This window comes from Yinghuangia sp. YIM S09857, assembly GCF_051388915.1.
Classification (GTDB): domain Bacteria; phylum Actinomycetota; class Actinomycetes; order Streptomycetales; family Streptomycetaceae; genus Yinghuangia.
The window spans coordinates 5,721-52,485 of the sequence record NZ_JBPKBH010000006.1; the positions used below are offsets into that span (position 1 = coordinate 5,721).

Below are 46,765 nucleotides of genomic sequence, written 5' to 3' on the forward strand. Positions count from 1 at the left end.
CGGCTCCCCGAGGCGGCCCCAGCGGACCGCGCAGAACGCCACCCACCACGCCCGCCGCCCGACGCGCCTCCGCCTCCCCGGCCTGCGCTCCATCCGGGCCCGGATCGTCGTCCTCGTGCTGGTGCCGAGCATCGCGCTGATGGCGGTGTGGGGCACGTACACCTACGGCCGGTACGACCAGGCCGCCGACCTCCGCCGCACCCTCGACGACGTGCAGAGCGTCGCGGTCAAGGGCGAGCTGGCCATGGTGGCCATGCAGGAGGAACGCCGCCTCACCATGGAGTTCCTGGCCGGGACCGGTGCGGACCGATCGCGGCTGGACACCCAGCGCCAGGTCACCGACCAGGCCCTCGGCGTCATGAGCCAGGCCGCCGAGCCCGTGGTCAAGCGCCATCCACCGGAGCTGAAGCGGACGTTCGAGCGGATCACCGCCGGACTCGGCGGACTGCCCGGCTTCCGGCAGCAGGTGAACGCCCGGCAGATCGGCGCGGACGCCGCGTTCCAGTTCTACTCCGGTGCCCTCGAAGGCGCGATGGGATACTTCGAGGCGCAGGTCAGGTCCACCAACGACACCAAGACCGCGACCGAGGCCGGCACCGCGGCCGCGCTGTTCCGCGCCCTCGAATACCTGGCCCGGCAGAACGCCGTACTCTCCGCGGGCGTCGCCGCCCCGAACGGCCTGACCGCCCCGCAACGCGCCCAGTTCGACCAACTGGTGGGTGCGCAGCGGGCCCAATACGCCTTCGTGAGCCCGCAGTTGCGCGGCGCCCAGGCGGCACGGTACGAGCAGATCCTCGCCAGCCCCGACTGGGCCGTGCTCACCGAGGCCGAGAACACCGTCTCGGGCCGTACCGGCAAGGTCGCCGTCGACGCGGCGGCGCTGCAACGGGCCATGCTGTCCAGCGCCCAGCAGCTCCAACAACTCACTCTGGACCAGGTCGAGTTCGCCCGCGGGTACGGCGAGGACCGGATCGACGACCTGACCACCTCGGTCATCGTGGTCGGCGCCCTGACCCTCGCGTCCATCATCCTGGCGGTTCTGATCTCCGTGCTGGTCTCGCGCGCCCTGCTGCGGCGGCTGCGCGGGCTGCGCGACTCCACCCGCAGGCTCGCCACCGAGCAACTACCGGATGTAGTCACCCGGTTGCAGCGTGGTGAGAAGGTCGACCCGGGCGAGGTCGGTTCCGACTTCGACCAGGGGCACGACGAAATCGGCGAGGTGGCAAGCGCCTTCGACGAGGCCCAGCGGACCGCCGTACGCGCGGCCATCGAGCAGGCCGAGACCCGGCAGGGCGTGAGCCGCGTCTTCCTCAACATCGCGCACCGCAGCCAGGGCCTCGTGCACCGGCAACTCGCCCTGCTGGACGAGATGGAGCGCGAGCACGAGGACCCGGACCTGCTCGCCGAGCTGTTCCGGGTGGACCACCTGGCCACTCGCATGCGCCGCAACGCGGAGAACCTCTCCGTGCTCGGCGGCACGATGCCGGCGCGCCGCTGGCGGCGTCCGGTGCTGCTCGCCGAGATCCTGCGCGGCGCGGCCTCGCAGACCGAGGACTACTCGCGCGTCAAGCTGACCATGGTCCCGGAAGCCGGGCTGGCCGGCCCGGTCGCGGGCGACGTGATGCACCTGCTGTCCGAACTCGTGGAGAACGCCGCGTCGTTCTCGCCCCCGCACACCACGGTGCGGATCAGTGCCGAGATCGTGCCCAACGGCCTGGGCATCGAGATCGAGGACCGCGGGCTCGGCATGGCCCCGGAAGCGCGGGACGAGGCCAACAAACTCCTGCGCATGGCGCCCGAGTTCAACGTCATGGGCTTCACCACCGACACGCGCCTGGGGCTGTTCGTGGTGGCCCGGCTCGCGCACCGGCACGGGATTGCGGTCAGCCTGCGGGCGTCGCCGTACGGCGGCACCTCGGCGGTCGTGCTGCTGCCGCTGGGCCTGCTCGGCGACGCGAACAGTGCGAAGGACGCGGGCGGTGCGGAGGACGGCGACGCGGACGCCGCGTACGCCCTCAGCGCCGCGCCCGCCGGAGGCAAGGCACACGGTGCAAACACCATGAACAGCGGGCCGGTTCCCGTCGAAGCCGTGCCGACCGCCATCGGCCACGGCAGGGATCGCGACCGGGACCGTGAGAGGGAGAGGAACCGGGACTGGGAGCGAGACCGGGTTTCCGTCGTACCCGCGCAGCCGCGTACCCTCCAGCCGGCGACTCCGCACCCGGAACCGGACCGACCCGAGCCCATCCATCTGGGCCCCGCCCGTCCCGAGCCGGTCCGCCCCCAACTGGCCGCCCCCGAACGAGCGCGCCCGGAACCAGTACGGTCCCACCCCGCCCCGCTCGCCCCGCCCCACGCCGTCCCGCTCCCCGGCGCGACCTCGACAGCAGGCGCCCCGAGCACCCAAGGCGCGCCGAGCATCCCGGGCACCCCCGGCTCCCCTGGCGCCCCCGGCTCCCAAGGCGCCCCCGGAGCACCCCAGGAACGCCGCCTCCCCCGCCGCATCCGCCGCGCAAGCCTGCAACCCCAGCTGCTCCGCCGCACCGAGACCGAGGCCCCGAATCCCCACGCCGACGTCGAACACCGTCCCGCCGAGGAGGCCCGCCAGGTGATGGCGGCCTTCCAGCGCGGCTCGTTCAAGGGCCGCACCGAGGCCGGCCGGCTCCAGGAGGACTGGCGGCACCCGGACGACGACGAGGCGGCTCCGCCGACCTACCCGCACAGCGCGCCCGAGTATCCGAACGGACAAGGACAGTGGTGACCGCGATGAGCTCCGTGACGCACGACAACACCGAGCTGAACTGGCTGCTGGACGACCTGGTCAAGCGGGTCCCGCGGACCCGGCACGCCATCGTCCTGTCCGCCGACGGGCTGCTCATCGGCAAGTCCCGCGGCCTGGACCGGGACGACGCCGAGCACATGTCCGCCGTCGCCTCCGCGTTCCAGAGCCTGGCCCGCGGCGCGGGACGGCACTTCGACGGCGGCCGGGTGCGGCAGACCATCGTGGAGCTGGAGAAGGTCTTCCTCTTCGTCACCGGCGCCGGTCGCGGCGCCTGCCTGGCCGTGCTGGGCGAGGCGGACATCGACGTCGGTCTGGTGGCGTACGAGATGAACCTGATCGTCAAGCGCGTCGGAGACTTCCTCGCCGCGGCGCCGCGCCACGCGGTGGCCGAAGCCCGGCCGGCGTTCTGACACGGCGGGGACACCGACGCATGTCGCCCGCAGCCGACGACACGTGGTGGGACGAGGACGCCGGCCCCGTCGTGCGCTCGTTCGCCCGGACGGGCGGCCGCACCCGCCCCAGCCGCGACGAGTTCAACCTCATCACGCTCATCGTCAACGCCGGCAACGAGGCGGCGCTGCCCGCCCTGGAGCCGGAGCACCTCGGCATCCTGCGGCTGTGCACCGACGCCCCGCTGTCCGTCGCCGAGATCTCCGCCGCGCTGAACCTCCCGGCGACCGTGGTGAAGGTCCTGCTCGGCGACCTCCTCGACATGGGGGCGATCCACACGCGTGCGCCGATCGCGCTCGCGGAAGCCCCCGACATCCACGTACTCCAGGCGGTTCTCGATGGCATTCGCAGGATCTGAACCGATGCCGGCCCCCGGACCCGGCTTCGCCCCGGACCAACTGCCCGCGGCGGTCAAGATCCTCATCTCCGGCGGCTTCGGCGTCGGCAAGACCACCATGGTCGGCGCGGTCAGCGAGGTGCCGCCGCTGCGCACCGAAGAGGTCATCACGCAGGAGAGCCAGGGCATCGACGACCTGACCGGCGTCGAGTCGAAGACCACGACCACGGTCGCCCTCGACTTCGGCCGCATCACGCTGGGCCGCGGGCTCGTGCTGTACCTCTTCGGCACGCCGGGCCAGGACCGCTTCTGGTTCATGTGGGACGAACTGGCGGTCGGCGCGATCGGCGCGATCATCCTGGCCGACCCGCGGCGCCTGGCCGACTCGTTCCCCGCGATCGACTACTTCGAGGTACGCGGACTGCCGTTCGTCGTCGCCGTCAACTGCTTCGACGGCATCAGCGAGTTCGGCATCGACGAGGTGACCGACGCGCTCGACCTGGACCCGCACGTCCCGGTGGTCATGTGCGACGCGCGGTCCCGCGAGTCCGGCAAGCACGCGATGGTGACGCTCATGGAGCACGTCGTCGCCATCCGCACGCCGGTTCACGGGTAGTCCGCGCGTCGCATCCGCGCGTCGCATCGCCGCGCGCTCCGTCAGCTCAGCGCGAGGTCCAGCGTCTGCTGCCAGTACGTCACGCGCAGCGCGGTGTCGACATACACGCCCGCGGCGGGCAGCGGCACGTCGGCGATCGATCCGTCGTCGAACGGCAGCGTCAGCGACGAAGTCGTGTACCCGTTCTCGCCGCTGCCGTCGGTGGCCGACAGGCGTACGCCCGCATAGCCGGACTCGCCGGGCGCGAGGGTGACGACCGCCTGGGGCTTCGTGGAGTCGTCCACCGGCGGTACGGCCTGAGCCTCACCGAAGCGCGCGGCCGGGTAGCCGACCAGGTAGCAGTTCTTCGCACCGGTGTTGGTGACGGTGAGGAGAAGGTGGTTGAGCGGCCGCGCGACGACGGTCGCGGTGGTCTTGGTGTTGGAGGCGCCGCAGTCCGGGAAGTTGGGCGGGACGTCCGAATCGTCGGACGAGCTGCCGCCGTTCGAGCCGCCGGACGACGTGTTGCCGCCACTCTTGCCGGAGCTGCCGGAGCCGTTTGTACCGCCGGACGCCGTGGACCCTTGCGACGTGCCGCCGTTGCCGCTCGCCGCCCCCGAACCCGCTGTGCCCGCACCCGTGGTCGCCGCCCCGCTCGGCGACGGCGCCGGGCTCACGCCGCTCGTAGCGCCAGCCGGCGCAGAAGGGGCGGGCACGGGGGAAGACGCCCCGGCGCCGGCGGCGTTGTCGTCCCCGTTGTTGCACGCCGTCAGCGCGAAGGTGGCGAGCGCGACGGTCGTGGCGGCGAACAGGCGGGTGCGGGCAAGACGAGCGGACATGGCTGATCCCCTGTATCTGGGTGGGTGTTGACGGTCTGCCGGGGCACGTCCGCGGACTTCGGTCGACGCGGCGTGCTCCGCTGCCCAGATCTTGGGCGCGGATCCGTCCCGCCCGCCACCACCGCCGGACAGTTTGGGATGCTGGAACGCCCGAACGGGCCTGACCTGCGGGAACGCCGGTCCCCTGGAACGCTGTCCGGTACACGGGAGAAGGAGGAACGGTGGCCGACGAGGAGTTCGCGGCACTGCTGCGGGAACTCAAGGACCGGTCGGGCCTGAGTTACGGGGTGCTGGGGAAGCGGCTGCACCTGAGCGGTTCGACCCTGCACCGGTACGTCAACGGGGACGCCGTTCCGCAGGACTACGCGCCTGTCGAACGGTTCGCACGCATCTGCGGCGCCACCTCGGAGGAGCTCGTCGAACTGCACCGGCGCTGGGTCCGGGCAGACGTTCTGCGGGGGCGCAGAGGTACGGCGAACCCCGGCCCGGAGAACCGGAACTCGGCCGCTCCGTCGCTCGAATCCGCGCCCGATGTGGCACCCCAACCTGCGGCACCGGAGCAACCCGACCCGCCCGCCGATACGCCGTCCGCCGATACGCCGTCCGCCGATACGCCGTCCGCCGAGTCGCAGTCCGCCGAGTCGCCGTCCGCCGACTCGCCACCTGCCGACTCGCCACCTGCCGACTCACCGCCCGGCGACACGCGGTCGGCCGACACGCCGTCCGCCCCCGCCCCCGACCCTGAAGACTCACCCGTTCCGCCACCTCCGCTCGACGCCGCCGCCCCGAAGCGCCGACGCCGCCGCACCGTCGCCATCGCCGGTGCCGGTGCGGCCGCCGCCGCGGCCGTGTCGGTCGCGCTCATCGTCAACCTCCTGCCGGGCGGCGACGACAGCGGCGCACGCCAGAGTGCCGGAGCCACGTCATCCCTCGGCACAGCCTCCGCAGCCACGTCCCAGTCGGCCTCGGGTTCGGACGCGGCGCCGCCCGCGCTGACACCCCCGTCGTCGGCCCCCACATCGGCCCCCTCGTCACCCCCCTCGGCCTCCCCGCGCGGCACCGGCAGCGCACCGCCGCAGCCGGGAACGGCGGAGACGCTCCGGGACGGTGCCGCCCCGACCGTCGCGACGAATCCGTACAGGTGGGAAGGCCCGTGCAGCCAGCACTACTTGGTCGACCGCAAGCCCGCCGAGATGCCCCCGCCGCCCACCCAGCAGGACGCCCGCCGCTGGGTGGCCGCGGTCGGCGCAGTCTCGGGCGGGGACCAGATGCTCGCGCTGACCGTGCAGGGGGCCGGGGCGGAGACGGTCGTCCTGGAGGCGCTGCACGTGCGGGTCATCGGCAAGGACGCGCCGCTCGCCTGGAACGACTACGTCATGGGCGTCGGCTGCGGCGGCGAGGTGAGCACCAAGTCGTTCGACATCGACCTGGACGCGGGACGTCCCGGCACCGCACCCAAGTCCGGGCAGCGGGACTTCCCCTACAAGGTCAGCGAGACCGACCCCGAGGTCTTCTACGTGACCGCGCACAGCGAGGGCCACGACGTGAGCTGGTACCTGGAGTTGGAGTGGTCCAGCGGCGACCGCCGCGGCTCGGTGCGGATCGACGACAACGGCAAGCCCTTCCGCACCAGCGCCAATGCGGGACGCCCGGCGTACCAATACCCCAACGGCGCAAGCGAGTGGGACAAGCCCCTGGACGAAGAGGGCTGAGCCCGCAGGGAAGTTACCCTCCGCTACCCCGACCGCATGTCCCGACGGCGAAGCGCCGCGAGTCCGACAGCGACCAGCAGGGCGGCAAGCACGGTGAGCACTCCGACCGCGGGCCAGTCCATGGCGTTGCCCGGCATCTTGGGCACATGGGCGAACGGTGAGACCTTCAGCGCCCATTGCGGGAGGTTGAACGCGGCGCCGAGCCAGCCGAGCCCGAGGCAGAGTCCGGCGTACGCCCACCCCAGCACCGCCGCGCGCGGATAGGCGCCGTAGGTGAGCACCGCAACCGCCCCGACCGCCCATACCGCCGGCACCTGGACGAGGGCGCCGCCGAGGACCGCCCCGGCGTCCTGGCCGTAGCCCGCCGCGAGGCCGAGGCCCGCCACGATCATGAGCAATGCCGCGCCGCCGAACGCCACGGCCAGGTGCCCCGCGGCCCAGCGCACGCGTCCCACCGCGTTCGCGAGGAGCGGTTCGGCGCGCTGCGCGGTCTCCTCACCGTCCAACCGGAGCACCGACTGCACGATATAGAGGGCTGCGACCATGCCGAACATCGCGACCATGCCAGCGAGGAACGCGTCGGTCACGCCGGATTGGCCGCCGAGCCGGGCGATCATCTCCTGGGCCTGCTCGTTGTCGCCGATCAGGTCGGCGGCCCCGTCCGTCATCGCGCCGAACATCACGCCCGCCACCAGGAATCCGCCGCCCCACCCGGACAGGCTGCCGCGTTGCAGACGCCACGCGAGCCCGCCCGTCGTGCCGAGCGCGCCGGTCGCCGGGCCTGGGCGCGCGGGCAGGAAGCTCATCCCGATGTCGCGGCGTCCGGCCAACGTGTAGGCGATGAGCGCCTGTACGGTGATCGCCGCCGCGAACACCAGGAGCACCCACCAGCGTTCGTCCGCGAAGGAGCGCAGGTTCTCCGCCCACCCGATGGGGGAGAGCCACGTCAGGATGTTGGACCCGTCGTCCGCGGCGGCGTCCCCGGCCGCCTTGAGCGCCCACGCCAGGCCGAGTACGGCCGCCGTGAGGCCCTTCGCGAGCCGTGCCGTCTCGGTGAGTTGCGCCATGACCGCGGCCGTGGTGGCGAAGAGCATGCCGACGGCGCCGATGCCGAGGCCCAGCGCGAGCGCACCGGCCCGGCCCTCGCCGGACAGGCCCGCGGCGACGATCACGGCGATGGCGGCGTTGGCCGTCAGGGCGGTCAGCAGCGCCGCGGTCAGGGGTGCGCGGCGGCCCACCATCGCGGCGGACAACATCTCCTGACGGCCCGTCTCCTCCTCCTCGCGGGTGTGGCGGACCACGATGAGCAGGCTCATCACCGCGGCGAACGCGGCCATGAAGGCGACGTACCGCCAGGCCACGATCGCGCCGAGCGAGTCGTCGAACACCGGTCCGTAAAGCGACCGGAGCGAGCTGTTCGCGGCCATCGAGTCGACGATGTCGGCGCGTTCGGCCGGGGTGCCGTAGACGCTGCCGAGGCTGCCCGCGGCGCTCGCGGTGGTGCCGCCGATCAGCAGCACCCACAGCGGCAGCATGACCCGGTCGCGGCGTAGCGCGAGGCGCAACAGGCCGCCGGTCCCGGTGAGTTGGCGCGCTCCTCCGCTGCGCCGGGTGAACGCCGCGGGCCCGGCGGCCGTCGTCGCGGTCATCGCCGCACCGCCCCGCGCGACGCGGTCCCCTGCGCGTTTCCGGCAGCCGCCGCGCCGTCCGGCTCGAACGTGCCGTCCCGCGCATCTGCGTCGTCCTGGTAGTGCCGCAGGAACAACTCCTCCAGGGTCGGCGGCGTGCTGGTGAGCGACCGTACCCCCGAGTCCGCCAGCGACCGCAGCACCGCGTCGAGCTTGTCCGAGTCGACCTGGAACCGAACGCGCTGTCCCTGCACTTCGAGGTCGTGAACGCCCGGTAGCCGGGCCAATCCGTTGGGCGGACCCGCAAGTTCGGCGCTGACGCTGGTCCGCGTCAGGTGGCGCAGCTCGGCGAGCGTCCCCGACTCGACGGTGCTCCCGCGCCGGATGATGCTCACCCGGTCGCACAGCGCCTCGACTTCGCTGAGGATGTGGCTGGACAGCAGGACGGTGCGCCCGCGTTCGCGCTCCTCGGCCACGCACTGCTGGAACACCTCCTCCATCAGCGGGTCCAGCCCCGAGGTCGGCTCGTCCAGGATCAGCAGGTCGACCTCGGACGCGAACGCCGCGACCAGGGCCACCTTCTGCCGGTTGCCCTTGGAGTACGTGCGGCCCTTCTTGGTGGGGTCCAGCTCGAACCGCCGCAGCAGTTCCGCGCGGCGGTCCGGGTCGAGCCCGCCGCGCAGGCGGCCGTAGAGGTCGATGACCTCGCCGCCGCTGAGGTTCCGCCACAGGGTGACGTCGCCGGGCACGTACGCCAGCCTCCGGTGCAGGGCGACCGCGTCGTGCCACGGATCGCCGCCGAGCAGGCGGACGGTGCCGGCGTCCGCGCGCAGCAGGCCGAGCAGGACGCGGATGGTGGTGGACTTCCCGGACCCGTTGGGGCCGAGGAAGCCGTGCACCTCCCCGGTCCTGACCTCCAGGTCGAGACCGTCCAGTGCGTGTGTCCGGCCGAACGACTTGTGCAGTCCGGCGACGGTGATGGCCATGGTCATGGTTTTGAACATACGCTGTCTTCAGGAAGTTGTGAAATAAAGGAAGCGTATAAACTTGGGAGAGGCGCCGAGCAGGGGAGACGAGACGGCGATGACATCAGGCAGCGGGAGCGCGCCCGAGACGGCAGCGGACACGGCACGGGACGACGAGGCCGTGTCCCGTTTCGTCGAGGCCTTCGCGGGCGTGTTCGTGGAGGCGGGCGTGCAGCGCATGCCGGCCCGGGTGTTTGCGGCCCTGCTGTCCGCCGACTCGGGGACGATGACCTCCGCCGAGCTCGGCGAGCGCCTCCAGGTCAGCCCGGCGGCCGTCTCCGGTGCGGTGCGCTACCTCAGCCAGCAGCACATGCTCTCCGTGGAGCGCGAGCCGGGCACCCGCCGGGACCGTTACCGGGTGCGTAACGACCAGTGGTACGAGGCGCTGGCCAGCCGCGACGTGGTCATCAAGCGCTGGCAGGAATCGCTGCGCGAGGGCGTGCGCAGCCTCGGCGCGGACACCCCGGCGGGGCGCCGCATGGCCGAGACGCTGGCGTTCTTCGAGTTCGTCGGTGAGGAACTGCCGCTGATGCTGGACCGCTGGCGCTCCCGCCGCGACGAACTCTTCGGCACTTCCTGACAGTTCCGCCGCGCGAGGCGGCAAGCGCTCAATCCGGCAGCCGCAAGGCCAGGCCGTCGAGGACGATGTCGAGGCCGTACGCGGACTTCGCGTCGCGGATCCGGACCGGATCCCGCTCGGCGCCGCCCCCGTACGGGTCGCCGGGCAGGGCGTGCCCGGCGGTGTGTCGGACGCGCGGCCCGAACTGGTGGGTGAGGCCCCGGCCCGCGCGGGCGGGCGGTTGCGGCCGCTTGCCCCCCGTACATCCGCGGGCGGCGGTCCGCCGTTCGGCATACACCGCGGGGAGCACAGCCGGGGCCCGGACGACAACCGGCGGCGTAGCGCAGGAGCCCGCCGTGGGCGGACGCCTCGGACCCGGTCCGCGAACGAGGCTGGGCGTGTGCCGAGGAACGGCGGCCGGAAGCGACCACCCCCACCGAAAAAGGTGGGGCTGGCCCCACCCCGGTTCGGATGACGGCCCCATGGGTCGGAGCGCCCGCGGTTCCTAGGTTGGAGAGACACGGACGACGAGGCTCCGCCGAGCGGATGAGGGGAACAACAGTGAGCAGCCAGCAGCCGGGCCCCATCGCCTCGTTCGTGCGTTTCGTGGTCTGCGGCGGGGGCACCGGACTCGCCTCCAGCGCCGCGCTGGTGTACCTCTCCGGGAGCATGTCGGTCGCCGTCGCCAACGCGATCATCACGGTGGTCTCCACGCTGCTCGCCAACGAACTGCACAGCCGGATCACCTTCCGCAACGGGCGGGCGAGCTGGCGCGTGCACATGGAGTCCACCGGAACCGCGGTGGTCTGCTACCTGTTCACGACCGCCGCGATGCTGATCCTCGACGCGGTCGCGACGAGCCCCGGGGCGCTCACCGAACAGGCCGTCTACCTCACGGCGTCCGGCCTCGCCGGGATCGGACGGTTCCTGGTGCTGCGGCTGTTCGTCTTCGCCCGCCCGAAGTCCGCCGCCACCCGCACCGCGCCCGTCGCCGCGCTGCCGACCGCCGCCCCGGCCGCCGCCCTCGACCGCGCCGCGGTCGCCGTCGCGGCCTGACACCGCGCCGCGGTCGCCGTCGCGGCCTGACCCGGGTCCCGAACAACCCAGCCGGACAAGGGAGATCGTCTTGGTGCCGGGGCCGGGGAAGGTTGGGAAACCGGGCAAATTCCCGCGGTCGCCGCAATAGCATCGGTGGGGTTCGCGCCCTGCTCCTCCGTTCCGGGAGTCTGCGATGCGTGTACGGCTGATTCTCGCGCTGGCCGCCCTGGCCGCCCTGGCCGCGGTCTCCGGGTGCGGCTCCGCGGCCGAGTCCGGCGGCCCCGACGGCGGCACGTCCCCCGCTGCGGCGGCCGCGCCCGTTCCGGCCCCGGCCGCGGCGTCCCCGACCGGCACGCCCGACCTGCTGGTCTTCACCGCCACCACGATCGACCGCAAGCCCTTCGCCGGGGTCACGCTGCTCGGCAGGCCCGCGGTGCTGTGGTTCTGGTCCGCGGCCGGCCCCGAGTGCCGGGCGCAGGGCGCGGAGACCGACAAGGCGGCGGTGCTGTTCGCGGACCGGGCCACGGTGGTCGGGGTCGCGGCGGCGGGCGACCCGGCCGCGCTCCGGGAGTTCGTCGCGTCGACCGGGGTCGGCGCACTGCCACACCTCACCGACGCGAGCGGCGACCTGCGGCGGCGTTTCGGGGTGACCGAGCCCGGCACGTACGTCTTCCTCGACGCGGGTGGCGCGGTGGTCCACCGGGCTGTGCTGCCGCGTGGCGAGGGCCTGGTGGTGCGTACCGGCGAATTGGTGCGCTGACCGGCCGTTCCGCCGGTTCCCGCTGTTGACCCGCCCACATGCGTCCTTCAAGCTCAGGGGGTCGTGGTGAGGAGGGTCGCGGTGGGGAACTGCGGAAGTTGCGGCGGCGGGGGCCTGGTGCCGATGGACGGCATCTGCGGGGGATGCGGGGGATCGGGCCGCTGGTCCATGAACCCGGAGGACCAGATGTCCTGCGGCGGGTGCGGGGGCAGCGGGCGGCAGATGCAGATGCAGCCGTGTCCGAACTGCGGGGGATCAGGCGGATATTCGGCCGGCGGCGGCGGGCCGGTGTACGCGTCGCCGCGCGGCCCGATGTCGCGCGGTGCACGGCTCAAGGTCCTGGCCATGAACCTCATCGTCTTCGGCGGCCTGGCCGGGTACGTCTACTACACGACGCGCTGAACGGGGGCGCGCGGACGCCCTCCTGGACGCGGGGCCGGGGGCGGCGGCCCTTGGCATGCCCGCAGGAGTGGGTGGGGCCCGGTCGGGCCCGGCGCCCGCCCCGACCCGTGCCGCCGTGCCCCGGTGCTGACACAATCACCGCCCATGATGAGGCTGACTCCAGGAATCGCCGCGTTGTCCGGGGCCGGGATCGGTTCGGTTGCCACGATCTTGGGGGTGTGGATCTCCCAGGCGCTGAGCGCACGACGGGAACGGGGGCATCGCACCTGGGAACGCCGGGCTGCGGCCTACGAGGACATTCTGATAGCGATGGCCAGGCTGCGCGGCGAGCGCAAAGAGGCCACGAGTACGGGGGAGTTGCGCCTGGCGAGACTCGCCAACCCGGACTCGGAGGACGGGGCGCGACTCGCGGCGCAGGCCAATCTGTACGGCGGTCCGGAGCTGCGCCGCGCGCAGGAGGCGGCGTTCGCGTCCCTCCAGAAGTGGCTGATGGCGCTGATGGCCTGGCGCTCGTACCACGACACCTACAACTCGCTCCCCGACTCGCCGCCGCAGAAGGGGGCGGACGCACTGTGGGACTCGGTCCTGGAGGCGGGCGCCGCGGCGGACAAGGCGGATCTGGCGTTGACCGCGCAGGTGCGCAAGGAGGCGCTGGGCGAGCGCCCCAAACGGTTCCTGCGCGGCGGCAATTGACGATGTTGACGGGCCGTCAGAGCGGGGGCTGACCGGCCGTCAGTTCGATTCCGTGCCGCGCGGTTCCGTGCCGCGCAGCACGATCTCGACCAGCGCCTCGAAGTCCATGGGCGGGTCGGCCGGGAAGCCGGACTGCTCGACGGCGATCCAGCCCATGACGGCCGAGGCGAAGGCGTACCAGCACTGCCGCGCGTACGCCCGTGGATGGCCGCCGAGCATGTACGCCTCGACCACCGCCCGCTCCACAGGCCCGTGCCCGGCCTCGCGGTGCACGCCGGTGGACAGCATGCGCGCCGCGAAGCCGGGGACGGTGCGGAACTCGCGCCGGATGCCGTGCGCCAGGTCGGCGAGCCACCGCTGCCACGTCTCGGTCGTCGGCGGTTCGTCCGGCACGATGCGCCGACCCATCTCCGCGCTTGCCAGGTCGAGCAGTTCGTCGCGATTGCGCACCCAGCGGTAGAGCGCCGACGGCGCCACTCCCAGGCTGCGCGCGACCCCCTGCATGGTCAGCGTGTCGAGGTCCTGCGCGAGAACCGCCGCCACGATCCGGTCGCGGTCCAGCGTCGGCGGGCGACCCACGCGCGGGGTGCGGGCGCGGGGGCGCGACGGATCGGCCTGGGGCATGGCGGCAGCTTAGTCGCGGCCCGAGAGGTCTCCGAACGCTGTCCCGGAGCGTGTTGACGCTGCGTTTGTGAATTGGCTTCACAAATTAATTAGGCCAACCTAATATCAGTCGGGTACCCGGAGTTCCCCCTGCCGGAAGGTGCCGTCATGCCCGCACGCCCGAAAACCGCCGCTCCGCCCGCGGACGGCCAGTCACCACCGAACCCGGGCGTCCTGCTGGCGCTCGCCTGCCTCGTCGTCTTCGTCGTGATCCTGGACGCCACGATCGTGTCGGTGGCCCTCCCCGGCATCGCCGACGGACTGGACATGGGCGCGACGTCGCTGCCGTGGGTCGTCAACGCGTACACGCTCGCGTTCGCCGGCTTCCTCCTCATCGGCGGACGCTGCTGCGACCTCTACGGCCGCAGGCGCACCTTCTTCGCCGGACTCGCGCTGTTCACCGCCGCCAGCGCCGCGTGCGGCGCCGCCACCGGCCCGACCACCCTGCTGGTCGCCCGCGCGGCCCAGGGCCTCGGCGGGGCGCTGCTCACCCCCACGACCCTCGCGGTGATCACCCACACCTACCCGGAGGGCCCGCGGCGCGCCCGCGCGCTCGCCCTGTGGAGCGCGGTGGGGGCGATGGGCGCCTCCGCGGGCACCGTGCTCGGCGGCGTCCTGACCGAATGGCTCAGCTGGCGCTGGGTGTTCCTCATCAACCTGCCGGTCGGCGTGCTGGCCTTCGTGGTCGCCGCGCGCCATCTCCACGACCACCCCGCCGCACGATCCGGGGCCGATCGGCCGCGTCTGGACGTGCCGGGCGCGGTGTTCGCCACTGCCGGGATCGCCGGGCTGCTCTACGGGCTCATGGAGTCGTCGGCGTACGGCTGGTCCGCACCGCGTGTGTGGGCGCCGCTGGCCGCGGGCGCCGCTCTCCTGGCCGTCTTCGCCGTGCACCAGACGCGCATCGCCGCGCAGCCGCTGGTGCCGTTGTCGGTCGTACGCGCCCGGTCGGTGGCCGGCGCCAACCTCGTCATGTTCCTCATGGGCCTCGGCTTCTTCGCCAGCCCGGTACTGCTCTCCCTCTACCTCCAGGGCGCCCGCGACTGGTCGCCGCTGCGGGCGGGGCTCGCGTTCCTGCCGATCAGCGCGGCCCTGATGACGGGCGGTCTCGCCGCAGGGCGCCTGATCCCACGCTTCGGCCCGCGTGCGGTGGCGGGCTGCGGGACGCTCATCGGCGCCGCCGGATTCGGGTGGCTCGCCCTGACCCTCGACGCGGACGCGGGCTACCTGGTGTCCATCGGCCTGCCGGGCGTGCTGTTCGGGCTGGGCATCGGTGCGTCGTTCACCCCCATCACGGTCGCCGCGACCAGCGGAGTCGCCCCGCAACTCGCGGGCATGGCATCGGGCTTGCTCAACACCACCCGGCAACTCAGCGGTGCGGTGGGCCTGGCGGTGCTCACCACGGTCACGACCGCGGCGGCGTCCGGCTACGCCGAGGACCACCCGGCCACGCCGGGAGGCGAATCGGGCGCGGCCGCCCTGGCCCACGGCAACGCGGTGGCCTTCGGAACGGCGGCGCTGGCCGCGGCACTCGCGGCGGTCGGTGCGTGGGTGCTCATGCGTTCGGGCAGGGGGAACGGGGACAGCGGCGTACGGTCCGCCTCCCCGGACGGCCTCGCGGCGGACGCCACGAGGGAGGGCGAGGCGGACCGCGGCGCGGACGGCACGGCGACGGGCGCCGTGCCGGCCAAGGAGAGAGGGAGCGTGTGATGAAGTACAGGCGAGCGCTCGGATTCGCGGCCGCCGCGCTGGTGGTCGGGGCGGCTGTCGGCGGGTGCAGTGACGACGGGGACGGCGGCGGGGACGAGACGCCGACGCCGCCCGCGCCGACCACGGCGTCCGGCCCGACCCAGGGGACGCCGTCACCCGACGCGACGGCCACGACTTCGGGGACGTCACCCGGCACGACCGCCGCGAGCCCGCGGCCCACCGCCACGGGAACCGCGCAGGACAAGTACTCCGGCCTCGCCGACCCGCACATCGCCGAATACCTGCGCGGAGTGGACGCGATCGGCGACAAGTACGGCGTCGAGGAGACCGGCAACACCGTCGAGCAGCGGGCGGCCAACGTCGTGAACATGCGCAACACCCTGTGCGCGAAGGACGGCCGGGGCGGCTACCGCCCCTCCGCCGCGGGCCGGGCGGCGACGTCCCAGATCATCGCCTCGGGCGCGGACAGCCTCGGCGTCCCGCCCGAGCGGTTCCCGGAGTTCCGCGAGGAGTTGCTGAACCTGGGCGAATCGACGCTCTGCGTCCCGAAGTAGTCCGGTCGCCCGAGGGCGAGGCGCGGCACGGCGGTTCGCGGCGGGGCTCGGCCCTGCCGCGTCCGGCGCGTCCGATCCGCCGTACATCTGCCTGTGTGTGCACCGCTCCTGACGGTCCGTCAGCGGTGTGTGCGGCGAGTCGGGACCGGCGCCGGAGCGGGCCCGGGCGGCGGACCGCGCCGCCCGGGGACGGCCCCGCCGCCGACTGCGGTGTGAGAAGGCTTCGGCGGCGCGGCCGGACCGCATCCCCCGGGGGCAGCGTGAGGCATATCCCGCTCGTATACATTGCCGGAGTCCGGCAGTCTTGACGCGTCCTTGATGCCGGACGCCGCCGGGAGGGCCCGGTCGCGCGGTGTGGACGGTTGGGAGCGGGCGGGGTGCGGGACTCACAGGACGGCGACGACTACCTCGCCGGGTACGAGGTGCTGCTCGACGAGGTCTCGCGGACCGGGCGCCGACTGACCCGCGAGGAGATCGACGTACGGCGGCTGGAGGGCGAGCGCGCGGCCGTGGCCGGGCGCCGCCTGCGCGACATGGTGGTGGGCCACCTCGCCGCGACCCGGGCCGCGTGGCCCGGACTGTCCGGGATCAAGGGCGCCGTCGGGCAGCGCGACCTGAGCGCCGCCGCGCTGGCGGTGCTCGGCGCGACCGAGCAGGCGGTCGACGCGTTCTCCCAGGGGTACGACCACGCGCAGCGGCTCGCCGTACGCCGCGAGGAGGCCGCACGCCGGGAGTTCGTCGACGACCTGCTCTACGGCCGCAGCGACCTCGGCAGCCTGTCCGAGCGGGCCCAGCGCTTCGGCCTGCGGCTCGCCCGCTCGCACACGGTCGCCGTCGCGGTCGGCGACGAGCCGTACGACGAGACCCACCCCGTCACCCGCCGCGTGGAGAGCGCGCTGACCGGGCGCTTCGGCAACCGCAGGATCCTGCTGACCACCAAGGACGGCCGCCTCGTCTGCGTCGCGCCGAGCGACGGCGAGGACGGCGGAGGGGCGGGCCCCGCCCGCTACTTCGCGAAGCAGGCGCATGCGGCGACCGGCGGCGGCCGGGTGGTGCTCGGCCGCTCGCACCCGGGCCCGGGCGGCGTCGTGCTGTCGTACGAGGAGGCGCTCAGCGGCCACCACCTGGCCACCCGGATGGGATTCGACGCCCCCGTCATCGAGGCCGCGGACCTTCTGGTCTACCCGGTGCTCGCCCGCGACCGCGAAGCACTGGCGGATCTCGTGCGCACCGTGCTCGGGCCGCTGACCTCCGCGCGCGGCGGCGCCGAGCCGCTGCTGCGCACGCTGGAGGTCTACTTCGACGCGGGATGCGTGTCGGCGGAGGCGGCACGGCGGTTGGAACTGAGTGTGCGTGCGCTGACGTACCGACTGGAGCGGATCGCGCGGTTCACCGGTGCCGACCCCGGCGAACCGCTGGAGCGCTACACGCTCCAGACCGCCGTCATCGGCGCCCGGCTGCTGGACTGGCCCGCCCAGGAGTTGTGAACTCGCCTCCTGGGCAGGGCCGTCAGCCGGGTCGCGGTTACGCGATCGACAGGAAGAACTTCCGGATGTCGGCGGCGAGCAGGTCCGGCGCCTCCAGTCCGGGGAAGTGGCCGCCGCGGTCGAACTCCGACCACTGCGCGATGTCGAACGTCTTCTCCGCGAACTGCCGGATGGGCCGCGTGATGTCCTCCGGGAACGACGCGATGGCCACCGGCTGCGTGGTCTTCCAGCGTGCCGGCCCGCTGTCGTGGTGCAGCCGCGGTGCGGAACCGGCCGTGCCGGTCAGCCAGTAGAGCATCACGTTGGTCAGCACGCGGTCGTCGCTGATCGCGAAATCGTCGCCCGCCCACTCGGTCATCATGTCGAGGATCCAGGCCAGTTGGCCGATCGGCGAGTCGTTCAGCCCGTAGGCGATGGTCTGCGGCTTGGTCGCGTTGAGCACCCGGGCGCCGGGCTGGTTCGCCAGGTAGTCCCTGATCCGGTCGAGGCGTTCCTGGTCGGACGCGGACAACTCGTAGTCCTCGCCCGGCGGCGCGGGCGTCGGGTGGTAGTTGAGGTGGATCGCGGCGACGTGTTCGGCGTCGTGCTCGGACAGCGCCCGGGAGATCGCGGCGCCGAAGTCGCCGCCCTGCGCGCCGTAACGGGTGTAGCCGAGCCGGCGCATCAGCTCCGCCCAGGCCCGGGCCACCCGGTCGATGTCCCAGCCGCGTTCGTTGGTCGGGCCGGAGAAGCCCCAGCCGGGGATGGACGGTATGACGAGGTGGAAGTCCTCGGACAGCGGCGCGATGACGTCCAGGAACTCGACGACCGAGCCGGGCCAGCCGTGCGTGAGGATCAGCGGGAACGCGTCGGGGTTCGCGGCGCGCACGTGGAGGAAGTGCACGCGCTGACCGTCGATTTCGGTGGTGAACTGCGGGTGGCTGTTGAACTCGGCCTCATGCGTGCGCCAGTCGTAGCCGTGCCGCCAGTAGTGCGCGAGCTGCTGGACGCGTGCCAGAGGTAGCCCGTAATCCCAGCCGGCGTCGGGGAGTTCGTGTGGCCACCTCGCGTTGTCGAGGCGCGCGTGCAGGTAGTCGAGCTCGGCCTGCGGGATGTCGATGCGGAACGGCTTGACGGCGGTGGCGTCGGCGGTCACGGGGTCCTCCGGGGGTTCGGGCGGAGGCGGTACGGACCTCCGCGCGGAGCGGTATCGCGGGCGGACGCGGTGGCTCTCGGGCCTCGGGCGCCTCCGGCTCGGATGTCAATAACGTACATGGATATTAAGTACATGGCTAGTATCTGGCCTCGGTGGTGGGGGCCCCGTCCGCCGACCGCGCGCTGACCGTCTCCGCGACCGGCGGTCGGTGTTTGGTGCGCGGACGGTCAGCGGGTCCGGTGAACCTCGTCCTTGTCGGAACACCGCCGGAAACGCCCCGGGAACACCCGGAGGACGTCGACCCGGGCCGAACCGAGGAGACCGCCATGTGGAACCGCCGCAACCGTTCCCGCACCGCCGCGCACGCCGCCACCGACACCGCCGCACCCGCGGCCTCGGCCGCGGCCGGTCCGGGGGAGGCCCTGCGCCTCGATCGCGTCGGCAGAATCCACGGCGCCGAGGGCAACCGCGTCGTGGCCCTGGACGACGTGTCGCTGACGCTGCGCCCGGGCACCTTCACCGCGATCATGGGCCCGTCCGGCTCCGGCAAGAGCACGCTGCTCCAGTGCGCGGCGGGCCTCGACCGGCCCACCAGCGGACGGGTGTTCGTGGACGGCGTCCCGCTCGACGGCCGCGACGAGACGGCGCTGACCACGTTCCGGCGCGACCGGATCGGCTTCGTGTTCCAGCAGTTCAACCTGATGCCGACGCTGACGGTCCTTCAGAACACCACGCTGCCGCAGCGTTTGGCCGGACGCCGCCCCGACGAGGCGCGCGCCGCCGCCGTGTTGGCGCGCGTGGGCCTCGGCGACCGCCTGGGCCACCTGCCGTCCGAGCTGTCCGGCGGCCAGCAGCAGCGGGTCGCCATCGCCCGGGCGCTGGTCACCGAGCCCAAGGTCGTGTTCGGGGACGAGCCCACCGGCGCACTCGACAGCCGCAGCGCCCGCGAGGTCCTGGGCCTGCTCGCCGAGGCCGTACGCCTGCACGGCCAGACCGTCGTGATGGTCACGCACGACCCGGTCGCGGCTTCGTACGCGGACTCGGTGGTCTTCCTCGCCGACGGCCGCATCGCCGGCGAACTGAACGCCCCCACTCCGGACGCGGTGGCCGAGCGCATGACGCACCTGGGGGACCCGACGGACGACGGGCGCCCGGTGACGGCCGCCCGCTGATTCACGAACGGCAGTTTACGAACGACGGTTCACAAACGGCCGTTCGCGAACCACCGTTTATGAACCACCGTTTATGAACCACCGTTTATGAACCATGGTTCATGAACCGCCGTTTACGAACGGCCCTTCACGAACGGCCGTTTACGAACGGCCCTTCACGAAAGGCCCTTCACGAACGGCCGTTTACGAACGGCCCTTCGCGAACGGCCGTTTACGAACCGCCATTCGCAAGCGCCCCCGTTCCGCCGCCCACTCCCGCCCGCCGCACCGCCCCACGCCCCCCCACACCCCCCACACCCTCCCCGCCCCTCTCCGCCGCCCCCACCGGCCCACTCCCAAGGAGTAAGACCGTGTTCGCTCTGGCCCTCAGCTCCCTGCGACACCGCATCGCCGGATTCGCGGCGAGTTTTCTCGCGATGTTCCTCGGCGCGACGATCCTCATGTCCTTCGCCGCGATGCTCGACACCGCCGGACGCCCGGGCGTCGACACCACCAGCAAGGAGACCCTGACCACGATGGGCACCGTGGTCGGCGGATGGGGCCTGCTCCTTGTCGTGTTCGCGGTCTCGTCGACGCTGACCCTCTCGGTGCGGCAGCGCTCCGCCGAGATGGCGCTGCTCCGCAACATCGGTGCCACACCCGGCCAGGTGACCCGCATGATCGTGGGCGAGAGTGCGGTGCTCGCCGCCGCGGCCGCCCTCCTCGCGATCGCCCCCGCGATGCTCGGCGGACGCCTGCTGCTGGCCCTGCTGGACTCGACCGGGCAGGTCGGTGCGGGCGTCCCGTACGCCTTCGGCCCGATCGCGCTCGGCATGGGCCTCACCATCACCCTCGCGGCCGCCACCCTCGCCGCGCTGATCACCGCCCGCCGCGCGGCGCGCGCCGGTGCGGTCGAAGCGCTCGGCGCCGTGGCCGCGGACGACCGCAAGCTGTCGCGGAAGCGCATCGCACTCGGCACCGGGTTCCTGCTGCTCGCGCTCAACCTGGCGGTCGTCACCGCGACCGCGATGAAGGGCAAGGGCTCGGACGCCATGCAGACCGCCGGCCAGACCTCCATCTGGGCCGCCATCGGGCTCGCCGTCCTCGCCCCGGCGATCCTCCGCAAGGTCGCCGCGTCGGCCGCCGCCCCGCTGGAGCGCCGCGGACTGACCGGTTACCTGGTCGCCCAGAACCTGCGCCGCCACACCGGCCGCCTCGCGTCCGTCGTCATGCCGGTGGTGCTCTTCACCGCGATCGGCACCGGCACGCTGGTGATGCAGGCCGTCGAGAACGACGCGATGGCCGCGTCGGGCCTGCTCAAGAGCAACGAGCAGAAGAACGTCGAGACCCTCAACTTCGTGGTCATCGGCATGATCGTGGCCTTCGCCGCCATCATGCTGATCAACACGCTGGTCGCCGCGACCGCAGCCCGGCGCCGGGAGTTCGGGCAGATCCGGCTCGCCGGCGCGACGCCCCGCCAGGTCCTGAAGGCCGTTGCCCTCGAAGGCGCGGTCCTCACCGCGGTCGGCGTGGTGCTCGGCACCGCCGCCTCGCTGCTCACGATCCTCCCGTACGCCTACGCCCGCACCGGCGACGCCGTGCCGGGCACCGGGGCCGGGACGTACCTGGCCATCGTCGCGGTCGCCGCCGTGCTGACCGTCGCGACCGGGTACGCCGCGGCGCGCCGCGCCCTCCGCACTCCCGCGATCGCCGCGGTGGCCTGACACCGACACGCACCGATCCCGCACCCCCACCCGTCCGCCGGGTGGGGGTGCCCGTCGCGCGGGCCCGGTGCCACCGCGGGGACCCCGCCACTGCCAGGACCCCGTCTCTGCCGGGACCCCGTCTCTGCCGGGACCCCGTCTCTGCCAGGACCCCGTCACTGCCAGGACCCCGTCCCTCCGCATGGACCCGTCTCTCCGCGTGGACCCCGTCCCTCCGCTTCACACCGAAGCCGTTGCGTTGTCACGACCGGATCGTTGGAGGCGGCATGCAGCATATTGACGTCGACCTGGTGGGTCCGGCCGCAGCGATGGCGCACATCGTCGCGCGGCTCCGCGCGATGGAGGTCCTGGTCGAGGCCCGCGACGTGGTCCGCAACAGCGACAACCCCGACTACGGCTGGTGCAGCATCACCGTCGCGGTTCCCGACGAGGAGTGAGCCCGGACCCGCGCGAGAGCTGAGACCATCGGTGAATTCTCGATACAAATCCATACTCAAGCGTCTACAATTCGCGGCATGGATGCACTCGCCGGACTCCTCGACGGCCCCCGTGCGCAAGGCGCGTTCCTGCTCCGCTCGCTCCTGAACCCGCCGTGGTCGATGCGCATCCAGGACGAGGCGCCGCTGACCCTGGTGTCGATGGTGCGCGGCTCGGCGTACATCGTCCCGGACGGCGGCGAGCCGCTGGAACTGGCGCCGGGGGACGTCGCCATCGTGCGCGGACCCGACGGCTACCTGGTCGCGGACCGCCCCGACACCGCGCCGCAGATCATCATCAACCCCGACCAGCGCTGCACGACCCCGGACGGCGTCGACGTCGCCGAGCTCATGCACCTGGGCGTGCGGACCTTCGGCAACGACCCCGAGGGCGACACGATCCTGCTGACCGGGACGTACAACATGGAAGGCGAGATCAGCACCCGGCTGCTCGCCGCGCTGCCGGTCCTGGTCGTGGTGCGCGCCACGGAGTGGAACAGCCCGATCATCCCGCTGCTCGCCGACGAGATCGTCAAGGACGAGCCGGGCCAGGAAGCGGTCCTCGACCGACTCCTCGACCTGCTGCTGATCGCCGTACTGCGGGCGTGGTTCGCGCGTCCCGAGGCGGAGGCGCCGGCCTGGTACCGGGCCAACAGCGACCCGGTGGTGGGCCGTGCGCTGCGCATGCTGCACGGCGACCCCGCACACCAGTGGACCGTCGCCAACCTGGCCCGCGCGGTCGGCGTCTCGCGCGCCGCGCTGGCCCGCCGGTTCGCGGAGCTGCTGGGGGAGCCGCCGATGACGTACCTCACCACCTGGCGCCTCTCGCTCGCCGCCGACCTGCTGCGCGAGCCCGAGGCCACGATCGGCTCGGTCGCACAACAGGTGGGGTACGGCAGCCCGTTCGCCCTCAGCACCGCCTTCAAACGGGTGCGCGGGGTGAGCCCCAAGGAGTTTCGGGCCCAACTCGTCCGCGCCTGACGCCGCCACATCACTCCCGAAATCGTCGGCTCCCGTCACCCGCGTCGCATAAAGTCCGGAACATGACGACCATGGACGTGCGCGGCTATCTGACTCGGCTCGGACTGGAGGACATATCCGGCCCGCCGTCGACCGAGCTGCTGTTCGCGCTGCACCGCGCACACGTCGAGCGTGTGGCCTACGAGGGGCTGCACGCGCAACTGGGTCAACCCACCGGACTGGACGCCGCCGAGTCGGCGGCCCGCATCGCGGGCGGCCGCGGCGGCTACTGCTACCACCTCAACGGCGCCTTCGCGGCCCTGCTCGAACGCCTCGGCTTCAACGTCGCCCGGCACGTCGCGGGCGTCCAGGCGCGCTTCGAGGACCCGCCCGGCGTGCTCGGCAACCACTGCGCCCTCACCGTCCGTTCGGAGAACCGCGACTGGCTCGTCGACGTCGGCCTCGGCGACGGCTTCCACGAGCCGCTGCCGCTGCGCGCCGGCGTCTACGACCAGGGCCCCTTCTCGTACGCCCTCACCCCCTCCGACGTCGTCCCCGGCGGCTGGCGCTTCACCCACGACCCGCGCGGCTCCTTCCCCCGCATGGACTTCGCCCGCGAACCCGTCGCCCTCGACGTCTTCGCCGAGAAGCACGAGTGGCTCTCGACCTCCCCCGAGTCGTCATTCGTCCGTACCAGCTCCCTACTCCGCCGCGACGCCAAGGGCGTCGACAGCCTCATCGGCTGCGTCCTCAAGCGCATCGACGCCTCCGGCGAGGTCGTCTCCGAACTGGAGACCGAACAAGACTGGTACGCCGCCATGGCCGACGTCTTCCACCTCACCCTCTCCGACATCCCCACCCCCCAACGCCACGCCCTCTGGACCAAAGTCCACACCCGACACACCACCCGCAAATCCGCCTCCGCTCCCTGACCCGTACAAGTACCCGGGGTCGCCATCTGGCCCGCCGTGGCGACCGGGGCCCGGTCGGGCTGCCAATTGAGGAGTGAGGACCGGCGCAGGGCCTGGACGAGCCCGTAGCGGTGCGCGATGGCGGTCGTGGCGTCGGGCGGTGCGGCGAACGCCTGCTCGGTAGGGTCGATACGGCCTTATCTGGTGTCTGGGAGGCGGGTTCATGCGGTCGTTTTATTCGGAGATCGAGCCCTACGAGCGCGGAATGCTCGATGTCGGGGACGGCCAGCGGGTTTATTGGGAGTTGTGCGGAAATCCTGAGGGCAAGCCGGCGGTTTTTCTGCACGGCGGGCCCGGGGGCGGAAGTACGCCGAATCACCGGCGGCTCTTTGACCCTGCCAAGTACCGGGTGTTGCTGTTCGACCAGCGGGGTTGTGGGCGCAGTACGCCGCATGTCAGCGGGCAGGGGACGGATCTCTCGGGGAACACCACCTGGGACCTGGTCGCGGATATCGAGCGGTTGCGCGAACTGGTGGGGGTGGAGCGGTGGTTGGTCTTCGGCGGGTCGTGGGGTAGTACTTTGGCGCTGGCGTATTCGGAAACGCATCCGGAGCGCGTGACGGAGCTTGTGCTGCGGGGGATTTTCACGCTGCGGGCGAGTGAACTGCACTGGTTCTACCAGGAGGGCGCGTCGCAGTTGTTCCCGGATTTGTGGGAGGCCTTCTTGGCGCCGATTCCGGAGGGCGAGCGGGGGGATCTGATGGCGGCGTACCACCGGCGGCTCAATCACGCCGATCCCGATGTGCGTGCCGAGGCGGCCGTGGCGTGGAGCGTGTGGGAGGGCTCGACCATCTCTCTGCGGCCGCGCCCCGACGTGATCGCGGTGCACGGGGAGCGTGACTACGCGCTCGCCTTCGCGCGCATCGAGAACCACTACTTCGTCAACAAGGGGTTCATGGACGAAGGCCGCCTGATCGCGGACGCGGGCAAGCTGCGCGGCATCCCGGGGGTGATCGTGCAGGGCCGGTACGACGTCTGCACGCCCGCACGCACCGCGTGGGACCTGCACCGGGCGTGGCCCGAGGCGGAGTTCGTGATGGTCGACGACGCGGGGCACGCGTACGACGAGCCCGGCATCCTCGATGCGCTCGTCACCGCCACCGACCGCTTCGCCGCCGAGTCGGGGGCGTGACCGTGGGTCCCACCGTGGAACTCGGGGTCCGCGACCTCAACCGGGCCACCCTCGACCGGCAGTTGCTGCTTCGGCGCGCCACGCGTACCGCCGCCGACGCGGTCGAACACCTGGTCGGCATGCAGGCGCAGGCGCCCAGGTCGGCGTACGTCGGCCTGTGGTCGCGCCTGGACGCCTTCCGGCCGGCCGAACTGGCCGGTCTCGTCCGGGACCGGGCCGCCGTGCGCACGGTGCTGATGCGCAGCACCGTCCACCTGCTCACCGACCGCGACGCGCTGGCCCTCATACCGCTGTTCGCCGCGATGATGGACCGCACCTTCTCCTACTCGCCGTTCGCCAAGGCGCTGGACGGCGACGACCTCGCCGAGATGGCGGCGTACGCGAGCGGTCTGCTGGCCGCCGAGCCGATGACCCGCGGCCGCATCGCCGAGCGCTTGGCGGAGCGGTGGCCGGGGCGGGACACGCAGGCGCTGGGCTACGTCGCGACGGACCTCGTGCGCTGCGTGCAGACGCCGCCGCGAGGGCTGTGGGACGAGGTCGGCCCACCTTGCTTCACGCCGGTCGAGACCTGGCTCGCACGGGAGTTCGACAAAGGCGCCGCCTCGGTCGACGACCTCGTGCTGCGCTACCTCGGCGCGTTCGGCCCCGCGTCGGTCAAGGACGCGCAGACGTGGTCGGGACTGACCCGGCTGCGCGAGGTGTTCGAACGGTTGCGCCCGGGCCTCGCGGTCTTCCGCGACCCGGAGGGCAAGGAACTGTTCGACCTGCCGGACGCCCCGCGCCCCGCCGCCGACACCCCCGCGCCGGTCCGCTTCCTGCCCGAGTACGACAACCTGCTGCTCTCGCACGCCGACCGCTCCCGCGTGATCGTCGGACGCCGGACCGTGCCGCTGCCGCCCGGGCACGGCGGTGCCGCCGGGACGGTCCTCGTCGACGGGTTCTTCCAAGGCGTGTGGAAGATCGCCCGCGAGGGCGACACGGCGGTGCTGCGCGTCGACCCGTTCGTCCCGCTCGCGGCCCCGGAGCGCGGCGAGGTGGAGCGGGAGGGCCGCGACCTGCTGGCATTCGCGGCGGCGGACGCCGGGGACTACGACGTACGGGTGACAGCTCCCGCGTGACCGACCAGGGCCCGGCCCGGCGTTCCCGGGGCCCTGCCCCTGGCGCGCGGGTGGCGTCCCGAAAAACCAGTGGCAGGCGGCGAATTCCATTTGGCAGTCTGCGGAGCATGGGCTTGCTGGATTCCATGGCCACACGCGTCGCGGGTGGGGCAACCGTCGAGTTCCGTCCGAGCGGCACGTCGATGGTGCCCCTCATCAGGAGTCGCCAACTCGTCTCCGTCGCACCGGTGGACCCGGCGAAGCTGGAGATCGGCGACATCGTGCTGGCACGGGTCGCGGGCACGACGTACCTGCACCTGGTGTCGGCTCTCGACCGGACGCGCGGGCGCGTGCAGATCAGCAACAACCGCGGCCGGGTGAACGGCTGGACGGCCGCGGCGCGCGTCTACGGCATCTGCGTCGCGGTCGACGGTGAACAGCGCGCCTCGGCCGCGCACAAGGTCCGGGCCGAACGCCCGACAGCCGTCGGACACCGCCTCCCGGCGCCGGATCGTACGACCGCCGACTGACCTCCGCGCGCCCGGCGGCGAACCGGCCGCGGCGTCGTACGGTCCGCTCAGCGGCCGCCCACCGTCGGCTTCCGGAACGACGGCGTTTGCAGCGCGGGCATCTGGACGCCGGGGAACGCGAACTCCGGCATCGTGAAGCCCGGAAGCTCCGGCATCGGCGGGATCGCGATTTCGGGGACCGCGATCTCGGGCACCTGGATCTCCGGGACCTGGACGTCCGGCACCTCGGGCGTGTCCGGCAGCGTCCCCGCGTCCGCCGTGATCCCCGAGAGCGAATCGGTGATCCCGGAGACCGTGGTCGTCGTCGACGCCATGACGCCGTCCAGCAGTTGGGTCAGTGCTTCGAGGACCTTGCCGACGTCGAGGCTCTTGGCGGCCTCAAGGAGGGCGTCCAGGTCGATGTCGGGCGGCGGCGGCACCTCGACGCGCGCCTCGGGCGCGGAATCGCCGGTGCTCCACGGGAACGCGGGCCACACCGCGCGCGTCCAAGAGTGTGTGTACTTCTGCGCGGACGAGTGGGCCTGCACCGAGGCCACCGCGTTCTCCGCGGTGACCAGGGCCCGCTTGAGCCGTGCGTCCAACTGCGGATCGGCGCCGGGCACGCCGTCGGCGATCAGGGACCGCAGTTCACCCAGCGCCCGGCCCCGTTCGTCGCCGCCGCCATTGTCCTCGGCCACGGAATCGGCCCGGTCCTCCCGCTGCCCGGGATGTCTCGCGGGTACCGCGGACTCCACATCGGCCGCGGATTGCGCTTCGGCCGCGGAACCGGCAGGTGGCGCGGCCCGCTTCGCCGCGTCGGCGGCCTCCGCGGCGGCGACGCCTCCGAGACTTGCGGCTCCCAGCAACGCGGTCCCCATCACGACCGACACAAACTTTTTGCTACGCACGAGCTTTTCCTCCAACAAGGTGACGAATATGTGCAAAACGTCACCCGCGGCAGGGTCGCCCGCAATTTCTTGTCTGATTAATGAGGCAAATGGGTTGCCCGATAGGCCGAAAGGGGCATGCGCGCCAACGGTCTTCGGCGGCTCCCGGACCTGCCGAACACCGGCGCAGGCGGCACCCCGGACGCCCGCGGCGTCCCTCAGGACTCGTCGCGCACGAACACCAGCTCGGTGCCCGGCGGGTCGTCCGTCGGCTGCTTCGCGGCAAGCGAGTAGCCCTTGCTGACGGCCAGTCTGACCAGCATGTCGACGCGCACATCGCCGCCGTGCTCGGGCACCACGACGCGCGGCGACCCGTCGAACAGGTCCTCGTCGCGCCGTAGTTTGCCGCGCAGCCGCCAGGCGGCGAGCCCGAGCAGCCCGGCCACGAGCCCCGTACCGATCAACGCGCCCAGGACCCGCATCGCGATCCTCACCCCCGGAACCCTCGGGCGGTGTCGTCCGGTGTCGGCACCGCGTATCAAGCGTGGCGCGGCGGGTGAGCCGCGTCTACGCCCCACACCGTGGGACGCGGCTCGTTCCCCGGGGGTTCGCCGGTCGTTGTCGCCGGATACCGCTAACGTTCCCGCCATCCTGATCGCGGTCGCCACCGCTCCGGTGCCACCATCCCCTTGCCCCCGGCGGCCCCGGCCGCGAACGGCCGCGGTCAGGATCCCGGCAGCCGCACATCCGGCGCACACACGCGCCACATACACGCGCCACGCACACGTGGCACAGACGCGCGGCACATACACACACTCACATCGCGAACAAGACACTCGGCGGGTGGTTCATTCATGAGTTGGGTCCAGGCCGGCGACTACGAGGTCGCCCTTGAGGACGGCACCGTAGTGTGCCGCAACGCATCGGGCAGGCGGCTGAAATCCGTCCCCTCGAAGCTCTCCGACGACCCGGTGGTGGCGGGCCTGCGCCAACTCGTGGAATGGCTGGACCGCCACGAGCGCGAGTGCGTCGCCGACGTCGAGCGCTGGATGGTCCGCTCCCTCGCCGTCCCGGCGCCCCTCGTCGCCCGCGTGTGGCCGGACCCCGCGTGGCAGCGAGTGCTCCGCGACCTCGTCGTGGTCGCGGACGGCGGCGAGACCGGGTTCCTGCGCGACGCCGACCCCGAGCGCGGCATCGGCATGGTCGACCTCGACGGCGACACCGTGCGCGTCGCCGCCCACGAGGTCCGCTTCCCGCACCCCGTGCTCCTCGACGACCTGGACGACCTGCGCGAGTTCGCCGCCGAACTGGGCGTCGAGCAGCAGATAGGGCAGCTCTACCGCGAGGTGTGGCACAAGCCCGAGAACCTGGACGCCAAGTCCACCTCGGTCGACGACTACGCGGGCGGCCGCTTCGACCAGCTCCGCTTCCTGTACGGGCGCACCACCTCGCTCGGTTACCAGGTCCGCGGCGGCCAGGCGGTGTGCCCCGTCCTTGAGGACGCCCGCCCCGTCGAGGCCCGCGTCTGGCTGGGCGACTTCGATCCGTACGAGAGCACCGAGACCGGCTCGCTGAGCTGGACCGACGCCGCCGGGAGCACGCTGCGCGCCACCCAGGTCGGACCCGTCGCCTGGTCCGAGGGCATGCGCATGGCCGCCGCACTGTACGCAGGACGCTCGACCGAGAAGCAGGAGGAGGCCGCGTGACCACCGCCCCCGAGACGGCCGGAACCCCGGAAAGCCCCGCCGCGACCGCCGCCGACGCCGCCCGCACCGCGGCCCTGCTGGACGCCGGCGCCGTCCTGTCCACCGGCACCGCGTCCGGCGACGACGTCGACACGCTCACCGCCCGCGCGTACCTCCACCCGGCCCTCCCTGACCGCCGCATCGTGCGGCTGGTGCCCGGCACCCTCGGCCCCGCCGAGGACCTGGCCCTCGACTTCCTCGGCCTGGTCCGCGACGGCGAGGCGCCCGAGGTCGGCCACGTGCGCCGCGAGACTCTGGGCTTCCCCGCGTGGGCCCTGGTCAACGACCCGGCCAACGGCCACCACGCACTCGCGCTCGTCCGCGACATCGAACGCCTCGACCGGCAGGCCCGCAGCAAGCCCGGCGCCGCCAAGGAGGGCTTCGACCAGCTCGGCACCACCCTCGGCCGGGCCGTGCCGCACTTCCTGCCCACGTTCTACGAGCAGGCCGCGCGCATCTTTCTCGGCCACGAGAACACCACCTACGCCGCGACCTTCTTCGGCAAGGCACGCGAGGCGGAGCGCGTCCACAACCTCCCCGTCGAAGAGGCCCGCCTGCGCGCCGCCTTCCTGGAGTTCGCCTTCGCCGGGGCGCTGACCGCCAAGGCCCTCAAGGAGTACGCCAAGGACCTCTCCCGCCGCCTCGAACCGGCGGCCGCCTGGGCCGAGTTCCGCCAGCTCTGCGTCGAACGCTGCGCCGCCGGGATGCCGCCGTACGCCGGTCTCGCCGAGGACGCCCGCGCCATGATCAAGGCGGTCGGCGGCGGGGCCGAGGCCCAGGGCGCCGCCGAGCGCGAACTGCTCGCCGACCTGCTGCCGAGCCCCGCGATCGTGCGTGCGCCGCTGTCGTTCTGGAAGACGTTCGCGAAGTCCGTCGCGGCGCTGGCCGCCGAGCGCGAGGGCGTCCGCGAACGGCTGCTGGACATCTTCCCGACCCCGGGAACGGGGGAGGCCGCCGACATCGACGCGTACTGGCTCTCCCTCCTCCTGGCCGCGGGCTGCGACACGCTCCTGACCACCCCCGGCGGCCTCGAACACGGCAAGGCCGCCAACTGGGTCACCCGCTGGGCCAAGCACACCTCCCGCGGCTGGCGTGTACGGGCGCGCGACGCCACCACGCTCGCGCTGGTCGAGCGCATGGCCCCGGTGCTGGCCGCGGAAGGCGTCGCGGTCGCCCTGTTCACCGGCTCGTATCGCGGCGAGGCGTCGCCCGACCTGGTCGACATGTGCCTCGCCAACGGCGTTCCGCTGACCGACCCCGCACAGGGCAACTCCATGGCCCTCGGTCCGTGGTTCGACGACAACGCGCCCGGCCGCCGCGACCTGGTCGCCGCCGGGAACGACGAGCGCTATGCGACCGTCCTGCGCAACGCGGTCGGCAACCTCGGCACCGAGGACAACGGCCGCCACCAGACGCGGGCCGCCGAACATCCGGTGCTGCGCGTCCTGCTGCACCAGTGGCTGGACGCCCGCGCCGACGAGCTGGAGAAGGAGTCCGGCCTGCCCGGCGCCGTCGAAGCGCTCGGCAGGATCGCTGTGTTCCACCGCGTGGCGCTCGACGTCAACCCCGGCGTCGTCCAGCGGGTCCGGGACTTCCGCGTCGCACCCGTGCTGGCGCGTACGCTCCGCAGCGGCATCTTCGACGAACTCGCCTGGCCCGCACTGGAAGAGGCCCTCGCCCTCATCGGCGCGGCGCCGCCGAGCCCGACCCCCGGGCTGTCCGCGCAGACCGACAACAACCGGGGCAACCGCAGGGGTGGTGGGAGCGGCGGCGCCGACGCCCCGGTGAGCTTCGAGGTCTACGAGTCCTGGCCCGCCCTCATCCTCGCGACCGCGACCAAGGCGGTAGTGGTCGGCCCGGAAGGCATCCTGCTCGACCACGACCTGCGCATCCCCGACAAGTCCGACGGCTGGAACAAGCCGAAGTTCCGCTACGTCGACGGCGAACTGCTGGTCATGTGGTGGCACGAGAACGAGGCCAAGGCGTACTGGTCCTCCCGCCCCGGCGAGATCTTCGAGCCCACCGGCCAGGTGCCGGGACGCTGGGGCGGCGAGTCCGTCGTCGTCTCGCTCCCACACCCGGACGGCGGACGCGTCACCGGCGGCCGCGTCCTGCACGCGGGCGACACCCAACTGCCCGAGCGGCGCCCGGTCCTGACCGACGGCGTCGGCCACTGGGTGCTCAATTGGGACCAGCACCCCGCACGCTGGTACGAGTACGACCCGGCGAGCGGCACCCGCGGCCGCGCCTCGCTGCCCGCGCTGTTGGCCGCCGCCGTCGAGGGCGACTACACCGCCGAGGCCGCCTCGCTCGCGGCGCACCAGTGCGAACTGCTGCCGCTGCTGCCCGGCCTGGAGAACACCCCCTTCGGTACCGACGGCAAGCTCCTCGGCCGCTGGGTCCGCTACGACCGGCACGGCGTCACCGCCGGGTCTCCGGACGGGCACACGGTCACCCTGACCGATGCCGAGCGCAGTTGGAACGGCCAGCCCCGGAGCATCCCGATGGGCGGCCTGCGCCTGCCGGGCGGCGCACGGCCCATCGTCGCGAGCGTCAACGACGGCATCAACCTGTTCCAGGACGGCATCCGGCTGGGCAAGGTACCCGTCTGGGAGCGCGGCGGCATGCACGCCGCCGGCACGGTCTACGCCCCCGGACTTGCTTTCTGGCACGCCCTGCGGCCCCGGGACGAGGCCGCCTCGACCGCCCTGCGCGCGGTCACGGACGCCGACGCGGAGGCGCTGATCGCCGCGGCCACGACCGAACACGAGGCGTTCCGGGCGAAGCTCGCCGAACTCGGCCCCGACCAGGCACTGGCCGCCCGCGAACCGGTGCCGCTCGACAGCGTCGGCTCGGTTCTGCCGGGCGTCGCCCACCCGCACGTCGCGGCGGGTGTCGCGGGCATCGCGTGGACCGCGGGCGACCTCGCCCGGCGCCTCGCGGACTTCGGCCGGCCCCCGGCGGTCGCCGTGGCGGACCCGGAGGAGTACCGTCCCGCCCACGGTGACGACGCGACCCTGGGCGAGGTCACCGCGGGGATCGCGGACCGCCGCGGCTACAACTACGGCGTGGCGTCGGGCTCGTGGACGGTGGTCAATCAGATCCGCGGCGTCGCGGCGCTGTTGGGCGCGGGCGCCGAAGGTGCCGACGACGAAGCCGCGGACGAAGCGGCCGACACGACCGCGGACACCGGCACCGCCGCCGACGGTGCCGCCGACCGCTGGACGACCGACCAGGTCAAACTGGCCGCGGGCGCCTTCGACTGGACGGGCGCCATCGGCCTCGTCGCGCCGCTGCTGGTACGCGCGGCCTCGCCGCTCACGTCCGACGAACGCCGCGCCGGGATCCTGATCATCGCCGAGGAATTGTCCGCCGAGGTGTTCCGCCGCCCCGGCTGCCTGCGCCGCGTCACCATCTGCGCGGAGGAGCGCGGACCGTCCCGCGTCGGCCAGGTCATGCGGCACGGCGACCGCGTCGTGGTGATCACCAGCACGTCCGGCTGGGGCTCGGACCGGCGGCAGCACTGGACCGCCCTGGACTACGACCCGTCCGGCCGGTTCGGCGCGATCGCCGACCTCGTCACGCACGACGACGAGGTCGTCGAGCACCTGGGCGACCAGGACCGCATCACCGAATTCCTGGACCGGTTCCGCGAGTCGGGCGTACCGGAGTGGCGCACCGAGGCGGCCGACGCCATTGCCGAGGCCACCGGCGCGCGCCGCGCCGAAGCCGTGCTGATGCTCGCCGGGTTCCCGCCGCTCATGACCTACGGCCGGGTCGCCCTGGCGGCCGACCAGCGCCAACTCCTCGGCCTGAAGACCGCCGAGACCGCCGTCGCCCGCGACCGGATCGGGTCCCTGGGCACCGGGACCCGCCAGCGGCTGCTCGCCGCTCTGTTGCCCGCCGACCCGGCGGCGCTGTGGAGCACCGGCTTCGACGCGGAGGCGGGCGCGGCGGAGTGGCGGCGGCAGATCGGCGACGTCGTACGCCTGCCGGACGACATCGCCGCCGAGGCCTCCGCCGCGAAGATCGACGACAGGTCGCTGGAAGTCGTCCTCAACCCGGAGTCCTGCACGGCGCTGACCCGCACGACGACGCAGCGCCTCGACAAGGACCGCAACCTCGTCGCGGACGACGTGTCGGCTCTGCCCGGCACGGAGATGCTGAGGGGCAGCGTACGGGCCATGACGTGGCTCGCGTACCGCCTGCCGTACGGCCACCCGCTGCGCGCCGCGCTGCCCCGTGCGCTCGCCGCGCTGCGCAACCGCCTCGCCGACCCCGGGCTCCTGCTCGACCTCGGCCTCGCGTGGACCGAGCGCGGTGAGCCCACGTCGAAGGCGCTGCGTCTGGCGGAGGGCCTGCCCGAGGAGGGCGGCGCGGACGCGGACGGGCTGGTCCGGATCGGCGAGAAGGTCGTGCTGACCCCGTGGTACTCGTCCAGCGAGCACGTCTGGGTCCGCGTCGGGGCCCTGGAGGGGCACGAAGACCCGGAACTGATGCGGTTGTTGGCGCTGCGCGGTGGGGCCGACACGTACGGGGCCGGGGCGGTTGCGACCATCCTCAGCCCCGAGTTCGAGCGGCTGGTGAACGTGGGCGTCGGCGCCGAGGACGGGGGTGACGCCGATGCGGATGCGACCGCCGCGGCCTCGGCCGTCGGGAACGCGCAGGACCCGTCGTGGTCGCTGCCGGACCTCGTCGAGGAGGTCGCCAAGACGCACGGCGTCGACCCCGACGTGGCGACGCTCTACCTCCAACTCCTCGCGCTGCCCGACCCGACCGACCGCAACGTCGCGCGGTGGACCGGTTGGAAGCCCGCGCGCCTGAAGGCGGCCCGTGCGGCGCTCGCCGGGACCGACCTCGTGGTCACCGCCAAGCGCGCCCGCGCCTCGCGCAGCATGTTCCTGCCGGGCGGCTGGCACGAGTTCCGCCGCTCGCTGCCCCTGGAGACCTGGAAGGACAGCCTCTACCGGGTGCACGACGGAGGGGCGTTGGTTCCCGGGACGCCCGTGACCGACCTGTTCGAGGCCGCATGGCAGCGTGTGCGCGAGGGCGACGCGCCCGGCTTCGAGCAACTGGAGACCCGCAAGGCCCGGAGGGGACGCCGCCGATGAGCACGAACACCCGTAAGAAGCAAGGTTCCGACGACCCGACCGCCGCTTCCGGCGTCGGCGCCGACGAGCGCGAGGCCGCGTCCGCGGGACGGCAAGTGCAGCCGCCCGAGGACGCGTTCGCCGAGGAACTGGAGTTCCTGGCCGCGTACGACACCGGTCCGCGGCCCCCCGCGTGGCGCCTCACGCCGCGCGCGGTCGTCACGTTCGTCATGGGCAGCAACGGCGAACCGCTCAAACTCGCGGACGGCTCACGCTCACTGACGATCAGTCAGAAGTTCGTTGGGGAACGCGCGCTCGTGGAGCGCTGCGTCGTCACCCTCGCGGGCGAGCGCGGACTGCTCCTCGTCGGCGAACCGGGCACCGCGAAGTCGATGCTCTCGGAACTGCTCGCGGCGGCTGTCTGCGGCACCAGCGGACTCACCGTGCAGGGCACCGCGGGCACCACCGAGGACCAGCTCAAGTACGGCTGGAACTACGCGATGCTGCTGGCCTCGGGGCCGAGCCGCGACGCGCTCGTACCGTCGCCCGTCCTGACCGCGATGAACCGCGGGGCCGTGGCCCGGGTCGAGGAGGTGACGCGCTGCCTGCCGGAGGTGCAGGACGCGCTGGTCTCCCTGCTCTCCGAACGCCGCATCGCGGTACCGGAGTTGGCCGGCGGCCCGGACGGACAGGTGCACGCCGCCCCGGGGTTCACCCTGATCGCGACCGCCAACCTTCGCGACCGGGGCGTCTCGGAGATGTCCGCGGCCCTCAAGCGCCGCTTCAACTTCGAGACGGTCGGCCCGATCGCGGACCTCGACGCCGAGACCGCCCTCGTCCGCCGCCAGGCCCGCGGCTCGGTGGAACGCGCCGGGGCCGCCTTCGCGGTGGACGACGCGGTGCTCGAAGCGCTGGTCACCGCGTTCCGCGACCTGCGCACCGGGCGCAGCGCGGAGGGCTGGGAGGTCGAGCGGCCGTCGACGGTCATGAGCACGGCGGAGGCGGTGTCGGTGGCCAGCGCGCTCGGCCTGGCCTCGGCGTACTTCCCCGGCGACCGCGACGTGCTCGGGCTGCTGCCCGGCCACCTCCTCGGCGTGGTCCGCAAGGACGACCCGACGGACGCGGCCCGGCTCCTGGGCTACTGGGACGCGGCGGTCCGCCGCCGTGCCGAACAGGGCGCCGCGACCTGGCGCACGCTGTGGGACCTGCGGCATGTCCTCGAAGGCTGAGGTGCGCGGAAAGGCTGAGGTGCGCGGAAAGGCTGAGGTGCGCGGGAAGGCCGGGGTGCGCGGGAAGGCCGGGGTGCGCGGGCCGGCGGCCGCCCGGCCGGTGATCGGGCTGTGGAGGCCCGATCCGCGGAAGGCCCGGTCGCAGGCTGAGGCGCCCCGCCCGGCGGCCGGTCGGTCGGCGCCCGGGTCGGCGGCCGAGCCGTGGAGGCCCGACCGGCGGGAAGCCCGATCACAGGCAGCGGACCCGCACAAGCCCCGGCCGAGGGCGACCGGGGCGCGGAAGGTCGGCTCGCGGATGAGCGAGCCGGAGAAGGCGAGGCACGGAGTATGAGTGAGCGCACGGCGCCCGGCGACGCGGTGGACCGGCTCGCGGGCGCGGACCGGCCGTACCTGATCGGCGTACGGCACCACGCGCCGTCCCTGGCGGCGGCCATGCCGGCCCTGCTCGACGCCGCACAGCCGGACGTCGTGCTGGTCGAACTCCCGGCCGACCTCCAGGACTGGGTGCCGTGGCTGGCACACCCGGAGACGCGCGCCCCCGTCGCCCTGGCGGGGGCGGGGCCGCACGGGCTCGGGTTCTACCCGTTCGCGGAGTTCTCCCCGGAGCTGGCCGCCGTGCGCTGGGCGGCGCGCCACGAAGTCCCGGTCGTTGCCTGCGACTTGCCGCTGGCACACCGGGGATGGGCGGAGGCCGCCGCGCCCGCGGAGGTCGACGGGCCCGAGGCATCCTCGGACCCGGCACCCGGCGGCGACCCCGGGCCCGGGGTGCACCAGGCCCTCACCCGCAACCTCACCGGCCGTCCCGGCGAGGACCTGTGGGACCGGCTGGTCGAGGCCGCCGCCCCCGGGTCGTCGGCGGAAGCCGTACGCCGGGCGGCGCTCGCCGTCGGGTGGGCGCTGCGCGAGGACGCCGTGCGCATGCGCGGCGTCGACCTCCTCGACCTGCGCCGCGAGGCGTGGATGCGGCGGGCGCTGCGCGAGGCGACCGCCGACGGGCAGCGGGCGGTCGCGGTCGTGGGCGCCTTCCACACGCCCGGACTGCTCACCGAGGACAAGGACGAGGCAGTCGAGTTCCCGGGGGAGGGCGACGGCGCGGAGGTCGTGACGTCGTTCGTGCCCTACACGTACGCGCTGCTCGACGAGCGCTCCGGCTACCCCGCCGGGATCCGTGACCCCGAGTGGCAGCACGAGGTGTACGAGGCCGCGGGGGACCCGAACGAGCTGTACGGAGTGCTCACCCGCGCCGCGACCCGGCTCAGCGTCGAACTCCGGGCGCAGGGCCACGCGTCGGGTCCCGCGGACGCCCGCGAGGTCGTCCGGGTCGCCGGGGACCTCGCCCGCCTGCGCGGCCTGCCCGCCGCCGGACGCGGCGAACTCGTGGAAGCCGCACAGACGGTGCTCACCCACGGCGAATCGCTCGGCCGGGGGCGGGCGGTGGCCCGCGCACTCGAACGCGTGCTCGTCGGCACGCGCGCCGGACGCCGGGCCCCCGGCGCGCCGAGGAGCGGACTCGGCCCGGCGGTCGAGGCGGCGCTCGCCGAACTCGGCCTGCCGGGACCGCACGCCGCGAACCCGGCGGAGGAGCGCGACATGCGGCTCGATCCGCTGCGCACCCCACTGGACCGCCGCCGCGAACTGCTGCTCAGGCGCCTCGCCGTGTGCCGCATCCCGTATGCCGAGGCCGACGAGGTGGTCGGGGCCGGTGGGGCGGACGCCCTGACGACACGCTGGAGGATCCGCTGGTCACCGTCCACGGCGGCCATGCTGGACGTCGCGGGCGTGCGCGGCGTGACCCCCGAGCAGGCCGCCGAGGGCGTACTGCGCGACCGGCACCGCCGCGAGTTGGAGGAGGAGGGGCCGACCGCCGCTCAGGTGTTGGCCGGTCTCGAACAAGCCGCGGAATGCGGGCTGGAGGTGCTTGCCGCCGAACGGGTGCGCGAGGTGGGCGAGATCCTGCCCGCGTACGCATCGCTGCCCGAACTCCTCACGGGATTGGCGCTGTTGGACCGTGTGGGCGCTGGGCACATACCGGGGCTGGACCAGGCGCCGAAGGAACTACCTTCCATCGCCGCAGACTTGACGGCAGCGGCGGTCCGGCAGATCGACGGGCTGGCGGGCTCCGAGGACGTGGTCGACGCCCGTGCGCTGGTCGAACTCGCCGGGCGGGCCGACGCGTTCGGAGGCGTACGCCTGACGGACGCACTGGCTCGGCTGGCCGCCGACGGGGCGCCGCTGATGGCCGCCGCGGCGGGGGCCGTGCGGGTCATCCTGGGCCAGGAGGAGGCCGGGGCATTCGGGGAGCGCGTGGCGTCCTGGCTGGACGACGCGACGACGGGGGAGCGGCGGGCCGATCTGGTGCGGAGGCTCACCGGCGTGCTGACGGCGGCCGGACCGCTGCTGGAGGCGGGCGGCGCGGCGCTGGATCCGCTGCTCGCCCGGGTGGTGGAGCTGCCCGACCGGGACTTCCTGACCCGTCTCCCGGCGCTGCGCGGCGGGTTCGACGCACTCTCCCCGGCGGCCCGGGGACGGGTGCTGGCGGTTGTCGAGGAGCGCCTCGACGACCGGATCGAGACCGAGACGTCGGTGTCGCCGGAATCGCTGGCCGCTTGGACGTCGGCGGACCTGGCGGCGCGGACGGTGCTGACGGGACGGGGTCTGTGGCCGCCGCGGCCGGGGGAGGCGGTCGGACGATCGGACGCTCCCTGTGGACTACCCGAGGCAGCGGAAGGTACGGCTCTGCCAAACCCCCAAGGTGGGGGCCTGGAACAGAAATCGCATGATCACACCGCCCTTGCCCCGCAAGCGCGGTGGCGGCTCGTGCTCGGTCGCCGCACCGACCCCCGCGACTCCCGTGCCGGGCGGATCGGAGCGGCCCTCGACGAGCTCTACGGCACCGGCCGCGGCGAAGGCTCGCGCGGCGATCTGGCCGTGCCCGCCAACGGCGGCGGCCGCGAGGCCGCGTACCCGTCGGCGCGCGACTGGTCCGAGGACCTGGCCGCGCTCTTCGGGCCGTCCGTGCGCGAGGAGGTCCTCGCCGCCGCGGTCGCCGCCGGACGCCGCGACGCCATCACCGAGCTCGACCCCGCGGCCGCCCAACCCTCCGTCGACCTGCTCCGCGCTGTACTCGAACACGCGGGTGGCCTCCCGGAGTCCCGCATCGCGGCCCTGCGCCCGCTGGTGGACCGCATCGTCGCGGAGCTCACACGCGAACTCGCCACGCGGCTGCGCCCCGCTCTCGCGGGCGTCACCATCCCGCGCCCGAGCCACCGCCCCGGCGGCGGCCTCGACCTGCCGCGCACGATCCGCGCCAACCTCGCCACCGCCCGCCGCGAGCCCGGCCCCGGCGGCCGGGTCACGGTGATCCCGGAGAAACCGGTCTTCCGCACCAAGGCCAGGCGCACGGCCGACTGGCGACTGATCCTGGTGGTCGACGTGTCCGGCTCGATGGAGGCGTCGACCATCTGGTCCGCGCTCACCGCGTCCATCCTCGCCGGAGTCCCCGCGCTCACCACGCACTTCGTGGCGTTCTCGACCGAGGTGGTCGACTTCACCGACCAGGTGCACGATCCTCTCGGGCTGCTCCTCGACGTGCGCGTCGGCGGCGGTACGCACATCGCCGCCGGGCTGCGCTACGCCCGCGAGCTCGTCACCGTCCCGTCCCGCACGCTCGTCGCCGTCGTCAGCGACTTCGAGGAGGGCTGGCCGCTCGGCGGACTGCTGGGCGAGGTGCGCACCCTCGTCGGATCCGGCTGCCACGTCCTGGGCTGCGCGAGCCTGGACGACCGGGGCAAGCCGCGCTATTCGACCGCCGTCGCATCGCAGTTGGTCGCGGCCGGGATGCCGGTCGCGGCCCTCAGCCCGACCGAACTGGCCCGCTGGGTAGGGGAGAAGGTCCGTTGAGCACACCAGACGTGGTCCTTGCGTCGGTCGCGGTACGTCCCGGCGTCGTGGCCGACATCGTCGAAGCACTCCCACCGCGCCTGCGCAAGCGGCTGGACGGGGCTGTGGACAAGCTCCTCGCCCGGCCGATCACCCGCGACGGCGACACCGTGCGCATCGCGGTGGACGACGACGCGGACCTCACGCTGAATGCCCCCGGCGGCGTCGTGCGTACGGCCGAAGACGTGGTGTGCGCGTGCCTGTTGGCACCGAGCTGCCTGCACCGCGCCGCCGCCGTGTCGGCGCTGACGGTGTCGCTGGACGACGATCCCGACGATGCGCCCGACGACGCCGCCGGAGCCGCCGACGCGGGCCCCGATCCCACAGTGGTTGACGGCCCGTCCACCGCCGAGACTCCGAAAGTCGGACAATCACCCGGCGCCGGTGGACGGCCGAACGCCCGCGCCGCGACGACTCCACTAAACCCCCAGGTCGGGGGGCCGGATGAAAAGTCGGACGATCGCACCGCCACCACGCCCGCCCAACACGCCGCCGCCCACACCCTGTGGAAGGCCGCCGCGCTCGTCCTCGACGCCGGAATCCCCGGCGCGGGTGCCGTCCAGCAGGCCGAACTCCTGCGCGCCGCCCACTCCGCGAAGCTCGCCGGACTCCACCGCGGCGCCGCCGCGGCCGTCTCCGTCACCACCGCCCTCCGCGCGGCCCGCGCCGAAGACCCCGCCCACCGCCTCCTGGACCTCGCCGAATCCCTCCGCGAACTCCTCGACACCGCCGACCAGTTGACCTCGTCGGCCGCATCCGCCGAACTTCTGGGGACGGCACGGCAGGCGTACGCCCACTCGGGATCACTGCGCCTGTACGGCCTGTTCACCGAGCCCCTGCGCACCGCCTCGGGGCATGCGGGCGTCGTGACGTACACCCTCGGCCCGGACGGCGCGCTCCGCACCGTCTCCGACGTCATGCCCGGCACCCCGGACCGCATCGCCGGGGCGGCCGCGCGCGCCGTACGCATGGGCGACACCGCCCTCGACCACCACGCGCTGACCCGCGCGGGCCTGCTGGTCTCCGGGGCCACCGAGTCCGCGACGGGCCGCCTCGGCGCCGGCGCCTCGGTGCGCGCCGTCAGCGCGTCCGGCGCCGCGTGGCACGCCGAACCGCTCGCCGCGCTGTGGGCCGAACCGCCGTCCGTCCAGGTCGCCCGCGTCCTGCGGGCCCGTGAACTGCCCGCGGACGCCCGCCGCGCCGGTGCGGAACTCCTCTTCCTGGACGTCGAGATCCTCGGGCCCATCGCCGCGTCGGCCGCGTCGGGCCAGGGCGATCGGGTGGCGGCCCGCTGCCTCGGCACGGGGACGCCCGTCCAACTCCTGGTCGCCGACGACCACCCGGCCCTGGCGTACCGCGACAACATGCGCCTGATCGCCGGTCACCGCGGGCTGGCCCTGAGGCTGATCGGCCGGCTCGAACCGGGAGCAGACACGGCCGTACGCGTCCTCGCAGTCGCCCCCGCCCCCACACCGGACGTCCCCGCGACCGACATCCCTACATCGGACACCCCTACATCCGACGCTGCTGCACCCACCCCTACACCCGACACCTCTACACCCGACACGGCCATCGACACGTCCGCTCCCGTCACCCCCGCCGCCGACAGCCCCGCCGAAAGCCCCGGCCACAGCCCCACCGCGGCAGGCACCCCCGTCCTCACCCTCGCCCCCGCCCTCAAAGGCCGCGTCAACCTCGGCCTCGACCGCCTCCAGCGCGCCGACTTCACCGGCCCGGCGGAGCACGCCGCGACCGCTGGTCACACCGGCGTACGCCCCTCCCCGCCACCAACCGCCACCCTCGCCCCGCCGCACACCGACGAGGCACCCGTGTACCTCGTGCACCGCCAGGTGGAACGCGCCGTCGCCGGCGGCCGCCCCGCCGTCGCCCTCGCCGGTACGCTCGCGCGCGACACCGCCCGCCTACGCCGCGACGGCCTCAGCACCGGCGCCGACCTGCTGGAACACCTCGCCGCCTCGGCCGCGGACCGGGGCCGCGACGTCTTCGGACGGCTCCTCCCGGCCGACACCGACCGCCTCGCGCGCGCGTGGCTGGCGACCGCGGGCTACGCGCGCGCGGTGGACGCGGCCCTCACCGCACGCGCCTGGGGTCCGCCAGGGGAGCTCTGACCTGCGGCCGAACATCCGCACCGGGGCGGGCGGGTAACCGATTTCCGATGCAGGGCATAGGCCGTGTATGGTTTCACCTGCTCGCCCCAATAGCTCAGTCGGCAGAGCGTCTCCATGGTAAGGAGAAGGTCTACGGTTCGATTCCGTATTGGGGCTCTGACGAGGAAGACCCCGTCCAGGCAATGGGCGGGGGCCTTCGTCGAGGCGGCGTAGCTCAGTCGGTAGAGCAAGCGGCTCATAATCGCTGTGTCACCGGTTCAAGTCCGGTCGCCGCTACCCAAGGAGCCGATGTGGGGGATACCCCAGGTCGGCTGCTTCTGCTGAAATCACATCCGCGACTGTCAGGAAGGCGCTCCCGTGGCTGCCACAGATGTCCGCCCGAAGATCACGCTTGCCTGCGTGGAGTGCAAGGAGCGGAACTACATCACCAAGAAGAACCGGCGTAACGACCCGGACCGTCTTGAGATGAAGAAGCACTGCCCGCGCTGCAACTCCCACACGGCGCACCGCGAGACCCGCTGACGCCGGTCCGCGCAGGCGGCACCGAGCACCCAGGCATTCGACGAGGCCACCCCGCATCCGGGGTGGCCTCGTTCGTCGTACGGCCGCACCATTCGACACGCGCTCGGCACCGCGGCACCGCGTCACCCCACTCGGCATTCACCCGGCATTCACATCGGCTTCGTTGGAGGCGACCCTCGGATGGCGCTGGATCCCAAGTTCATCGGGCGCACGTACCCGCCCACCGCCCCGTACGAGGTGGGCCGCGAGAAGATCCGCGAGTTCGCCGACGCGATCGGCGACGCGAACCCCGTCCACCGCGACCCGGCGGCCGCCGCGAAGTTCGGCCACCCGGACGTCATCGCGCCGGTGACCTTCCCCATCGTGATCTCGCTCGGGGCCGCCGAGCAGATCGTGATGGACCCCGAACTGGGGCTCGACTACTCGCGCGTCGTGCACGCCGACCAGCGCTTCACGTACGCCCGCCCGGTGCGCGCGGGCGACCGCCTCGTGGCCGTCGTCACCGTCGAGAACATCAAGACGATGGCGGGGAACGACATCATCACCACCCGCGCGGACATCGCGACGGTGGACGGCGAGCACGTCGTGACCGCCCGCTCCACCCTCGCGGCGCGCGGCACCGCGGACGCCGGGACCGCGGCCGACAGCACCGCCGACACCACCGCCGAGACCGCCAAGACCGGGGAGAACTGACGTGGCCGCAGGCATCAGCTACGACGACGTCGAGATCGGCACCGAGCTGCCGCCGCAGTCCTTCCCCGTGGAGCGCGCTGACCTGGTCCGGTACGCCGGCGCCTCGGGCGACTTCAACCCCATCCACTGGAACCCGCGCTTCGCGGTCGAGGTCGGCCTGCCGGACGTCATCGCGCACGGCATGTTCACGATGGCCGAGGCGGTCCGCGTCGTGACCGACTGGGTGGGCGACCCGGGCGCGGTGGTCGAGTACTCGGTGAAGTTCACCCGTCCGGTGGTCGTTCCCGACCCCGACGGAGCGGTGGTCCAGGTGACCGGCAAGGTCGCGCAGAAGCTGGACGACCGGCGGGTCCGCGTCGACCTCCACGTCACGTGCGGGGACGCGGGCAAGGTTCTCGGCGTCCCACGCGCCGTGGTGCAGCTCGCCTGACCGTACGCTGTCCGGGTGCAGCATCTCGCCGATTCACCCCTCGCCCCGTTGACCACGCTCCGCCTCGGCGGCCCGGCCCGCCGTCTGTACGAGGCGACCACGACCGCCGAACTGGTCGCCGTCGTCAAGGACGCCGACGACCACGGCACGCCGCTGCTGCTGATCGGCGGCGGCAGCAACCTGGTCGTCGGTGACCAGGGGTTCGACGGCATCGTCGTGCGGATCGCCACCAAGGGGCACTCGCTCGGCGCCAACGGCCTGCTCAGCGCGGACGCCGGGGTCCGCTGGGACCACCTGGTCGAGACCGCGGTCGACGCGGGCTGGGCCGGCATCGAGTTCCTGTCCGGCATCCCCGGCAGCGCGGGGGCGACGCCGATCCAGAACGTGGGGGCCTACGGCCAGGAGGTCGCGGAGACCGTCGCGATGGTCGAGGTGTACGACCGGCGCTCGGGGCGCATGGAGCTGCTCGACCCGTCCGAGTGCGGGTTCGCGTACCGCGACAGCGTCTTCAAGGCGCCGGAGAACGCAGACCGCTACGTGGTGCTGCGCGTGCACTTCCAGCTCCGCGCCGAGGGCGGCGCCTCCGCTCCGGTGAAGTACGCGGAGGTCGCCCGTGCGCTGGGCGTCGAGCAGGGCGCCGGCGTGCCGCTCGCGACCGCCCGCGACACGGTGCTCGGACTGCGCCGGGCCAAGGGCATGGTGCTGGACGAGGCGGACCACGACACGTGGAGCGCCGGGTCGTTCTTCACCAACCCGATCCTGACCGAGGCGCAGTTCGCCGACCTGACGCGCCGCGCGGCGGAGCGCCTGGGCGACGGCGCGGAGCCACCCCGCTATCCGGCGGGGGAGGGGCTCGCGAAGACCTCCGCCGCGTGGCTGATCGAACGCGCCGGCTTCACCAAGGGCTACGGCACCGGCCCTGCCCGCATCTCCACCAAGCACACCCTCGCCCTCACCAACCGCGGCTCCGCGAAGACCGAGGACTTGCTGGCCCTGGCCCGCGAAGTCCGTGACGGCGTACGAGAGTTCTTCGCCGTGGACCTGATCAACGAGCCGGTCTTCATCAACGCGACCCTGTAGGCCGCCAGCCCTACTTCGGCGGCACACGCCACCACCCCGATCGCCACGCCGCGCCCTGGCCGCCGCCTGCCCACAATCCCGCCCCGCGCCCCTCTATGCCGAAGCACCCCAATCGCGCCCTTCCCCGCCGACGCGGCATCACCGCGCCCCTTCCCCCCGAAGCGCCCCAACCGCGCCCTTCCCCGCCGACGCGGCCCTACCGCGCCCCATCCCCCCGAAGCGCTTCGAATTCGTCCCCGATACCGCTTGACGACGCTAGTTATTGAGTAATAACTTACTTCACATGGCAGCCCCCACCAGCACCAAAGGAGCCGGCACCGTCCGGATGAGCGCCGATGAGCGGCGGATCGCGGTCATCCGCGCCGCGCTCTCCGAGTTCGCCAAGGGTGGCTTCCACGGCACGTCCACGGCCGCGATCGCCAATCGCGTCGGTGTCTCGCAGCCGTACTTGTTCCGCCTGTTCGACGACAAGAAGGCGCTCTTCCTCGCCACGGTGGAGCACGGCTTCCAGCGCGTCGAGCAGACGTTCGCCGGCGCCACGAAGGGCCTCCGGGGGCACGAGGCCATCCACGCGATGGCCCATGCGTACCAGGACCTGCTGGACGCGGACTCGGACCTGCTGCGCATCCAGCTCCAGGCGTACGTCGCCGCGCACGACCCGGAGCTGAAGCCGCAGATCCGGAAGTTCTGGGACAGCCTCGACGCGCTCGTCCGCGACATCACCGGGGCGGACGCCGAGGTGATGACCACCTTCTTCGCGCGCGGCATGCTCTGCAACGTGATCGCCGCCATCGACCTGCCCCGTGAGCGCTACTTCGGCGACTTCCTCGGCGAGGACGGTCGCGAGGTGGAGTGCGAGCGGTGCTGGGCGACCAACGCGCCGGACTGAGCCGCGCCGCCCTCGTCTTCCCCGCCCACGCCGCACCCCCACCCACCCCTCTGCCGTCCCTCTTCGCGCCCCCGGGCCCGTCCCCCGTGCCCCGGGAGAGGTGTGCCCGGCAAAGTTAGTCATCAATAACTCAGCTTCGCGTCAAAAGTTAGTAATCAATAACTATCCGATCGGCCCCGCCCGGCCGACGAACCGTCAGGGGATGAACATGAGCCCGACCCAGGCGCCACCCGCCGGAGGTTCCCGCACCGTGCTGTGGACCTTCCTGGCGTCCAGCTTCGCCCTTTTCATGGCCAGCCTGGACAACCTCGTGGTCACCACGGCAATACCGTCCATCCGCGACGACCTCGACGCCGGGATCTCCGAACTCGAATGGACGGTCAACGGCTACACCCTCAGCTTTGCCGTTCTCCTGATGCTCGGCGCCGCACTCGGCGACCGCTTCGGCCGCCGCCGCGTGTACGCAGCGGGGATCGGCGTCTTCACCTTCGCCTCCGCGCTGGCCGCCCTCGCGCCGAACACCGAGACCCTGATCGCCGCCCGCGCCATCCAGGGTGCCGGGGCCGCCGCGATCCTTCCGCTGAGCCTCACGATCCTGACCCGGGCGGTGGCGCCCGAGAAGCGCCCGATGGCGCTCGGCCTGTGGGGCGGCATCAACGGCCTCGCCGTCGCCCTGGGCCCGCTGGTCGGCGGCGCCATCGTCGAAGGCGGGTCCTGGCAGTGGATCTTCTGGATCAACGTCCCGATCGGCCTCGTCCTGATCCCGCTGGTCCTCCGCAAGGTCGAGGAGAGCCACGGCCCGTCCGGACGCCTCGACATCACCGGCACCGTCCTGGTCAGCCTCGGCATGCTCGGCGTCGTCTTCGGCCTGGTCCGCGGCGAGGGCCACGGCTGGACCAGCGCGACCGTGCTCGGCCCGATCGCGGCCGGCGTCCTGTTCCTCGCCGCGTTCGTCGCCCACGAGCGCCGCACCCCGCAGCCGATGCTGCCGATGGCGATGTTCCGCAACCGCGCCTTCACCGCGCTCACCCTCTCCGGGCTGCTGATGTTCGCGGGCGTGTTCGGCTCGATCTTCCTGCTGACCCAGTACTTCCAGGGCGTCCAGGGCTACTCCGCGCTCGGCGCCGGGCTGCGCATCCTGCCGTGGACCGCGATGCCCGTCCTGATCGCCCCGCTGGCCGGCCCGCTCGCCGCCCGTATCGGCGGACGCCCGCTCGTCGTCCTCGGTCTCGCGCTCAGCGCCGCCGGTCTGGCCTGGTTCGCGGTCACCGCGTCGCCCGACGTGACGTACGCCGAGCAGATCCCGGCCCTGATCCTCTCCGGCGTCGGCATGTCGCTCTACTTCATCCCGACCGCCAGCCTGCTGATGGCCTCGGTCCGCGCCGAGCAGCAGGGCGTCGCCTCCGGCGCCAACAACGCGATGCGCGAACTCGGCGGCGTCCTCGGCGTCGCGATCCTCGCCTCGGTGTTCTCCGCGCAGGGCGGGTTCGTGTCGCCGCAGGACTTCGTGGACGGACTCGTTCCGGCGCTGTGGGTGGGAGTCGCCCTCGCCGCCGTCGGATCGCTGACCGCCGCCCTGATCCCGCGCGGCGGTGCGGACCGCGTCCAAACCGGGCCCAAGGGCCAGGACACCGCCGCCGACGCGGGCACCGCGAAGGTCCCCGTCACGGCCTGACCCGACCGCACGCCGCGGACGACCGCACAACGCGAACGCCCGGTGGGGGGGACCTCGGACCGAGGCCG

40 protein-coding genes and 2 tRNA genes are annotated in these 46,765 nt (G+C 73.0%); 34 read left to right on the forward strand and 8 right to left on the reverse strand.

Annotation, left to right across the window (positions count from 1 at the left end):
• The 4 genes from ACRX5S_RS13920 to ACRX5S_RS13935 form a co-directional block, all read left to right on the forward strand.
• A partial coding sequence (locus ACRX5S_RS13920; protein ID WP_436773223.1) for a nitrate- and nitrite sensing domain-containing protein occupies positions 1-2,761 on the forward strand: 2,761 nt, incomplete at its 5' end.
• A gap of 5 nt (positions 2,762-2,766) precedes the next feature.
• On the forward strand, positions 2,767-3,192 hold the full coding sequence (locus tag ACRX5S_RS13925; protein WP_436773224.1) for a roadblock/LC7 domain-containing protein: 426 nt from the start codon (positions 2,767-2,769) through the stop codon (positions 3,190-3,192).
• 20 nt (positions 3,193-3,212) lie between these two features.
• Positions 3,213-3,590, forward strand: a complete 378-nt coding sequence (locus ACRX5S_RS13930; protein ID WP_436773225.1) for a DUF742 domain-containing protein — start codon at positions 3,213-3,215, stop codon at positions 3,588-3,590.
• A gap of 4 nt (positions 3,591-3,594) precedes the next feature.
• Positions 3,595-4,185: a GTP-binding protein gene (locus tag ACRX5S_RS13935; RefSeq protein ID WP_436773226.1), complete on the forward strand. Its 591-nt coding sequence runs from the start codon at positions 3,595-3,597 to the stop codon at positions 4,183-4,185.
• Positions 4,186-4,226: 41 nt separating this feature from the next.
• Here ACRX5S_RS13935 and ACRX5S_RS13940 read toward each other — a convergent pair whose 3' ends face one another.
• Positions 4,227-5,003, reverse strand: coding sequence for a DUF4232 domain-containing protein (locus tag ACRX5S_RS13940; RefSeq protein ID WP_436773227.1), 777 nt, complete (start codon positions 5,001-5,003; stop codon positions 4,227-4,229).
• Positions 5,004-5,224: 221 nt separating this feature from the next.
• On the opposite strand from ACRX5S_RS13940, the gene ACRX5S_RS13945 reads away from it, so the two are divergent.
• Complete coding sequence (locus ACRX5S_RS13945) at positions 5,225-6,715, forward strand: helix-turn-helix domain-containing protein (protein WP_436773228.1); 1,491 nt, start codon at positions 5,225-5,227, stop codon at positions 6,713-6,715.
• Positions 6,716-6,738: 23 nt separating this feature from the next.
• Here the strand turns inward: ACRX5S_RS13945 and ACRX5S_RS13950 are convergent, their stop codons facing one another.
• Together ACRX5S_RS13950 and ACRX5S_RS13955 are read right to left on the reverse strand one after the other, a co-directional pair.
• Entirely contained in the window at positions 6,739-8,364 is a 1,626-nt protein-coding gene (locus tag ACRX5S_RS13950; RefSeq protein WP_436773229.1) for an ABC transporter permease, read from the reverse strand.
• The gene (locus ACRX5S_RS13955) at positions 8,361-9,335 is read right to left on the reverse strand and encodes an ABC transporter ATP-binding protein (RefSeq protein WP_436773230.1); all 975 of its coding nucleotides are present in this window, start codon (positions 9,333-9,335) and stop codon (positions 8,361-8,363) included. The genes ACRX5S_RS13950 and ACRX5S_RS13955 overlap by 4 nt, the downstream gene beginning before the upstream one ends.
• A gap of 91 nt (positions 9,336-9,426) precedes the next feature.
• Here ACRX5S_RS13955 and ACRX5S_RS13960 point away from each other — a divergent pair, with 91 nt between their 5' ends.
• The gene (locus ACRX5S_RS13960; protein ID WP_436773231.1) at positions 9,427-9,948 is read left to right on the forward strand and encodes a GbsR/MarR family transcriptional regulator; all 522 of its coding nucleotides are present in this window, start codon (positions 9,427-9,429) and stop codon (positions 9,946-9,948) included.
• 28 nt (positions 9,949-9,976) lie between these two features.
• On the opposite strand, the gene ACRX5S_RS13965 is transcribed toward ACRX5S_RS13960, so the two are convergent.
• Positions 9,977-10,225: a hypothetical protein gene (locus tag ACRX5S_RS13965; protein WP_436773232.1), complete on the reverse strand. Its 249-nt coding sequence runs from the start codon at positions 10,223-10,225 to the stop codon at positions 9,977-9,979.
• Positions 10,226-10,473: 248 nt separating this feature from the next.
• Here ACRX5S_RS13965 and ACRX5S_RS13970 point away from each other — a divergent pair, with 248 nt between their 5' ends.
• The 4 genes from ACRX5S_RS13970 to ACRX5S_RS13985 all read left to right on the forward strand — a co-directional run bounded on the left by ACRX5S_RS13970 (position 10,474) and on the right by ACRX5S_RS13985 (position 12,820).
• A complete protein-coding gene (locus tag ACRX5S_RS13970) occupies positions 10,474-10,983 on the forward strand; it encodes a hypothetical protein (protein ID WP_436773233.1) in 510 nt (169 codons plus the stop codon).
• Between the two features lie 175 nt (positions 10,984-11,158).
• Positions 11,159-11,725: a redoxin domain-containing protein gene (locus tag ACRX5S_RS13975; RefSeq protein ID WP_436773234.1), complete on the forward strand. Its 567-nt coding sequence runs from the start codon at positions 11,159-11,161 to the stop codon at positions 11,723-11,725.
• Positions 11,726-11,806: 81 nt separating this feature from the next.
• Entirely contained in the window at positions 11,807-12,127 is a 321-nt protein-coding gene (locus ACRX5S_RS13980; RefSeq protein ID WP_436773235.1) for a hypothetical protein, read from the forward strand.
• Positions 12,128-12,271: 144 nt separating this feature from the next.
• Complete coding sequence (locus ACRX5S_RS13985; protein ID WP_436773236.1) at positions 12,272-12,820, forward strand: hypothetical protein; 549 nt, start codon at positions 12,272-12,274, stop codon at positions 12,818-12,820.
• Positions 12,821-12,859: 39 nt separating this feature from the next.
• On the opposite strand, the gene ACRX5S_RS13990 is transcribed toward ACRX5S_RS13985, so the two are convergent.
• Positions 12,860-13,444 (reverse strand): TetR/AcrR family transcriptional regulator, encoded by a 585-nt coding sequence (locus ACRX5S_RS13990; RefSeq protein ID WP_436773237.1) that lies wholly within the window; start codon positions 13,442-13,444, stop codon positions 12,860-12,862.
• A gap of 147 nt (positions 13,445-13,591) precedes the next feature.
• On the opposite strand from ACRX5S_RS13990, the gene ACRX5S_RS13995 reads away from it, so the two are divergent.
• From ACRX5S_RS13995 to ACRX5S_RS14005, 3 genes are all read left to right on the forward strand, one after another.
• Positions 13,592-15,193 carry an MFS transporter gene (locus tag ACRX5S_RS13995; protein ID WP_436773238.1) on the forward strand — a complete coding sequence of 534 codons (1,602 nt, stop codon included), beginning with the start codon at positions 13,592-13,594 and terminating at the stop codon, positions 15,191-15,193.
• Positions 15,193-15,747: a hypothetical protein gene (locus tag ACRX5S_RS14000; RefSeq protein WP_436773239.1), complete on the forward strand. Its 555-nt coding sequence runs from the start codon at positions 15,193-15,195 to the stop codon at positions 15,745-15,747. Before ACRX5S_RS13995 ends, ACRX5S_RS14000 begins: the two co-directional genes overlap by 1 nt.
• Before the next feature lie 377 nt (positions 15,748-16,124).
• Positions 16,125-17,234: a PucR family transcriptional regulator gene (locus tag ACRX5S_RS14005; RefSeq protein WP_436773240.1), complete on the forward strand. Its 1,110-nt coding sequence runs from the start codon at positions 16,125-16,127 to the stop codon at positions 17,232-17,234.
• A 37-nt stretch (positions 17,235-17,271) separates the two neighbouring features.
• Here ACRX5S_RS14005 and ACRX5S_RS14010 read toward each other — a convergent pair whose 3' ends face one another.
• Positions 17,272-18,369, reverse strand: coding sequence for an epoxide hydrolase family protein (locus ACRX5S_RS14010; protein ID WP_436773241.1), 1,098 nt, complete (start codon positions 18,367-18,369; stop codon positions 17,272-17,274).
• Positions 18,370-18,695: 326 nt separating this feature from the next.
• Here ACRX5S_RS14010 and ACRX5S_RS14015 point away from each other — a divergent pair, with 326 nt between their 5' ends.
• From ACRX5S_RS14015 to ACRX5S_RS14050, 8 genes are all read left to right on the forward strand, one after another.
• Positions 18,696-19,541, forward strand: a complete 846-nt coding sequence (locus ACRX5S_RS14015; RefSeq protein ID WP_436773242.1) for an ABC transporter ATP-binding protein — start codon at positions 18,696-18,698, stop codon at positions 19,539-19,541.
• 350 nt (positions 19,542-19,891) lie between these two features.
• Positions 19,892-21,244 (forward strand): FtsX-like permease family protein, encoded by a 1,353-nt coding sequence (locus ACRX5S_RS14020; protein ID WP_436773243.1) that lies wholly within the window; start codon positions 19,892-19,894, stop codon positions 21,242-21,244.
• Positions 21,245-21,510: 266 nt separating this feature from the next.
• Complete coding sequence (locus ACRX5S_RS14025) at positions 21,511-21,681, forward strand: hypothetical protein (protein ID WP_436773244.1); 171 nt, start codon at positions 21,511-21,513, stop codon at positions 21,679-21,681.
• Between the two features lie 78 nt (positions 21,682-21,759).
• The gene (locus tag ACRX5S_RS14030; protein ID WP_436773245.1) at positions 21,760-22,701 is read left to right on the forward strand and encodes an AraC family transcriptional regulator; all 942 of its coding nucleotides are present in this window, start codon (positions 21,760-21,762) and stop codon (positions 22,699-22,701) included.
• Positions 22,702-22,763: 62 nt separating this feature from the next.
• A complete protein-coding gene (locus tag ACRX5S_RS14035) occupies positions 22,764-23,612 on the forward strand; it encodes an arylamine N-acetyltransferase family protein (protein WP_436773246.1) in 849 nt (282 codons plus the stop codon).
• A 202-nt stretch (positions 23,613-23,814) separates the two neighbouring features.
• Positions 23,815-24,783 carry a prolyl aminopeptidase gene (gene pip, locus ACRX5S_RS14040; protein ID WP_436773247.1) on the forward strand — a complete coding sequence of 323 codons (969 nt, stop codon included), beginning with the start codon at positions 23,815-23,817 and terminating at the stop codon, positions 24,781-24,783.
• Positions 24,780-25,901: a winged helix DNA-binding domain-containing protein gene (locus tag ACRX5S_RS14045; protein WP_436773248.1), complete on the forward strand. Its 1,122-nt coding sequence runs from the start codon at positions 24,780-24,782 to the stop codon at positions 25,899-25,901. Before pip ends, ACRX5S_RS14045 begins: the two co-directional genes overlap by 4 nt.
• 107 nt (positions 25,902-26,008) lie before the next feature.
• Entirely contained in the window at positions 26,009-26,410 is a 402-nt protein-coding gene (locus tag ACRX5S_RS14050) for a S26 family signal peptidase (RefSeq protein ID WP_436773249.1), read from the forward strand.
• A 47-nt stretch (positions 26,411-26,457) separates the two neighbouring features.
• Here the strand turns inward: ACRX5S_RS14050 and ACRX5S_RS14055 are convergent, their stop codons facing one another.
• Together ACRX5S_RS14055 and ACRX5S_RS14060 are read right to left on the reverse strand one after the other, a co-directional pair.
• On the reverse strand, positions 26,458-27,297 hold the full coding sequence (locus ACRX5S_RS14055) for a hypothetical protein (protein WP_436773250.1): 840 nt from the start codon (positions 27,295-27,297) through the stop codon (positions 26,458-26,460).
• Between the two features lie 197 nt (positions 27,298-27,494).
• Positions 27,495-27,770, reverse strand: coding sequence for a hypothetical protein (locus ACRX5S_RS14060; RefSeq protein WP_436773251.1), 276 nt, complete (start codon positions 27,768-27,770; stop codon positions 27,495-27,497).
• A gap of 360 nt (positions 27,771-28,130) precedes the next feature.
• Here ACRX5S_RS14060 and ACRX5S_RS14065 point away from each other — a divergent pair, with 360 nt between their 5' ends.
• The 13 genes from ACRX5S_RS14065 to ACRX5S_RS14125 all read left to right on the forward strand — a co-directional run bounded on the left by ACRX5S_RS14065 (position 28,131) and on the right by ACRX5S_RS14125 (position 46,697).
• The gene (locus ACRX5S_RS14065; RefSeq protein ID WP_436773252.1) at positions 28,131-28,982 is read left to right on the forward strand and encodes a DUF4132 domain-containing protein; all 852 of its coding nucleotides are present in this window, start codon (positions 28,131-28,133) and stop codon (positions 28,980-28,982) included.
• Complete coding sequence (locus ACRX5S_RS14070) at positions 28,979-34,132, forward strand: hypothetical protein (protein WP_436773253.1); 5,154 nt, start codon at positions 28,979-28,981, stop codon at positions 34,130-34,132. Before ACRX5S_RS14065 ends, ACRX5S_RS14070 begins: the two co-directional genes overlap by 4 nt.
• On the forward strand, positions 34,129-35,340 hold the full coding sequence (locus tag ACRX5S_RS14075) for an ATP-binding protein (RefSeq protein ID WP_436773254.1): 1,212 nt from the start codon (positions 34,129-34,131) through the stop codon (positions 35,338-35,340). The genes ACRX5S_RS14070 and ACRX5S_RS14075 overlap by 4 nt, the downstream gene beginning before the upstream one ends.
• Positions 35,341-35,667: 327 nt before the next feature.
• Positions 35,668-39,240 (forward strand): DUF5682 family protein, encoded by a 3,573-nt coding sequence (locus ACRX5S_RS14080; RefSeq protein WP_436773255.1) that lies wholly within the window; start codon positions 35,668-35,670, stop codon positions 39,238-39,240.
• Complete coding sequence (locus ACRX5S_RS14085; protein ID WP_436773256.1) at positions 39,237-41,408, forward strand: hypothetical protein; 2,172 nt, start codon at positions 39,237-39,239, stop codon at positions 41,406-41,408. The genes ACRX5S_RS14080 and ACRX5S_RS14085 overlap by 4 nt, the downstream gene beginning before the upstream one ends.
• An 83-nt stretch (positions 41,409-41,491) precedes the next feature.
• Positions 41,492-41,564 (forward strand) — tRNA-Thr (locus ACRX5S_RS14090).
• A 47-nt stretch (positions 41,565-41,611) separates the two neighbouring features.
• A tRNA-Met gene (locus ACRX5S_RS14095) sits at positions 41,612-41,684 on the forward strand.
• 81 nt (positions 41,685-41,765) lie between these two features.
• Positions 41,766-41,930 carry a 50S ribosomal protein L33 gene (gene rpmG / locus ACRX5S_RS14100; protein ID WP_006604855.1) on the forward strand — a complete coding sequence of 55 codons (165 nt, stop codon included), beginning with the start codon at positions 41,766-41,768 and terminating at the stop codon, positions 41,928-41,930.
• Between the two features lie 180 nt (positions 41,931-42,110).
• Entirely contained in the window at positions 42,111-42,623 is a 513-nt protein-coding gene (locus ACRX5S_RS14105) for an FAS1-like dehydratase domain-containing protein (RefSeq protein ID WP_436773257.1), read from the forward strand.
• A gap of 1 nt (position 42,624) precedes the next feature.
• Entirely contained in the window at positions 42,625-43,053 is a 429-nt protein-coding gene (locus ACRX5S_RS14110) for a MaoC family dehydratase (RefSeq protein ID WP_436773258.1), read from the forward strand.
• A gap of 15 nt (positions 43,054-43,068) precedes the next feature.
• Positions 43,069-44,133 (forward strand): UDP-N-acetylmuramate dehydrogenase, encoded by a 1,065-nt coding sequence (locus ACRX5S_RS14115; RefSeq protein WP_436773259.1) that lies wholly within the window; start codon positions 43,069-43,071, stop codon positions 44,131-44,133.
• Positions 44,134-44,416: 283 nt separating this feature from the next.
• A complete protein-coding gene (locus ACRX5S_RS14120) occupies positions 44,417-45,022 on the forward strand; it encodes a TetR/AcrR family transcriptional regulator (protein WP_436773260.1) in 606 nt (201 codons plus the stop codon).
• Positions 45,023-45,230: 208 nt separating this feature from the next.
• Positions 45,231-46,697 (forward strand): DHA2 family efflux MFS transporter permease subunit, encoded by a 1,467-nt coding sequence (locus tag ACRX5S_RS14125; protein WP_436773261.1) that lies wholly within the window; start codon positions 45,231-45,233, stop codon positions 46,695-46,697.
• The last annotated feature ends 68 nt before the right edge of the window (positions 46,698-46,765 follow it).

Excerpts from the sequence above, each read along its gene's own strand:
- ACRX5S_RS14105 (WP_436773257.1), top strand. The coding sequence starts at position 42,111 with ATGGCGCTGGATCCCAAGTTCATCGGGCGCACGTACCCGCCCACCGCC.
- pip (WP_436773247.1), top strand. The coding sequence starts at position 23,815 with ATGCGGTCGTTTTATTCGGAGATCGAGCCCTACGAGCGCGGAATGCTC.
- ACRX5S_RS13950 (WP_436773229.1), bottom strand. The coding sequence starts at position 8,364 with ATGACCGCGACGACGGCCGCCGGGCCCGCGGCGTTCACCCGGCGCAGC.
- ACRX5S_RS13935 (WP_436773226.1), top strand. The coding sequence starts at position 3,595 with ATGCCGGCCCCCGGACCCGGCTTCGCCCCGGACCAACTGCCCGCGGCG.
- ACRX5S_RS14050 (WP_436773249.1), top strand. The coding sequence starts at position 26,009 with ATGGGCTTGCTGGATTCCATGGCCACACGCGTCGCGGGTGGGGCAACC.
- ACRX5S_RS13955 (WP_436773230.1), bottom strand. The coding sequence starts at position 9,335 with ATGACCATGGCCATCACCGTCGCCGGACTGCACAAGTCGTTCGGCCGG.
- ACRX5S_RS14065 (WP_436773252.1), top strand. The coding sequence starts at position 28,131 with ATGAGTTGGGTCCAGGCCGGCGACTACGAGGTCGCCCTTGAGGACGGC.
- ACRX5S_RS14125 (WP_436773261.1), top strand. The coding sequence starts at position 45,231 with ATGAGCCCGACCCAGGCGCCACCCGCCGGAGGTTCCCGCACCGTGCTG.
- ACRX5S_RS13990 (WP_436773237.1), bottom strand. The coding sequence starts at position 13,444 with ATGCCCCAGGCCGATCCGTCGCGCCCCCGCGCCCGCACCCCGCGCGTG.
- ACRX5S_RS13940 (WP_436773227.1), bottom strand. The coding sequence starts at position 5,003 with ATGTCCGCTCGTCTTGCCCGCACCCGCCTGTTCGCCGCCACGACCGTC.
- ACRX5S_RS13970 (WP_436773233.1), top strand. The coding sequence starts at position 10,474 with ATGAGGGGAACAACAGTGAGCAGCCAGCAGCCGGGCCCCATCGCCTCG.
- ACRX5S_RS13975 (WP_436773234.1), top strand. The coding sequence starts at position 11,159 with ATGCGTGTACGGCTGATTCTCGCGCTGGCCGCCCTGGCCGCCCTGGCC.
- ACRX5S_RS13995 (WP_436773238.1), top strand. The coding sequence starts at position 13,592 with ATGCCCGCACGCCCGAAAACCGCCGCTCCGCCCGCGGACGGCCAGTCA.
- ACRX5S_RS14120 (WP_436773260.1), top strand. The coding sequence starts at position 44,417 with ATGGCAGCCCCCACCAGCACCAAAGGAGCCGGCACCGTCCGGATGAGC.
- ACRX5S_RS13960 (WP_436773231.1), top strand. The coding sequence starts at position 9,427 with ATGACATCAGGCAGCGGGAGCGCGCCCGAGACGGCAGCGGACACGGCA.
- ACRX5S_RS13925 (WP_436773224.1), top strand. The coding sequence starts at position 2,767 with ATGAGCTCCGTGACGCACGACAACACCGAGCTGAACTGGCTGCTGGAC.
- ACRX5S_RS14035 (WP_436773246.1), top strand. The coding sequence starts at position 22,764 with ATGACGACCATGGACGTGCGCGGCTATCTGACTCGGCTCGGACTGGAG.
- ACRX5S_RS14025 (WP_436773244.1), top strand. The coding sequence starts at position 21,511 with ATGCAGCATATTGACGTCGACCTGGTGGGTCCGGCCGCAGCGATGGCG.
- ACRX5S_RS14075 (WP_436773254.1), top strand. The coding sequence starts at position 34,129 with ATGAGCACGAACACCCGTAAGAAGCAAGGTTCCGACGACCCGACCGCC.
- ACRX5S_RS13985 (WP_436773236.1), top strand. The coding sequence starts at position 12,272 with ATGATGAGGCTGACTCCAGGAATCGCCGCGTTGTCCGGGGCCGGGATC.
- ACRX5S_RS14030 (WP_436773245.1), top strand. The coding sequence starts at position 21,760 with ATGGATGCACTCGCCGGACTCCTCGACGGCCCCCGTGCGCAAGGCGCG.
- ACRX5S_RS14080 (WP_436773255.1), top strand. The coding sequence starts at position 35,668 with ATGAGTGAGCGCACGGCGCCCGGCGACGCGGTGGACCGGCTCGCGGGC.
- ACRX5S_RS14015 (WP_436773242.1), top strand. The coding sequence starts at position 18,696 with ATGTGGAACCGCCGCAACCGTTCCCGCACCGCCGCGCACGCCGCCACC.
- ACRX5S_RS14000 (WP_436773239.1), top strand. The coding sequence starts at position 15,193 with ATGAAGTACAGGCGAGCGCTCGGATTCGCGGCCGCCGCGCTGGTGGTC.
- ACRX5S_RS13930 (WP_436773225.1), top strand. The coding sequence starts at position 3,213 with ATGTCGCCCGCAGCCGACGACACGTGGTGGGACGAGGACGCCGGCCCC.